The organism is Terribium retamae (assembly GCF_022347545.1).
GTDB lineage: Bacteria > Pseudomonadota > Alphaproteobacteria > Rhizobiales > Rhizobiaceae > Mesorhizobium > Mesorhizobium retamae.
This window is the reverse complement of sequence record NZ_JAKREW010000005.1, coordinates 1-57,443: the sequence shown is the minus strand read 5'-3', so window position 1 is coordinate 57,443 and position 57,443 is coordinate 1. Positions and strand designations below refer to the sequence as shown.

53 protein-coding genes (1 of these 53 running past the window's edge) are annotated in these 57,443 nt (G+C 61.0%); 35 read left to right on the top strand and 18 right to left on the bottom strand.

The genetic code is table 11. The features are described 5' to 3' along the window. The 5 genes in view from L4923_RS07815 to L4923_RS07795 are tightly spaced (each overlapping or abutting the next) and all read left to right on the top strand, a layout consistent with a single transcriptional unit that may run on beyond the window. Nucleotides 1–816, top strand: partial view of an ABC transporter permease gene (locus L4923_RS07815; protein ID WP_239363316.1) — the 3' portion only. The gene continues 171 nt to the left of window position 1, outside the view; the window shows 816 of its 987 coding nt (coding positions 172–987); its start codon lies beyond the left edge, outside the window; the stop codon is at nt 814–816. After that, nucleotides 813–1,634: an ABC transporter permease gene (locus L4923_RS07810; protein ID WP_239363314.1), complete on the top strand. Its 822-nt coding sequence runs from the start codon at nt 813–815 to the stop codon at nt 1,632–1,634. The genes L4923_RS07815 and L4923_RS07810 overlap by 4 nt, the downstream gene beginning before the upstream one ends. After that, nucleotides 1,631–2,431, top strand: a complete 801-nt coding sequence (locus tag L4923_RS07805) for an ABC transporter ATP-binding protein (RefSeq protein ID WP_239363310.1) — start codon at nt 1,631–1,633, stop codon at nt 2,429–2,431. The genes L4923_RS07810 and L4923_RS07805 overlap by 4 nt, the downstream gene beginning before the upstream one ends. Then, nucleotides 2,424–3,215 (top strand): ATP-binding cassette domain-containing protein, encoded by a 792-nt coding sequence (locus L4923_RS07800; RefSeq protein WP_239363307.1) that lies wholly within the window; start codon nt 2,424–2,426, stop codon nt 3,213–3,215. Before L4923_RS07805 ends, L4923_RS07800 begins: the two co-directional genes overlap by 8 nt. Further along, entirely contained in the window at nt 3,212–3,724 is a 513-nt protein-coding gene (locus L4923_RS07795; RefSeq protein ID WP_239363303.1) for an L-2-amino-thiazoline-4-carboxylic acid hydrolase, read from the top strand. The genes L4923_RS07800 and L4923_RS07795 overlap by 4 nt, the downstream gene beginning before the upstream one ends. A 270-nt stretch (nt 3,725–3,994) precedes the next feature. Here L4923_RS07795 and L4923_RS07790 read toward each other — a convergent pair whose 3' ends face one another. The 4 genes from L4923_RS07790 to L4923_RS07775 form a co-directional block, all read right to left on the bottom strand. Beyond that, nucleotides 3,995–5,632, bottom strand: coding sequence for an acetate--CoA ligase (locus L4923_RS07790; protein ID WP_239363300.1), 1,638 nt, complete (start codon nt 5,630–5,632; stop codon nt 3,995–3,997). A 94-nt stretch (nt 5,633–5,726) separates the two neighbouring features. Continuing rightward, nucleotides 5,727–6,341 (bottom strand): 2'-5' RNA ligase family protein, encoded by a 615-nt coding sequence (locus L4923_RS07785; protein ID WP_239363297.1) that lies wholly within the window; start codon nt 6,339–6,341, stop codon nt 5,727–5,729. 96 nt (nt 6,342–6,437) lie between these two features. Next, nucleotides 6,438–7,925, bottom strand: coding sequence for an aldehyde dehydrogenase (locus L4923_RS07780; RefSeq protein WP_239363295.1), 1,488 nt, complete (start codon nt 7,923–7,925; stop codon nt 6,438–6,440). Between the two features lie 97 nt (nt 7,926–8,022). Continuing rightward, nucleotides 8,023–9,471, bottom strand: coding sequence for an APC family permease (locus L4923_RS07775; RefSeq protein ID WP_239363289.1), 1,449 nt, complete (start codon nt 9,469–9,471; stop codon nt 8,023–8,025). A 206-nt stretch (nt 9,472–9,677) separates the two neighbouring features. Here L4923_RS07775 and L4923_RS07770 point away from each other — a divergent pair, with 206 nt between their 5' ends. The 4 genes from L4923_RS07770 to L4923_RS07755 are packed head-to-tail and all read left to right on the top strand — an operon-like array spanning nt 9,678 to nt 13,753. Next, nucleotides 9,678–10,448, top strand: coding sequence for an IclR family transcriptional regulator (locus L4923_RS07770; RefSeq protein ID WP_239363285.1), 771 nt, complete (start codon nt 9,678–9,680; stop codon nt 10,446–10,448). A 20-nt stretch (nt 10,449–10,468) separates the two neighbouring features. Further along, nucleotides 10,469–11,728, top strand: coding sequence for a Tm-1-like ATP-binding domain-containing protein (locus L4923_RS07765; protein WP_239363284.1), 1,260 nt, complete (start codon nt 10,469–10,471; stop codon nt 11,726–11,728). Beyond that, complete coding sequence (locus L4923_RS07760; protein ID WP_239363283.1) at nt 11,725–12,381, top strand: HAD family hydrolase; 657 nt, start codon at nt 11,725–11,727, stop codon at nt 12,379–12,381. Before L4923_RS07765 ends, L4923_RS07760 begins: the two co-directional genes overlap by 4 nt. A 16-nt stretch (nt 12,382–12,397) precedes the next feature. Next, complete coding sequence (locus L4923_RS07755; RefSeq protein WP_239363281.1) at nt 12,398–13,753, top strand: aminotransferase class III-fold pyridoxal phosphate-dependent enzyme; 1,356 nt, start codon at nt 12,398–12,400, stop codon at nt 13,751–13,753. Between the two features lie 7 nt (nt 13,754–13,760). Here L4923_RS07755 and L4923_RS07750 read toward each other — a convergent pair whose 3' ends face one another. Beyond that, on the bottom strand, nt 13,761–14,636 hold the full coding sequence (locus tag L4923_RS07750) for a helix-turn-helix domain-containing protein (protein WP_239363278.1): 876 nt from the start codon (nt 14,634–14,636) through the stop codon (nt 13,761–13,763). A 92-nt stretch (nt 14,637–14,728) separates the two neighbouring features. On the opposite strand from L4923_RS07750, the gene L4923_RS07745 reads away from it, so the two are divergent. Together L4923_RS07745 and L4923_RS07740 are read left to right on the top strand one after the other, a co-directional pair. Further along, nucleotides 14,729–16,273, top strand: a complete 1,545-nt coding sequence (locus L4923_RS07745; RefSeq protein WP_239363276.1) for a 4-hydroxyphenylacetate 3-hydroxylase family protein — start codon at nt 14,729–14,731, stop codon at nt 16,271–16,273. A gap of 9 nt (nt 16,274–16,282) precedes the next feature. Further along, on the top strand, nt 16,283–16,792 hold the full coding sequence (locus tag L4923_RS07740; protein WP_239363274.1) for a flavin reductase: 510 nt from the start codon (nt 16,283–16,285) through the stop codon (nt 16,790–16,792). A 73-nt stretch (nt 16,793–16,865) separates the two neighbouring features. Here L4923_RS07740 and hpaR read toward each other — a convergent pair whose 3' ends face one another. Continuing rightward, on the bottom strand, nt 16,866–17,270 hold the full coding sequence (gene hpaR, locus L4923_RS07735) for a homoprotocatechuate degradation operon regulator HpaR (RefSeq protein WP_239363730.1): 405 nt from the start codon (nt 17,268–17,270) through the stop codon (nt 16,866–16,868). 244 nt (nt 17,271–17,514) lie between these two features. On the opposite strand from hpaR, the gene L4923_RS07730 reads away from it, so the two are divergent. The 5 genes from L4923_RS07730 (at nt 17,515) to hpaH (ending at nt 22,191) form a co-directional block, all read left to right on the top strand. Beyond that, a complete protein-coding gene (locus L4923_RS07730; protein WP_239363271.1) occupies nt 17,515–17,901 on the top strand; it encodes a 5-carboxymethyl-2-hydroxymuconate Delta-isomerase in 387 nt (128 codons plus the stop codon). Between the two features lie 13 nt (nt 17,902–17,914). Further along, nucleotides 17,915–19,432 (top strand): 5-carboxymethyl-2-hydroxymuconate semialdehyde dehydrogenase, encoded by a 1,518-nt coding sequence (gene hpaE, locus L4923_RS07725; protein WP_239363270.1) that lies wholly within the window; start codon nt 17,915–17,917, stop codon nt 19,430–19,432. A 68-nt stretch (nt 19,433–19,500) separates the two neighbouring features. Beyond that, entirely contained in the window at nt 19,501–20,481 is a 981-nt protein-coding gene (gene hpaD, locus L4923_RS07720; RefSeq protein WP_239363269.1) for a 3,4-dihydroxyphenylacetate 2,3-dioxygenase, read from the top strand. A 34-nt stretch (nt 20,482–20,515) separates the two neighbouring features. Beyond that, a complete protein-coding gene (locus tag L4923_RS07715; protein ID WP_239363268.1) occupies nt 20,516–21,379 on the top strand; it encodes a fumarylacetoacetate hydrolase family protein in 864 nt (287 codons plus the stop codon). Nucleotides 21,380–21,390: 11 nt separating this feature from the next. Further along, a complete protein-coding gene (hpaH, locus tag L4923_RS07710; protein ID WP_239363721.1) occupies nt 21,391–22,191 on the top strand; it encodes a 2-oxo-hept-4-ene-1,7-dioate hydratase in 801 nt (266 codons plus the stop codon). 49 nt (nt 22,192–22,240) lie between these two features. Here the strand turns inward: hpaH and L4923_RS07705 are convergent, their stop codons facing one another. From L4923_RS07705 to L4923_RS07695, 3 genes are read right to left on the bottom strand one after another with little or no spacing between them, the layout of a single operon-like run. Beyond that, a complete protein-coding gene (locus L4923_RS07705; protein WP_239363267.1) occupies nt 22,241–23,476 on the bottom strand; it encodes a styrene monooxygenase/indole monooxygenase family protein in 1,236 nt (411 codons plus the stop codon). 42 nt (nt 23,477–23,518) lie between these two features. Continuing rightward, nucleotides 23,519–24,304, bottom strand: a complete 786-nt coding sequence (locus tag L4923_RS07700; RefSeq protein ID WP_239363266.1) for an SDR family oxidoreductase — start codon at nt 24,302–24,304, stop codon at nt 23,519–23,521. Nucleotides 24,305–24,337: 33 nt separating this feature from the next. Then, nucleotides 24,338–24,835, bottom strand: coding sequence for a flavin reductase family protein (locus tag L4923_RS07695; protein ID WP_239363265.1), 498 nt, complete (start codon nt 24,833–24,835; stop codon nt 24,338–24,340). Between the two features lie 172 nt (nt 24,836–25,007). On the opposite strand from L4923_RS07695, the gene L4923_RS07690 reads away from it, so the two are divergent. The 9 genes from L4923_RS07690 (at nt 25,008) to L4923_RS07650 (ending at nt 36,182) form a co-directional block, all read left to right on the top strand. Next, nucleotides 25,008–25,994, top strand: coding sequence for an AraC-like ligand-binding domain-containing protein (locus L4923_RS07690; RefSeq protein WP_239363264.1), 987 nt, complete (start codon nt 25,008–25,010; stop codon nt 25,992–25,994). A 237-nt stretch (nt 25,995–26,231) separates the two neighbouring features. Continuing rightward, nucleotides 26,232–27,335, top strand: a complete 1,104-nt coding sequence (locus L4923_RS07685) for a hypothetical protein (RefSeq protein WP_239363262.1) — start codon at nt 26,232–26,234, stop codon at nt 27,333–27,335. A gap of 10 nt (nt 27,336–27,345) precedes the next feature. Continuing rightward, nucleotides 27,346–29,262, top strand: coding sequence for an asparagine synthase (glutamine-hydrolyzing) (asnB, locus tag L4923_RS07680; RefSeq protein ID WP_239363260.1), 1,917 nt, complete (start codon nt 27,346–27,348; stop codon nt 29,260–29,262). 23 nt (nt 29,263–29,285) lie between these two features. Next, the gene (locus L4923_RS07675) at nt 29,286–29,540 is read left to right on the top strand and encodes an acyl carrier protein (protein ID WP_239363719.1); all 255 of its coding nucleotides are present in this window, start codon (nt 29,286–29,288) and stop codon (nt 29,538–29,540) included. 16 nt (nt 29,541–29,556) lie between these two features. After that, nucleotides 29,557–31,107, top strand: a complete 1,551-nt coding sequence (locus tag L4923_RS07670; protein WP_239363257.1) for a class I adenylate-forming enzyme family protein — start codon at nt 29,557–29,559, stop codon at nt 31,105–31,107. Further along, nucleotides 31,104–32,075, top strand: a complete 972-nt coding sequence (nadE, locus tag L4923_RS07665; RefSeq protein WP_239363255.1) for an NAD(+) synthase — start codon at nt 31,104–31,106, stop codon at nt 32,073–32,075. Before L4923_RS07670 ends, nadE begins: the two co-directional genes overlap by 4 nt. Before the next feature lie 224 nt (nt 32,076–32,299). Continuing rightward, a complete protein-coding gene (locus L4923_RS07660) occupies nt 32,300–32,917 on the top strand; it encodes a glutathione S-transferase family protein (RefSeq protein ID WP_239363252.1) in 618 nt (205 codons plus the stop codon). A gap of 424 nt (nt 32,918–33,341) precedes the next feature. After that, on the top strand, nt 33,342–35,018 hold the full coding sequence (locus L4923_RS07655; protein WP_239363250.1) for a hypothetical protein: 1,677 nt from the start codon (nt 33,342–33,344) through the stop codon (nt 35,016–35,018). Nucleotides 35,019–35,303: 285 nt separating this feature from the next. Next, entirely contained in the window at nt 35,304–36,182 is an 879-nt protein-coding gene (locus tag L4923_RS07650) for an OmpA family protein (protein WP_275448312.1), read from the top strand. Nucleotides 36,183–36,239: 57 nt separating this feature from the next. Here L4923_RS07650 and L4923_RS07645 read toward each other — a convergent pair whose 3' ends face one another. The 3 genes from L4923_RS07645 to L4923_RS07635 form a co-directional block, all read right to left on the bottom strand. Continuing rightward, nucleotides 36,240–36,548, bottom strand: coding sequence for a hypothetical protein (locus L4923_RS07645; RefSeq protein WP_239363245.1), 309 nt, complete (start codon nt 36,546–36,548; stop codon nt 36,240–36,242). Nucleotides 36,549–36,848: 300 nt separating this feature from the next. After that, a complete protein-coding gene (locus L4923_RS07640; protein WP_239363242.1) occupies nt 36,849–38,912 on the bottom strand; it encodes a TRAP transporter permease in 2,064 nt (687 codons plus the stop codon). Between the two features lie 85 nt (nt 38,913–38,997). Beyond that, nucleotides 38,998–39,987 (bottom strand): TAXI family TRAP transporter solute-binding subunit, encoded by a 990-nt coding sequence (locus L4923_RS07635; protein ID WP_239363241.1) that lies wholly within the window; start codon nt 39,985–39,987, stop codon nt 38,998–39,000. A gap of 594 nt (nt 39,988–40,581) precedes the next feature. Between L4923_RS07635 and L4923_RS07630 the strand changes: the two genes are divergently transcribed. Then, a complete protein-coding gene (locus L4923_RS07630; protein WP_239363240.1) occupies nt 40,582–41,454 on the top strand; it encodes an SDR family oxidoreductase in 873 nt (290 codons plus the stop codon). Between the two features lie 258 nt (nt 41,455–41,712). Here L4923_RS07630 and L4923_RS07625 read toward each other — a convergent pair whose 3' ends face one another. The 3 genes from L4923_RS07625 to L4923_RS07615 form a co-directional block, all read right to left on the bottom strand. After that, on the bottom strand, nt 41,713–42,018 hold the full coding sequence (locus L4923_RS07625; protein ID WP_239363239.1) for a hypothetical protein: 306 nt from the start codon (nt 42,016–42,018) through the stop codon (nt 41,713–41,715). Nucleotides 42,019–42,127: 109 nt separating this feature from the next. Beyond that, the gene (locus L4923_RS07620; RefSeq protein WP_239363715.1) at nt 42,128–42,442 is read right to left on the bottom strand and encodes a TrbI/VirB10 family protein; all 315 of its coding nucleotides are present in this window, start codon (nt 42,440–42,442) and stop codon (nt 42,128–42,130) included. A gap of 172 nt (nt 42,443–42,614) precedes the next feature. Then, complete coding sequence (locus L4923_RS07615; protein ID WP_239363238.1) at nt 42,615–47,954, bottom strand: autotransporter domain-containing protein; 5,340 nt, start codon at nt 47,952–47,954, stop codon at nt 42,615–42,617. 554 nt (nt 47,955–48,508) lie between these two features. Between L4923_RS07615 and L4923_RS07610 the strand changes: the two genes are divergently transcribed. The 9 genes from L4923_RS07610 to L4923_RS07570 all read left to right on the top strand — a co-directional run bounded on the left by L4923_RS07610 (nt 48,509) and on the right by L4923_RS07570 (nt 56,055). Beyond that, nucleotides 48,509–48,805 (top strand): DUF982 domain-containing protein, encoded by a 297-nt coding sequence (locus L4923_RS07610; protein ID WP_239363237.1) that lies wholly within the window; start codon nt 48,509–48,511, stop codon nt 48,803–48,805. A gap of 253 nt (nt 48,806–49,058) precedes the next feature. Continuing rightward, a complete protein-coding gene (htpG, locus tag L4923_RS07605; protein WP_239363236.1) occupies nt 49,059–50,951 on the top strand; it encodes a molecular chaperone HtpG in 1,893 nt (630 codons plus the stop codon). 414 nt (nt 50,952–51,365) lie between these two features. Beyond that, on the top strand, nt 51,366–51,842 hold the full coding sequence (locus tag L4923_RS07600) for an Hsp20 family protein (RefSeq protein ID WP_239363235.1): 477 nt from the start codon (nt 51,366–51,368) through the stop codon (nt 51,840–51,842). A gap of 89 nt (nt 51,843–51,931) precedes the next feature. Beyond that, a complete protein-coding gene (locus L4923_RS07595; RefSeq protein ID WP_239363234.1) occupies nt 51,932–52,441 on the top strand; it encodes an Hsp20/alpha crystallin family protein in 510 nt (169 codons plus the stop codon). Between the two features lie 18 nt (nt 52,442–52,459). Then, entirely contained in the window at nt 52,460–52,705 is a 246-nt protein-coding gene (locus L4923_RS07590; RefSeq protein WP_239363232.1) for a hypothetical protein, read from the top strand. Further along, nucleotides 52,680–53,045 carry an SPW repeat protein gene (locus L4923_RS07585; protein ID WP_239363229.1) on the top strand — a complete coding sequence of 122 codons (366 nt, stop codon included), beginning with the start codon at nt 52,680–52,682 and terminating at the stop codon, nt 53,043–53,045. Before L4923_RS07590 ends, L4923_RS07585 begins: the two co-directional genes overlap by 26 nt. A 65-nt stretch (nt 53,046–53,110) precedes the next feature. Continuing rightward, nucleotides 53,111–53,563, top strand: coding sequence for a hypothetical protein (locus L4923_RS31195; protein WP_425530915.1), 453 nt, complete (start codon nt 53,111–53,113; stop codon nt 53,561–53,563). Between the two features lie 888 nt (nt 53,564–54,451). Next, on the top strand, nt 54,452–54,730 hold the full coding sequence (locus tag L4923_RS07575) for a helix-turn-helix domain-containing protein (RefSeq protein WP_239363228.1): 279 nt from the start codon (nt 54,452–54,454) through the stop codon (nt 54,728–54,730). A gap of 11 nt (nt 54,731–54,741) precedes the next feature. After that, nucleotides 54,742–56,055, top strand: a complete 1,314-nt coding sequence (locus L4923_RS07570; RefSeq protein ID WP_239363227.1) for a type II toxin-antitoxin system HipA family toxin — start codon at nt 54,742–54,744, stop codon at nt 56,053–56,055. A gap of 341 nt (nt 56,056–56,396) precedes the next feature. On the opposite strand, the gene L4923_RS31190 is transcribed toward L4923_RS07570, so the two are convergent. The 3 genes from L4923_RS31190 to L4923_RS07560 all read right to left on the bottom strand — a co-directional run. After that, nucleotides 56,397–56,774 carry a DUF3363 domain-containing protein gene (locus L4923_RS31190; protein WP_275448311.1) on the bottom strand — a complete coding sequence of 126 codons (378 nt, stop codon included), beginning with the start codon at nt 56,772–56,774 and terminating at the stop codon, nt 56,397–56,399. Then, the gene (locus L4923_RS31185) at nt 56,753–57,016 is read right to left on the bottom strand and encodes a DUF3363 domain-containing protein (RefSeq protein WP_275448310.1); all 264 of its coding nucleotides are present in this window, start codon (nt 57,014–57,016) and stop codon (nt 56,753–56,755) included. The genes L4923_RS31190 and L4923_RS31185 overlap by 22 nt, the downstream gene beginning before the upstream one ends. Nucleotides 57,017–57,251: 235 nt before the next feature. Beyond that, on the bottom strand, nt 57,252–57,443 hold a 192-nt coding region (locus L4923_RS07560), incomplete at its 5' end, for a hypothetical protein (RefSeq protein ID WP_239363226.1).

Sequence of the window (57,443 nt, the reverse complement as noted above, 5' to 3'; positions counted from 1 at the left end):
AGCTGGGGGCTCGACCAGTCCGCCGCGACGCGGCTGGCCAACTATCTGTGGGCGCTCCTGCATCTCGATCTCGGCCAGTCGGTCGCCTTCTCGCGACCGATCCGCGACGTCATCCTGGAACGCCTGCCGGTTACGCTGATCCTGATGGGCGCCTCGACCGCACTGTCCTTCGGCGTTGGCTCCGCACTCGGTATCTATGCCGGTGCGCGCCCCGGCAGTGTGCGCGACCGTGTCCTGTCGACCGCCTCATTGGCGCTCTACGCGGTGCCCGGCTTCTGGCTGGCGCTGGTTCTCGTCATCGTTTTCGCCGTCGACCTGCGCTGGTTCCCGATCTCCGGTTTCGAGACGATCGCGTCCGGCAAGACCGGCTTTGCGCGCGCGGCTGATATTGCCCGCCATCTCGTTCTGCCGGTGACCTCTCTCGGCGTGATCTATCTGGCGCTGTATCTTAGGATGATGCGCGCCGGCATGGCCGAGGTCTGGCGGTTGGATTTCATCCGCGCTGCCCGCGCCAGGGGACTGAGCCGACGGCGCATCGTACTGGCCCATGTCGCGCGCAATGCGCTGCTGCCTCTTGTCACCATGCTGGGCCTGCAGTCCGCCCAGATGCTGGGCGGCAGCGTCGTGATCGAAAGCATCTTTTCGGTGCCCGGCCTCGGCAGGCTGGCACAGGAGGCGGTGGCGATGCGGGACACACCGCTCCTGCTCGGCATCATCCTGGTCAGCGCCATCCTCGTGGTCCTCATCAACCTCCTGGTCGATATCGCCTATGCCTTCCTGGACCCACGAGTCGGCGCCAGCGAGGCCAGCGCATGAGGCGACTGGTACAGATACCCGAAGCGCTGGTCGGGCTCGGGATCCTGGCGGTGCTCGTGGTCATGGCCCTGGCGGCACCCATGCTGTTCCCGGGCGATCCCCTTGCCATCAAAGGTGCGCCGTTGCTGCCGCCATTCCAGGAATGGTCGTTGCCGCTCGGCACAGACCGCCTCGGCCGTGATGTGCTGGCCGAGCTCTTCCATGGCGCGCGTACCTCTTTGGCCGTCGGGCTTGCAGCTGCAGCCGCGGCAATCGCCGTTGGCGCAGTGATCGGCACATTGGCCGGTTTTGCCGGCGGCATTCTCGATGAGACGCTGATGCGTATCACCGATGCCTTCCAGACCGTGCCGTCCTTCCTGCTGGCCCTGGCTTTCGTTAGCGTCGTCGGCCCTTCGCTCACCGTCGTGGTCATCGCCATCGCCCTTTCGGCATGGACGGGACCGGCCCGCGTCGCACGCGCCGAAGTGCTTTCCATCCGCGAGCGCGATTTCGTCGCTGGCGCGAGGGTCATCGGCATGCATCCGCTTGAGATCGCCTTGCGCGAAGTCCTGCCCAACGCCTTGCCACCGGTACTCGCGCTCTCTTCCGTCATCGTCGCTTCCGCGATCCTGATCGAGGCCGCACTTTCCTTCCTCGGGCTGGGCGATCCCAACCGCGTTACCTGGGGCGGCATGATCGCGGAGGGCCGAACCGTCCTGCGTTCGGCACCGTTCCTCTCCATCGTGCCCGGCATCGCGCTGGTGCTGACCGTGCTCGGTGTCTATCTCGCCGGCGAAGGCGTGGTCGAAGGCACTGCCGTCAGGAAGGGCCTGTCATGACCGGGCCGCTCGTCTCCATCCGCGACCTGTCCGTCACCTACCGGCGTGATGCGACTTCGTTCTCGCTCCGCAACATCGATCTCGACATCGCCCCCGGCGAACGGCTGGCGATCATCGGCGAAAGCGGTTCCGGCAAGAGCACGCTGGCCCTCGCCGTTGCCGGCCTGTTGCCGCCGACTGCGGCAGTGAACGGCGCCATCCTTTGGTCAGGACAGTTGCAATTGCCGCGCGGCGGCCGCGACATCGGTTTCGTATTCCAGGACGCATCAGCGAGCCTCGACCCGGTGATGGCAGTCGGCCGGGAGATCGCAGAGGTTGCGCACACCCATCTTGACCAGGACTGGGCCCAAGCGGAGCGTCGTGCGCTTGAGCTGTTGCGACGAGTCAAGCTGCCGGATCCGGGGACAGTCCTGCATGCTTATCCGCATCAGCTGTCCGGCGGACAAAGGCAGCGGGTGGCGATCGCCGCCGCCATCGCCGCCGGACCTAGATTGCTGATCGCAGACGAAGCAACCAGCGCCCTCGACACCATCGTGCAGGCCGAAATCGTCGCGCTAATCAGGCAGCTCGTGGCTGAGGATGGCATGGCGCTGCTGTTCGTCAGCCATGACATTGCGCTTGCCGCCGAACTGGCCGACCGCATCGCGGTGTTCCGCCGTGGGGAGATGGTCGAGCTGGGCAAAGCCAATGCGGTGATCCAGGCACCGGAGCATGCCTACACCAAGAAACTGCTGGATGCCCATATCGGGCTGGACGCCGAACCCATGATCGCACCAGTGGGCCATGGCCATGTCTGAGCCGCTGCTTGCCGTCTCGGGGCTGACCAAACGTTTCCATCGCAGCGGAACGATCGTCACGGCCGCCGAGGATATTTCCTTGTCGATTTCGCCCGCCGAAACGCTGGCGCTTGCCGGCCCCTCGGGCTCTGGCAAATCCACCATAGCCCGGCTGATCCTGCGGCTGATCGAACCCGATGCCGGCCGAGTGGATTTTGGAGGCGAGAATTTCCTCGCTCTGCGCGGTTCGGCTCTGCGCGCCCGACGCGCGCGGCTGCAAATGGTGTTCCAGGACCCGCTTGCAGCGCTCAATCCGCGCGCGACAGTTGCGCGCGTGTTGGACGACCCGCTGCGCATCCATGCACTTGTGAGCCGCAGCGAGCGCCCGAGCCGCATCGCAGCTCTGCTTCAGCGTGTCGGCCTGTCGTCCGATCTCGCCGACCGGTACCTCCATGAGATTTCCGGCGGTCAACGTCAGCGGGTAGCAATCGCTCGTGCCATCGCCACGAAGCCATCGCTGATCGTGCTCGACGAAGCTGTTTCGGCGCTCGACGTCTCGGTACGCAGCCAGATCCTCGAACTGCTGCTCGACCTGCAGCGCACGGAACGCATCGCCTACCTCTTCGTTTCCCACGACCTTGGTGTGGTGCGTGCGTTCGCGCACCGCGTCGTCCTCCTCGAAGGTGGTCGCATCACCGAGCAAGGCGATGCCCGCGCCGTCATCGACAATCCGCAATCCGCCATCGGCAAGGCGCTGGTTGCCGCCGTGCCCAGGCTGACAACGACGATACAGGAACGATCATGACTGACCCTCAGGCCCGCGCGGAAAAGCTTGCTCGCGAACTTGACTCGGCCTTCCGCAACCGCGCCGATCTCTACCGGCTGATGCTGGACGAACTGACGGCGGAACTGGGTCCCGAACAAGCCGAGGCGGTCATGGTGCGCGCCATCGAAAAACGCGGCCAAGAGGTAGCGGCCGCAGCCTTTGGCAAGTTCGGACCAAACGACGCGCGCGCGATCGGTGAAGCCTTCCTGGCCGTCAGCCCGGATGACGGGCGCATGTATCCGACAGATGTCGAGCGGGCGCCGGACCGCATCGCCTTCAAGGTGAAGCGTTGCCCGCTGAAGGACGCTTGGGTCGAGGCCGGTGTCGGCGAAGAACAACTCACCACGCTTTGCCGGATCGCAGGCGCCTTCGACCGCGGCCTGTTCGAGGCCACGGGCGTGCGCTTCGACAACGTCACCTGGTCGCCCGGCCACGGCAGCGGCTGCTGCCACATCGCGCTCACCGACCGCGACGCGCAGTCGGCCTGACGGCTCCGAGGGCGTGTCCTTCGAGGCTCGCCCCTATAAACCTGCACCCCATCTCCAGCCTGTTGCAGGCTCGCACCTCAGGATGAAGGAGGTTTGTGCCGTCGCCCACCGTGCAGGGCAGCACCAACGATCCTCATCCTGAGCTGCGAGCCCGCACAAGCTTGAAAATATTATTGAAACTCCACGCGGGCGAGCCTCGAAGGACGCACCGAAAAGTCAGCCGAATTCGTGCCACCTAGTTTTTGAATGCAAGCGAGATGTTATGCCTACCTATTCCTTGCTGGCCTGCCTGAGTTCCACCCGGCGGATCTTGCCGGAGATGGTCTTGGGCAGTGCATCGACGAACTCGATCTCGCGTGGATATTTGTAAGGCGCGGTCAGGTTGCGGCAGAACTCCTGGATATCGCGCGCCAACTCGTCCGACGCCGTGAACCCTTTTGCCAGGATGACATAGGCTTTGACGATCTGCCCTCGCGTCGGGTCGGGCTTGCCGATGACAGCGCTTTCGGCAACCGCCTTGTGCTCGATCAGCGCGCTCTCCACTTCGAACGGGCTGATGCGATAGCCGGCAGAGGAGATCAGATCGTCGGAGCGCCCGACGAACCAGAGATAGCCATCCTTGTCGCGTCGCGCGGTATCCCCGGTATAATACCAGCCGTTGCGGAAGGAGCCGGTATCCAGCGCCTTGCCGGTATAATAGCCGTGGAACAGGCCGCCCGGATGCGGATCGGTGACCTTGACCGCGATATGGCCGACTTCCTCGTCAGGCAGACGCTTGCCATCGTCATCGACGACATCGACGTCGTAGCCCGGCACCGGCTTGCCCATCGAGCCGAACCGCACTTCCTCGCTTGGAAAATTGGCGACGATGTTGATGGTTTCAGTTTGGCCGTAGCCGTCGGCAATCGTCGTACCTGTTGCTTCCTTCCAGATGCGCATCACCTCCGGATTGAGGGGTTCGCCGGCACCCAGCGAACGACGCAAGCTGGAGAGGTCGTAGCGTTTCAGATCCTGCTGCGCGAATAGCCGATAGACCGTGGGGGGCGCGCAGAAGGTCGAGACCTTGAGCTTGCCGATCAGCTTCAGGTGCATGTCGGCATCGAAGGCACCATCGCCATTGTAGAGCACTGCCGGCGTGCCGAGCAGCAATTGCGGAAACAGGATGCCCCAGGCCGCCTTGGCCCAGCCGGTATCGGTGAGCGACCAGTGCACGTCGCCGGGTCTGAGATCCATCCAGAACAGGCCGGTCGCCACGTGGGCAAGTGCATAGCCATGATCGCGTGGAACCATCTTCGGCAGCGAGGTGGTGCCGGAGGTGAAATAGGCCATCATCATGTCGGTGGCGCGGTTCGGCGGAAAATCTTTCCGGTCCAATGCCGGCGAAGCATTGACCAGCAGCTTTTCGAACGACAGCCACCCATCGCGTTCGCCATCGACAACGATGAAGGTCTTCAGCGTCGGACATTCGGCACGGATGGCGTCGACCTTGGCGCAATGCTCGGAGGTGACGATGACCGCCGTGGCCTTCGAGTGGTTGACGCGATAGGCGATGTCATGCGCGGTGAGCAGGTTGGTGCCTGGCATTGAGACAACGCCCGCCTTCATGCAGCCGAACAGCACCGTGTACCAAGCCGGAACGCGGCCGATGACGAGGCAGGCAAAATCGCCCGCTTTGACACCCAGCTTGTGCAAGGCATTGGCGAAGCGGTTCGAGCTTTCCGAGAGCTGCGAATAGGCAATGCGCTGGATCGTCTCGCCGTCGCGCGAGACGGCGATCACCGCGGTACGGTCGTCCCGCTTCGCCCAGTCGTCGATGACGTCGAACGCGAAGTTGAAATGCTCGGGTATTTCCAGGCGAAAGTCTGCACGTGCCTTGGCATAGGTGCGGTCGACCGTCGAAAAATCCATCCTCTCCTCCGCGATGGCGATGCAACGTTCAGGTCGCATCACATAGCGCGGACGAACTTAGGAAGCCATCGAACCAAAGGCTATAGAAAACACGCTATCCCTTGAGGGGCCAACTGCCGAGCACGTGATATCGAGTTCGCCCCAGCTCGCTCCAGATCAGCGAGAATTCTCGAACTGAAAACGGAATTCTTTCAATGGATTGAGTTGGAACGGCCTTCGGGCCGTAGAACAACGTTACGTGCGGATTGAAACCCATGCCTATTCGTATTCCGCCACGAACCAAGGCCTTTCCGATTGATCTTCTTAGGTCCAACAATGCCGCGTTGCTACCCAACAAAACGGTAGGTCGACGGTCCACCCTTCCCGAAAAGGTCATCGCTTGATCGAAGCACATCTGAAACCGAGTGGCCGCCACCATCTCGACCGCATGGCAGACCTCGCGAGCGGCTTCCTTGTGGAAACGGAGAAATTCCCCCACAGAATGAAGCGACAAATGGAGCCGGTCCGTCCTCAGTCGAGAACCGGGAATATCATTCTCGGCACATAGTCTTTCACTTACACGATCAACGTCTGATGCGGTGTCCTTGTCGAGTAACAGGCCTAAGAACAGTCGATTTCTGGGCGTCTCTGGTTCGACAAACGGTAATTCGAGCTGATCATTCCCACGCTGAACGTTTTCACCCTGACCATTTTCACGTCGAGTGTTCATGATGCGCACTCCCTGAAAATTGAAAGCGCGCAATATAGAACAAAGCAAGAACATGCACAAGCGCGATCCGAAGACCGCGCTTGTGCCGCCAGCCCTCTACGACAGCGAAATCCAGGCCGTCTTCAGGTCTGAATATTTGTCGAAAGCGTGCAGCGACTTGTCCCGGCCGAAGCCGGACTGGCCGAAACCGCCGAGCGGCACGGTCATATCCGCACCGCCGTAGGTGTTGACGTGCACAACACCAGCGCGGATCGCCCGCACCATGCGGTGCGCTCGGGAAAGGTTCGATGTCCACACCGCAGAAGCCAGCCCGTAGACAGTGCCGTTGGCGAGCCGCACGGCTTCCGCTTCATCCTCGAAGCGCTGCACGGCCAGCACGGGACCGAAAACCTCCTCGCGCGCCACGGTCATGCCGGGAGCGACGTCGCCGAAGATGGTCGGCTCCATATAGTAACCACCAGTTTCTTCGCGGATGCGGCGGCCGCCGGAAACCAGTTGTGCGCCCTCGTCCAGCGCCGTCGCCACATGGCCGAGATCTTTCTTGAGCTGCTCCATGCTGCTTACCGCGCCGATGTCCGACTTGATATCGAGCGGATCACCTACCTTCATTCTGGTCGTTGCCGCCACCAGCTTTTCCACGAAGGCGTCATGGATCGAAGACTGCACAAGCAGCCGCGAACCGGCCACGCAGACCTGGCCGGCGTTGCGGAAGATGCCATAGGCGGAGACCTTTGCGGCCAAATCGAGATCTGGCGCGTCGGCAAAGACGACGTTGGGTGACTTGCCGCCAAGCTCCAGATGCACCCGCTTGAGGTTGGAGCGCGCCGAATAATCGAGCAGCCGACGCCCGACCCCACCGGAACCGGTAAAGGCGATGGCGTCGACATCCATATGCAGGCCGAGCGCCTCGCCGGTCACGTTGCCTCGCCCGGTGAGGACATTGAGGACCCCTTCCGGCAGGCCTGCTTCCGCCGCTAGTTCGCCGAGACGCAGCAAGGTAAGGGATGCCACTTCCGCGGGTTTGAGGACCACGCTGTTCCCGGCGGCCAGTGCCGGCGCCACTTTCCAGGCGCCGATCATCATCGGGAAGTTCCACGGCACGATGGCCGCGACGACACCCAGCGGTTCGCGATGGATCAGGCCGAGCACCTCAATCGCCGTCGGCGCTATCTCGCCATAGACCTTGTCGATGGCCTCGGCATAATAGCGGAACGTCCCTGCCGCCGACAAAGGTTCGGCCTTGTACGCCATGCCGATCTCGGTACCGTTGTCGCGCACACCGAGCACGGCCAGTTCGAGCGCGTGTTTCTCGATCAGATCGGCGAGTTTCAGCAGCACTTTCTTGCGCGCCGCAGGTGCGGCACGCGACCAGCTTCCCTTCTCGAAGGCGGCGCGGGCGGCAGCCACGGCACGATCGACATCGGCTGCGCCGGCGTCGGCGATCGAGGTCAACGTCGTGCCGTCGATCGGCGAGATGACGGGGAGCGTCTCCCCGTCCTGGCTGTCGGCGAAGGCTCCGCCGATGAAAAGCTTTTGCGCTGCGACAGGCTTCTGCCGCAGCGCGTCGATCGTGGCCTGGTCCATCAGGTCTTGTCTCCGAATGCTATGCTCTGTTCGAATATGGGAGGATGGAAGGGTTGGCCACTCCAGAAGAATGCCCTGGACAACCCTTCCGACATTTCTATTCCTTCACCTCATTGCCGAGCTGGGCAAAGGCTGCCGGATCCTTGCTCTTGAGGGCAAGGGCCAGGACCAGGCCAAGCACCGCCGCGATCAGCACCAGCGACGGCAAGAACCACGACAGCGTTCCCGAGGCGCCCGAGAGGCTGCCGAAGTTCAGCACGATCTGGATGAGGATATAGGCCAGCACCAGGCCAGCGATCGCCGGCGCGACCTTGGCCTTCAGCACATTGCCTTCGAGCGACGGGTTGCGGCTGAAGAAGGCGAGCACCGAAAAGGATGTCAACGCCATCAGCGTGATGATGCCGAGTGTGCCGACATTGGTGAGCCAGGAGAACAATGCCAGCACCGGGTCCTGGCCAGTGACCGCGAACAGCGCGATGACCAGGAAGGCGATTGCCGTCTGGATCACCGAGCCGACATGCGGGCTCTTGAACACCGGGTGCGTGACGCCGAGCGATGCAGGCAGGAGTTTTTCGCGGCCGGCAACATAGAAGTAGCGGGCGACGCCGTTGTGGAAGGCAACCACGCCAGCGAACAGGCTGGACACGAACAGGATGCTCATCAGCTGCGTCACCGCAGTGCCGACGTAACGATCCGACAGCGTGAACAGGAAGGTCGTCGGATCCTGTAGCGCCTGCAGCGATGGCACCAGCTTGTCGACACCTGCACCATTGGCCATCAGCCAGGACGTGAACATATAGAACACGCCGATGATCAGGATGGAGATATAGGTGGCGCGTGGCACGGTGCGGTGCGGCTCGCGCGCTTCCTCGGAATAGATCGTGGTGGCTTCGACGCCGATAAAGGCTGCGAAGCAGAAAAGCAGGCCGATGGCAGGCGCACCGCTCAAGATCTGGGTCGGCGTGAACGGTGCCATGCTGAGACCGGAATCGCCGCCCTTGAACAGGATGGCGAGATCGACCACCAGGACAATCAGATATTCGAGCAGCACCAGAACGGTGAGGATTTTGGCTGACAGGTCGACGCGGCGGTAGCCGAGGACGCCGACCAGGGTGACACCGATGAAGCACCACAGCCACCAGGGCAGGTTGATGCCCCAACCGGCAAAGAGGCTGGAGGTGGCCGCACCGAACAGGCCGAAGACGCCGATCTGCATGGCGTTGTAGGACAGGATTGCGATGAGTGCGGCAGCGCCGCCCAGCGCGCCGCCCAGGCCCTTCGCCGTATAGGCATAGAAGGCACCGGCATTGGCGACATGGCGCGCCATGGCGACATAGCCGACAGCAAAGATCAAAAGCACGGCGGTCACGATCAGGAAGGTGCCAGGAATGCCGGAACCATTGCCCATGAGCATGGAAAGCGGCACGCCGCCGGCGACCGCTGTCAGCGGTGCTGCTGCCGAAACCACGAGAAATGTCACGGCGCCTACGCCAAGGCTATTCTTCCTCAGCCGATTGGCCTCACCGGATTCCACTACGATTGTCATGAAGTCCTCCTCCTTTCCCCGCCAAGCGGGGCCCAAAAGCCCGTCCCCACGAAGCGGGGCCAAAAAGCCCAGTGAAATGCCGGATGGCCGAAAGACCTGTTTTCATTTCATTATTTAAAACGACATTTCGAATATAGACTTGCAAAGATGCTCAGCAGCTGTCAAGTTAATTCGCGCGTTAAGTATCTGGAGGAGAGACAAACGCAATGAGCACGGTGGCCAAGGCTGTGTCCCTGCTGGAGGCGCTGGGACAGGGCGAGCCGGAAAGAACGCTGGCAGACCTCGCCCGTTCGGTCGACTTCGATAAGGCAACGACGCGACGCCTGCTTCTGGCACTTATGGATCAAGGATTGGTGGAACAGGACGAGGGCAGCCGCCTGTACCGGCTGGGCATCGGGGTGGCGCGGCTGGCCTTGATGCGCGAGGCGCAATTTCCCTTTCTAAGAACCGCTATCCCGGTTGCCGACGCGCTCGCCGCCAGGACCGGCGAGACCGTGCATTTCTCCGAACATTCGAATCGCGGGCTGATTTCTGTCCATGTGGTGGAATCGAGCAAGGCCAACCGTGTCGCCGTACCGGTCGGAGAAACCTTGCCGCTGCATGCCACCGCCTCCGGCATCGCCTTCATGGCATTCGCCGACCGCCGCGTCATGGATGCGGCTCTGGGCGGCAAGCTGGAGTCCTATACGCCGCACACGGTAACCAACCCGGCGGCGATCAGAGAGCTGGTTTCGGCAGCCCGGGCCCGAGGCTATTCCATCGGCGCACAGGGTTATGAAGACGGCGTCTTCTCCGTCGCCGCTCCCATTCTCGGCGCTCGCGGCACCGCTGTCGGAGCAATCGCCATCGCCGCGCCGCGCGCCCGCGTCGAGCCCGCCGACATGGAGACGATGGGATCGGCCGTCGTCGAGTCCGCCTTCCAGATCAGCGAACGCCTGACCGGCCGCCGCACCAAGATAGCCAACGATAAATCCTAAAGACCACCAGAGCGGAACGAATGACCAAAATCCCGAAGATTCTTCTGTGCGGCACAGGCGATACCAAGGCCGATGAGCTGCTTTACATGGCTGAGCGTATCCGCAGCGCAGGTGGCGACCCCATCATGCTCGACGTCAGCGTGCTCGGCGATCCGCCCTACCAGCCCGAATATGACAAGCACGCTGTGGCTTCCGCAATCGACACCACCATCGAAGCGATCGCACGGTCGGGCGATGAAAACAGCGCCATGGAACTGATGGCGCGCGGCGCCTCCGTTCTCGTGCGAGACCTTGAAGCCGCCGGCAAGATCGATGCCTTCATTGCCATAGGCGGCACGATGGGAACCGACCTTGCTCTCGACATTGCGCTTGCATTGCCGATCGGTGTGCCGAAATTCATCGTCTCTACCATCGCTTATTCGCACCTCATCCCACCGGAGCGGATAGCACCAGATCTGATGATGATCCTCTGGGCGGGGGGACTCTACGGCCTCAACGACACCTGCAAGGCTGTGCTTTCCCAAGCTTCTGGCGCCGTCGTCGGCGCCGCACTCACTGCGGCGAAGCCGCGCCCGAACCTGCCGACAGTGGCTATCTCCTCGCTTGGCACAAGCTGTCTCTCCTACATGAAGACGCTGCGGCCCGAACTGGAGAAGCGCGGCTATGAAGTCGTCATCTTCCACACCACTGGCATGGGCGGTCGCGCACTTGAATCGCTCGCCGCCGACAATCGCTTCGTCGCCGTTCTGGATTTCAGCCTGCAGGAAGTTGCCAACCATTTGAACGGCAGTGTCGTCTCCTCCGGAGTCGACCGGCTGGAAAACGCCGGTCGTGCCGGCATCCCGCAGATCGTGGCGCCGGGAGCTGTCGACATGGTCGACTTCCCGACCTGGAAGCCGGTTCCGCAAAGTCTTTCCGATCGGCCCTATCACGCACATAATCGCTTGCTCGCCTCGGTGACCACCGGAAGGGATGGCCGCCGCCACGTCGCACGCGCGATTTCCGAGAAGCTCGCTTTGGCCACCGGTCCCGTCGCTTTCATCCTGCCTACCGGTGGGATCGAACAATGGGACCAGGAAGGCGAGCCGCTCTACGAACCAGACGCGCTAGCGGCCTTTTCCGATGAGATGCGCAGTGCCATCAAGGCTCCGGTCGAACTGCACGAGATCAAGGGGCACATCAACAGCGCCGAGTTCACCAACACCGCGCTGGCAATCTTCGATCGCTGGGTGGCAAGCGGCGTGATCGCCCCGAGCATTCGTCAGGAACGAACATCGTGAGCGCGCCCAGGGCGCTGGTGCTCGATTTCGGCGGTGTCGTCACCCGGACGCTGTTCGAGACGCACGAACTCACCGAAAAGGCGCTCGGCCTGAAGCCGGGCACGCTGACATGGCAAGGTCCGTTCGACCTCGCTTCCGATCCGCTGTGGCGTTCCATGCAGGCCGATGAAATCAGTGAACGCGACTACTGGAAGACCCGCACACGAGAAGTCGGCCAGCTCGTCGGCGAGGACTGGGATGCAATGGAGACCTTCGTGCGCCGTGCCCGCGGAGCCGATCCCGAAGCCGTTGTCAGACCGGAAGCCGACCGCGCCATCCGCACTGCGCATGCCGCCGGCGTGAAACTCGCGGTGCTGTCCAACGAACTCGACCTCTTCTACGGCGCCGACTTCCGTAGCCGGCTGCCGCTGCTTTCCCTCTTTGAGACGATCGTCGACGCCAGCTATTCGAAGATCCTGAAACCGGATCTTCGCGCCTACCAGTCCGTTGCCGATGCGCTTGGGTTGCCGACCAGCGCCTGTGTGTTCGTCGACGACCAGAAACGCAATATCGACGGTGCGGTCGCCGCCGGCATGCTGCCCGTTCATTTCGATGTGGCGAGCCCGGCCCGATCTTACGCCGAAGCGCTCGGCCATTTCGGCCTCACCCTCTAGGAATTGGAGACTTCAGATGCGCGACACAAATTTTTTCGCAGAAAACAATGCCAAGCCGATCTGGCACCCGATGGCACATCCTGCCGAGATGCGTGCATCACCACCGCGCGTGATCATGAAAGGTGAAGGCGCCCACGTCACTGACATCGAAGGCCGTACCGTGCTGGATGCTGTCGGCGGGTTGTGGAACGTCAATCTCGGCTACAGCTGCGATCCGATCAAGCAGGCGATCGCAGCCCAGCTCGACACGCTTCCCTACTATTCAGGTTTCCGCGGCACTTCGACCGGCCCATCGATCGAACTCGCCTATGAGCTCTCGCAATGGTTCGCGCCCGAAGGCATGGTGCGTACCTTCTTCACCTCGGGCGGCTCGGATTCCGTAGAGACAGCGCTGCGCCTTGCCCGCCAGTACTGGAAGATCCGTGGCCAGGCCGACCGCACCAAATTCCTTGCGCTGAAGAAGGGTTATCATGGCACGCATTTCGGCGGCGCCTCGGTCAACGGCAACGCCAACTTCCGTCGCAACTACGAACCGTTGCTGCCGGGCTGCTTCCACACGCCGGCGCCATGGACCTATCGCAACCCATTCGACGAAACCGACCCGGCAAAGCTCGCCGGGCTCTGCGCGCGCGCCATTGAGGAAGAAATCGCCTTCCAGGGCGCCGACACCATCGCCGCCTTCATCATGGAGCCGGTTCTGGGTGCCGGCGGCGTCATCGTGCCGCCGGAAACCTTCATGCCGCTGGTGCGCGAGATCTGCGACCGGCATGACATCCTGCTCATCGCCGACGAAGTGGTGACGGCTTTCGGCCGCACCGGAGCCTGGTCCGGTTCGCGGCTGTGGAACGTGAAGCCGGATTTCATGACCATCGCCAAGGCCATCACCTGCGGCTACTTCCCGCTCGGCGCCACGTTGATCGGAGAGAAGGTGGCGGATGTCTTCGAAGCCGACAAGACCAGCTTCGGCGCCATCGGTCACGGCTACACCTATTCCGGACATCCGGTTGGTTGCGCCGCCGGCCTCGCTGCTCTTGCCGAAACCAAACGTCTCGGCGTCAACGAGAATGCCGCTGCGCGTGGCATTGAGCTCGGCCAGGCACTGGAGGCTTTGAAAACCAAGCACGCGCTGGTCGGCGATGTCCGCAACAGGGGCCTGATGGCAGCACTCGAACTGGTGTCGGACCGCGGCTCAAAGAAGGCTGCCGACAAGAAGACCATGGCCAAGGTAGCCGATGCCGCCTACGATGCCGGCGTCATGCTGCGCGTATCGGGCAACATGATCATCCTGTCGCCGCCACTCATCATCACGGCTGCCGATGTTGCCAAGATCGCCGAGGGTCTCGACGCCGGTTTGACAGCAGCGGCGGCCTGAGTGTCTCTCAATCGGTGGAAGCACCCAGCCGCTCCCTCCGCCAGGCTGCCGGCGACAAGCCTGTCGCCTTGCGGAAGAAACGCGAGAAATAGGCCGGATCGTTGAAGCCCGTCTCGAAAGCGATGTCTTCCACCGACCGGATAGTGAAGGCGAGCAGCCGCTTGGCCTCCACCAGGCGTCTTTCGTTGACGGCTTGACGCACCCCCCTGCCCAGCATTTGCTGGGCAGCCTTGTCGAGCAGATGCCGCGTTGTGCCCAGTGTTTCGACATAACGCTCCACGGGCCAGTCCTCGCGAAAATTCCGATCGATGAGGTGACGCAGCCTTGCCGCCAGCGCTCCTGCCGCGGGCAATTCAATCGATTGCTGCCCGCTGCCCAGTCGTGCAATGCCGGAGAGCGCGACAGCGATCAGCGGCGGCAGGATTTTGTCCATGCCCGGCAGCGCATCAACATATTCTGCCTGAATTGCCAGGATGCTCGTCTCCAGTTTTTGCCACAGCGTGTCGCCGCCACGTCCGGTGATGAAAACGGGGCGGTCGAGTCGCAAGAGCGAGTTCGACGCGATCGCGGCCAGCGCATCATCGGCCACCGAGACGACGATCGCGTCGGTGCCGGGCTCGATGACGAAGCCATGCACCACGCCGCTAGGCACGAAACTCACTGCAGGTGCTGCAAAATCTTCGGAAAACTGTTCGATCCGGTAATTGCCGCGGCCGCTCGTCCAGAAAGTGATCTGGCCCATCTGCGGATGCTTGTGCGGCTGCACGCGGCCACGATGGATGCCCTCGCGCGCAAGGACGGTTTCAACGTGGAAGAACCCCACGTCAAGCGCACGCGCAGGTTCACCGTAGACGAAGAATTCCGGAATGGAGAACTGGCTCATGGCGCCCGAAAAAGTCCAAGCGGTTTTCAGCTTTTGTCCATAAACCATCGCCGTGCCAGGCGCTACTCTCAACGCATCAAGGGAGGATTACGATGCGAGCGGAAGATTTCCGGGCCGACAAGACGCGCCCCCTCACGGGCGCCGAATATCTCGAAAGCCTGCGCGACGGCCGCGAGGTCTACATCAACGGCGAACGGATTGCCGACGTCACCAGCCATCCGGCGATGCGCAACTCGGTACGCTCGCTCGCCCGCCTCTATGACGCGCTGCACGATCCCAAGCAGCGGGACGTCCTCACCTCACCGACCGACACCGGCTCGGGCGGCTATACGCACAAATACTTCCGTGTCGCCCATTCACCGGCCGACCTCGTCGCGCAGCAGGGCGCCATCGCCCATTGGGCACGCATGACCTATGGCTGGATGGGGCGTACAGCCGACTACAAGGCTGCGTTGATGAACACGCTGGGCGCCAACGCCGATTGGTATGGCCCCTTCAAGGACAACGCGCGTGCCTGGCACAAACGAGCGCAAGAATCCGTGCTGTTCATGAACCACGCCATCGTCAATCCGCCGATCGACCGCCACAAGCCGGCCGAGCAGGTGAAGGACGTGTTCGTCCATATCACCAAGGAGAACGATGCAGGCATCTGGGTGTCCGGCGCAAAGGTGGTGGCCACCTCGTCGGCGCTGACCCACTACAATTTCCTGGCCCAGAGCTCGGCAACCGTCACCGAGGATCCTTCACTTTCGGTGATGTTCATCGTGCCGATGAATGCGCCGGGCGTGAAGATGTTCTGCCGCGTCTCCTACGAGCAGACGGCCAACACGGTCGGCCAGCCCTTCGACTACCCGCTGTCGTCGCGCTTCGATGAAAACGACGCCATCCTGGTGCTCGACAATGTCTTCGTACCCTGGGAGGACGTGTTGGTGCTGCGCGATGCACAGAAGATCCTGTCCTTCCACCCCGCTTCCGGCTTCATGCATGGCTATTGTTTCCAGGGTTGCACGCGTTTTGCCGTGAAGCTCGATTTCCTCGCCGGCCTGCTCGCCAAGGCATTGCGCGCCACCGGCGGTGATGCCTTCCGCGGCAACCAGGCAGCGCTCGGCGAAGTGATCGCGCTGCGCCACATGTTCTGGAGCTTCTCCAACGCGATGGCCTACAACCCGATCCCTTGGGCAGGCGGCGCAGTGCTGCCCAATCTGGAAAGCGCGCTGGCCTACCGGACTTTCATGTCCGAAGCCTACCCCCGCGTGATCGAGACCGTGCGCAAGGTCGTCGCGTCCGGCCTGATCTACCTGCCTTCCTCGGCCAAGGATTTCGGCAATCCCGAGATCGACCGCTATCTGGCGCAATATGTACGCGGCTCCAACGACATGGGTCACATAGAGCGCATCAAGATCATGAAGCTGCTCTGGGATGCCACCGGTACCGAGTTCGGCGGCCGCCACGCGCTCTACGAACTCAACTATGCTGGTGCCCAGGAAGAGGTACGCCTGCAGGTGCTGAAGGGCGCCGAGCGCGGCGGTCGGTTGAAGCAGATGGAGGAACTCGTCGACACCTGCATGGCCGACTATGACGAGAACGGCTGGACCGGTGCCACCTGGCTGCCGCCTCTAGGTGCCGAAAAGGGATGAGGACCAGCCATGCAACCGCAGGTCTCGAGGTTGGAGTTTCGTGACGCCATGGCGCGCGTCTGCGCGCCGGTCAACATCGTCACTACGGACGGACCGGCCGGCCGCGGCGGTTTTACCGCGACCGCCATGTGCAGTGTTTCCGATGACCCGCCGACCCTGCTCATCTGCATGAATGAGCGCTCGGCGCAGACCGGGATGTTCCTCGAAAACCGGCGGTTTTGCGTCAACGTGCTGACGCAGGCTCATATGCATCTCGCCTCGAAATTCGCCGGGGCCATCCGCGACATGGCCGAGCGCTATCAGGCGGCTAGCTGGCAGACCATGCCGTCCGGCATGCCGGCCCTGCTCGACGCAATCGTCTCGTTCGACTGCGAGATCGGCGACGTCAACAAGGTTGGCACGCACAACGTCATGTTCGGCCGCGTCATCGATATCCGCCACGGCAGTGGCGAGGCCGCGTTGCTTTATGTCGACCGCAACTATTCGCAGCCGATGTCGCTCGGCAGCTTCGGTGGGTGAGAAGCAGACCGCGAGAGCGGACCGTCGAACGACGCGTGCGGCTCACCCATATTTCCCAGAAGAAGGGAAAAAATCAGCTTTCGCTGCTCTCCGTCTGGATCAAGCTTTCCAGCATATCGAGCAGCTGTTCGTACTGCTCGGCGCCATATCGCGCCTCGATGGCTTCGTAGATCGCGATGCGTTCGGGCGCCAGATCCTCGATCAGCGCCAAACCGCTTGGCGTGATGGCAAGCAGTGCGCGCCGGCCGTCGTCCTTGACCCTGTTACGGGTCATGAGCCTGCGCTCCTCGAGCGCCTTGATGATACGCGTCAGGCTCGGCGGCAGGATGGAAGCCCGGCCAGCAAGTTCGGTCGCTTCGAGCGGACCGGTCTCCGCCAGCACGCGCAGAACGCGCCATTGCTGTTCGGTGATGTCATGCCTGGCCAGCATCGGCCGGAAATGCGCCATGATCACTTCGCGCGCACGCAGCAGCGTCATCGGCAGGGAGCGTCGTGTGGAGGGCGGCAGCAAGGTGATGTCTCCGCTCTGGTTCCGTCTGTTTCACGAACCGGCGCACGCAGAACGCGTAGTCGGCTTTTAAGCGCTATATCCGCGATTTTGGCAGCACCGGCAATCCCGCCGCGAGCGGATGGCACAACCATTCAACGGCGCTTGACTTTCCCCAATCAAGATGTAATTCACATGTTAATTACAAACAGTCGACTATTGGTGGAGGAACGCCGTGCCTCACATGGCGATCGAATATTCCGCGAACCTCGATGAATCCGTCGACATCCAGGGTTTGTGCACGCTGGTCGCGGAAACGATTCTGGAAACCGGCCTGTTCGAGATCGGCGCCGTTCGTGTGCGGGCATACCGCGCTGAAGCCTACGCGATCGCCGACCGGCTGCCACAGAACGGCTTCATCGACATGAATTTCCGCATCGGCAAGGGTCGAAGCGCGGAAGAAAAGAGACGGGCCGGCGAAGCCATCTTCGCCGCCGTCTCGCAACGGCTGGCACAGTCGTTTGCCACTCCGCATTTTGCGCTGTCGCTCGAGATCCGCGAGATCGACGCCGAATTGAGCTGGAAGAAGAATGCGATCCACCCGCGGCTACGCGGCAAGTAACGAGGACGAAAGCATGAGCGCACTGGACGACAATCTGCGCAAGGCAAGCGCCTATCTTGAACGCTTCAAGCGCGACGGCGTGCTCAATCATGTCGCCGGCGAAGCGGTGCCAGCCGCCGACGGTACGACCTTCGAGACGATCTCGCCGGTCGATCTGAAACCGCTGGCCAGGGTGGCCCACGGCAAGGCCGCCGACATCGACCGCGCCGCCAAGGCAGCCAAGGCGGCGTTCCGTGACTGGGCAGCCATGCCGGGCGACGCGCGCAAGAAATTGCTGCACAGAATAGCCGATGCCATCGTGGCGCGCGCCGAGGAAATCGCTTTCGTCGAATGCATGGACACTGGCCAGTCGCTGAAATTCATGGCCAAGGCTGCGCTTCGCGGCGCCGAAAACTTCCGCTTCTACGCCGATCGCGCGCCCCAGGCACGCGACGGTCGCACCTTGCAGGATAGCGGCCAGATCAACATGACGACCCGTGTGCCGATCGGCCCGGTCGGTGTCATCACGCCCTGGAACACCCCCTTCATGCTGTCGACCTGGAAGATCGCCCCGGCGCTCGCTGCCGGCTGCACGATTGTCCACAAGCCGGCCGAGTTCTCGCCATTGACCGCCCGTCTTTTGGTCGAGATCGCAGAGGAAGCCGGTCTCCCGAAGGGTGTTTGGAATCTCGTCAACGGCCTCGGCGAAGATGCCGGCAAGTCGCTGACCGAACATCCCGATATCAAGGCTATCGGTTTTGTCGGCGAAAGCCGCACCGGTTCGTTGATCATGAAGCAGGGGGCCGACACGCTGAAGCGCGTGCATTTCGAACTCGGCGGCAAGAATCCGGTGATCGTCTTCGCCGATGCGGATCTGGAACGTGCTGCGGATGCCGCGGTCTTCATGATCTATTCGCTGAATGGCGAACGCTGCACCTCCTCATCGCGTTTGCTGGTCGAGGCTTCCATCCACGACAAGTTCACGACGTTGGTTGCCGAAAAGGCCAAGCGCATCAAGATCGGCCACCCGCTCGATCCAGAGACCGTGGTCGGCCCATTGATCCATCCCGAGCACGAGAAGAAGGTGCTCTCCTACATCGAGATCGCAAGGTCGGAAGGCGTCACTATCGCTGCCGGCGGCACCAAATTCGATGGCCCAGGCGGCGGCTGCTATGTCACTCCGACCCTTTTTACCGGCGCCAACAACACCATGCGCATCGCCCGCGAGGAGATCTTCGGCCCCGTGCTCACTGCCATCCCATTCAAGGATGAGGCCGAAGCATTGGCGATCGCCAACGACACCGACTACGGCCTTACTGGCTATCTGTGGACGTCCGACGTGACACGCGCCTTCCGCTTCACCGAAGCGCTGGAGGCCGGCATGATCTGGGTGAATTCCGAAAACGTACGCCATCTGCCAACACCCTTCGGCGGCGTGAAGAATTCCGGCATCGGCCGCGACGGCGGCGACTGGTCGTTCGACTTCTACATGGAAACCAAGAACATCGCCTTCGCGACCAAGCCGCACGCCATCCAGAAGCTTGGCGGCTGAAGCCGTCCAGCATTGCTTCGCCGTGCCGTGCGCCAGGCCGCGCGGCGACACATATGAGGAGGAACCTGATGCCTTTGCCGCGACCCAATCTTCATCCCGCTTTCAACATCGTGCGGCTGAGCCATGTAGAACTCGCGGTCACGGACCTGGCGAAATCCCGGGCATTCTATGTCGACACGCTCGGCCTGCAGGTTACCGACGAGAGCAAGGACGCCATCTACCTGCGTGCGCTGGAAGAGCGCGGCCATCACTGCATCGTTTTGCGGAAAGGCGACAAGGCGGAAGCCCGGGATCTCGGCTTCAAGCTGTACAGCGAGGAAGACCTCGACAAGGCCGAACATTTCTTCAGGAACAAGGGCCTGCCTGTCGAATGGGTCGAGCGGCCTTACCAGTCCCGCACCTTCCGCACACGCGATCCGCACGGCATTCCGCTCGAATTCTATTCGAAGATGGATCGCCTGCCGCCCATCCATCAGAAATACGCCCTCTACAAGGGCGTGAAGCCGCTGCGCATCGACCACTTCAACTGTTACTCGCCGAATGTCGATGAATCGGTGGCCTTCTACAATGAGCTCGGCTTCCGCGTGACCGAATACACGGAAGATTCGGAGACCGGGAAGCTCTGGGCAGCCTGGACGCATCGCAAGGGCGGCGTGCACGACATCGCCTTCACCAACGGTCGCGGTCCTCGCCTGCATCATGTCGCTTTCTGGGTGCCGACGCCGCTCAACATCATCGACCTGCTCGATCTGATGGCCACCACCGGCTACATCGGCAACATCGAACGCGGCCCCGGCCGGCACGGCATCTCGAACGCCTTCTTCCTCTATGTCCGCGATCCCGACAACCATCGCATCGAGATCTATTGCTCGGACTATCAGACGGTCGATCCCGATCTCGAGCCGATCAAATGGGACCTGAAGGATCCGCAGCGGCAGACGCTGTGGGGCGCGCCGGCGCCACGCTCATGGTTCGAGGAAGGCAGCGTCTTCGCCGGTGTCGAGCCGCGCGATCCCGACCTTGCCGCTTCGCCCATCATCGCGCCCTGACCCGCGCAGAGACGACCTTCGCATGGAGCCGGGCATGAACGCACGCATCGCTACATTCACCGCAGGCGGCAAGACGCGCTACGGCGCGATCACCGACAAGGGCGCCGTCGATCTTTCCAGCCGCTATGGCAGTCAATGGCCAACGCTGCGGGAAGTCATCGAAGCCGGCGCCTTGCGCCGCCTGGCGGAGGAAGCAGCAGGCCTGCCGGCCGACTTCGCCCTGTCCGACATCGCCTATCAGATCCCGGTGCCGATGCCGGAGAAGCTCATCTGCGTGGGTGTCAACTTCCCAGACCGCAACGAGGAGTACAAGGACGGCCAGGCAGCACCGCCGAACCCCTCCCTTTTCATCCGCTTTCCACGTTCCTTCGTCGGCCATGGCGAAAATCTCGTGCGACCGCCGGAATCGCCGCAGCTCGACTACGAAGGCGAGATCGTCATCGTTATCGGCAAGGGCGGCCGCCGCATCCCGGAAGCGACCGCGCTCGACCATATCGCGGCACTTTCGCTCTGCAACGAAGGCACGATCCGCGATTGGGTCCGGCACGCCAAGTTCAACGTCACCCAGGGCAAGAACTTCGACCGCACCGGTTCGATCGGACCCTGGCTGGTGCCGTTCACCGATGACGCCCAGATCGCGGATATCAAGTTGGAAACCCGCGTCAATGGCGAGGTCCGCCAAAGCGATCGCACCAGCCGCATGATCTTCTCCTTCCGCAAGATCATCGCCTATATTTCGACCTTCACGACGCTGGTGCCCGGCGACGTCATCGTCACCGGCACGCCGACCGGCGCCGGCGCCCGTTTCGACCCGCCGATCTGGCTCAAGCCGGGCGACGTTATCGAGGTCGAGGCCGACGGCATCGGCATCCTGCGCAACGGAGTTGTTGACGAGTGAGCGCGACGACAATGACGCCCGCCGAAATTGATGACGCCGCGACGCGCCTGTTCGAGGCCGAACGCGCGCGGCGCCAGATCCGCCTGCTCAGCCTGGATTTCCCGAATGCCACCATGGACGATGCCTACAAGGTGCAGGCGGCGCTGGTGAAGAAAAAGACCGAGGCTGGCGCGACCATCAAGGGCTGGAAGATCGGGCTGACGTCCAAGGCGATGCAGTCGGCGCTCAACATCGACATCCCGGATTCCGGCATCCTGTTCGACGACATGTTCTTCGCCGACGGTGGGACCGTCCCAGCCGATCGCTTCATCCAGCCGCGCATCGAGGCCGAGATCGCTTTCATCATGAAGGCGCCATTGCGCGGCCCGAACGTCACCATCTTCGATGTGCTGAACGCCACTGATTACATCACGCCGGCGCTCGAAATCCTCGACACGCGCATCGAACGCACGAATAAGGAAGCCGGCAAGGCCCGTACCTTTTTCGACACCATCTCCGACAACGCCGCCAATGCCGGCATCGTGCTCGGCGGACGGCCGATCCGTCCGGTCGATGCCGACATGCGCTGGATCGGCGCCATTGTCTCGCGCAATGCCGAGGTGGAAGAAACCGGCCTCGGTGCCGGCGTCCTGAATCACCCCGCCATGGGCATCGTCTGGCTGGTCAACCGGCTGCACACCTACGGCATGGGCATCGCAGCGGGCGAAGTCGTGCTGTCGGGTTCCTTCGTGCGTCCAGTCGAGGCACGCCACGGCGACACCATTGCCGCCGATTTCGGCCCCTATGGAACGATCAGCGTTTACTTCGAGTAAGCGTGTGGAATGGCTGGCATGACCCCTTGATCGGTCACGCCAGCTGAGGTCATGCCGCCAGTTGCTGGAGGTAACGATCGGCTTCTTCCGGCACGGCGAACCAGGGGAAGAGATCCGGCGGATTGTTGAAGCCGTTGGCTATCCTCTTGGCAAGCGCCGGATAGGCTTGGGCCGATCCCATAATGTTGAGCACATGCGGCGGCGGTGGCGTCAACAGCGCATTCGTCCAGCCGACAACGAACTGCGCATACTGCCAGTAGCGGTCGAAAGTCGCCTGCATGAACGCGGCATCGAACGCGCGGTCGCCATGCGCCAGGATGGCACCCATGTAGACTTTCGCCGCTTTGGAAGCGTTGTTCGAGCCCTGCCCGGTGATCGGATCGTTGAGGCAGACGGCATCCGCAAGACCCAGCACCAGCCGTCCTGAGGGCAAGCGCCCGACCGGCTTGCGAACCGTGGGCGGGAATGCGCCCGACAGGATGCCGTTGGCATCGGTCAGCTCGACGTTGCGGCAGCGATCCGCCTCCCAGGGCAGGAACGTATCGAGGATCCATTTCGAGCGCGCCAGATGTTCCTGCGGCGAGCTTACATCCTTCCAGCAATCCATCGGTCCACCCGGGATGCCTTCGAGCACCATGATCTCGCAGGCGCCGGAGTTGGTCAGCGCCGGGAAGACAAAATACTCGCCGACGCCGGGGATCAGGTTGAAACAGACAGCCGAATGCTCCGGCCGTGGCGTCATTCCATGGACATAGGTCAGTGCCAGTGCGCGCTGCGGCTTGTCGAACGGGGACTTTTCCGCATCGCGTTCGAACAGCTTGGCGATATCGCCCTTGCCGGCCGCGACGATGGTCAGGTCCGATGACGCGGCGTAAGTCTCAAGATCGGCGATACCGGCTTCCTTGATCTCCAGTGTGCCGCCGCGCCGCTCGAACTCGTCCATCCAGACCGGGATCTTCACCCGCTGGTCGACGCTTTGCGCCGGCTTGTCGAGCTTGCCGTTCCAGTCGATTGCCTTGGCGCCCGGTTGATCCGGCGACGGCACGACAAAGTTGATGGAATCGACGGTCGGGCACTCCTTCTCCCAGAAATTGAGGCCGATCTCGCGCTCGTTCTGCAGAGCAGCGTCGAACATGCACTGGCTGGACAGCACCTTGCCGGTGCGCATGTCTTCAGCTGTCCGGTTTTGAACGACCTTCACTTCGTAGCCGCCATGTTGGAGCAGTCCGCAGGCAAGCTGCAGGCCCGCTTGCCCTCCCCCTAAGATGGTGATGCGCTTGCTCATCGTCGTTCCCTTCCCTTGTTGTCTTTGCAGCGCTTGCCGGGCTTATTCCATCAGGAGCGGGATGGCCGGATCGATCCGTTCCGGGCCCATCGCCGTATAGCCGCCATCGACGCGGATATCGGTACCGGTGACGAAGCTCGCAGCATCGGAAAGCAGGAATGCCACCGCCTCTGCCACTTCCGCCGGATCGCCGGTGCGTCTCAGCAGATGGAAGGGGGCCGCGACGCCATCGGTCTTCGGCCGGTTGTCGTTGGACAGCTGGCGCATGATATTGCTCCAGGTCCAGCCCGGTGACACCGCGTTGACGCGGATGCCATCGGCGGCGAGGTCGAGCGCCTGGTTTCGCGTCAGTTGCAGGATCGCTGCCTTTGAGACCGGATAGGCCCAGCGCCCGACCTGGGCGACACGCGCTGAGATCGAACCGAAATTGACGATCGCACCCTTGGCTTTGGCGAGATGCGGACGCGCCTCCTGCATCAGCACCACCGATCCGATGACATTGACGTCGAACGCTTTCAGCCATTCGGCCCGCGTGGTTTCAGCCCCATTGTCGAGATAGGTGGCAGCGACATTGACCAGGAAATCCAGCCGGCCATGACGTTTCACCGTCGCCTCGACCAATGCCTTGATGTCTTCATCGCTGGTGATGTCGGTGCGGATGAAACTGGCCTTGGCGCCGATCCGGCTGGCGACCGCCTCACCATCCGCTTCGTTGATATCGGCAATGATGACATTGACGCCGTAGCCGGCAAGAACCGCCGCGCAGCCTTCACCGATCAGCGTGGCGCCGCCTGATATGATTGCCGTTTTTCCTTTCAAACCCTTCATGGTTTCCTCCTAATTTCGCTCCGGTCCGCTGGATCAGGCGGCCGTGCGGACATGTTCCACGGCCGAGAAACCGCCCGCGACATAAACCAGCGATTGCCCATCCCCGAGCACCGTCTCCACCACGTGACCGATCAGGATCACATGGGTCGTATGCTCGACCACCCGCTCCAGTCGGCATTCGAACGAAGCGAGCGCGCCGCGCACGACCGGCACGCCGGTCACCCCCGAATGCCAATCGCCGACGCTGAAACGATCGCCTGCCGCAAGCTCCGTCTGGCCCGCAAAGGTCCGCGCCACGTCCTCCTGCAGATGCGACAGCACGTTGACCGCGAACACGCCTGAATCCGGCACGAACTGCGCCACCCAGGTCTTGCGATTGACACAGGCGACCAGCGATGGCGGTTCGGTCGACAGCGAACATACAGCTGTAGCGGTAAGGCCGCGCTGCTCTCCATCGCTGCCAGTCGTGGTGATCACCGAGACGGCGCCTGCGACTTTACGCATGCCGGCAATGAAGGGCGCGGACGACATAGTCTCCTCCATATTTCCGTCCGACGCGTTATCCTGTTTTTTGTAGGACTCGCGTTTCTTTTAGACTTCAACTAGATTGAGACTGAGGTGGAAGCGCCGTGGTCGCAATCCAATACGCGCAAAGACTATCCAGAATGCGCGGCCATACGGTGCGAATGGGAAGGCTGCCAGCATGGACGCAGTCAGTCTGAGAGCGCCATTGGCTCGGCACGCCCTGGTGGACACATTTTCACCGGAGGAAGCACGCCAAGAGATCGGTCGTATTTTCTGCCCGCATTTCCTGTCGCCGCGCCAGGCCAATGCCGCCGGCTTTCATGCCGTTCATCGGGCTTCCAGACAGCGTGGTTATTCGCTGAATTTCGTGGCGTACGGGTCGGAAGTCGAGATCGACCCGGGTGAACTCTCTTCATTCTTCCTGCTGCAGATTCCGCTCGCCGGATCGGCCGAAGTGCGTTGCGGCACCACCACCGCCCTGGCAAATCCCGGCCACACGGCCTCGCTGCTGTCGCCGACCCTGCCGACCCGCATGCGCTGGTCCGACGGTTGCGCCAAACTGATCGTTCTGATCGAGCGCGAAGTCATGCAGCGGCAATGCGCCGAACTGCTGGATCGCGCGATCGACAAGGTCGAATTCGAGACCGCCGTCGACCTGTCGAGCCTTGCGGGTCGGCTGGCGCTCGATCACGTCAACCTGATGCTCGAGAGTGTTGAGAGCGGCAATGCCGCGTTCGGCAACTATCTGGCAAGGCTTGGTGAAAGCCTGTCATCCCTGCTGCTCTCTTCGCTTGCTCATTCGCAGCGTGCGGCGCTCGCTATGCCTGCCCGCGCCGCAACATCGTCCACCGTCGGTCGGGCACAGGACTGGATCCGCGCCAACATAGAACGGGACTTCACTGTTGGTGACATCGCCAAGGCGGTGGACGTCAGCCTGCGCACGCTGCAGGAAACCGTACGCCGACACAACGGAACGACGCTCGTGCAGATGATCGAGGCCTTGCGCCTCGATCATTTCCATTCGCTGCTCAGCGGCCCTCAAAACGGGCAATCGGTGACTGAGCTGGCGGGGCTCGCCGGCCTTGGGCACCTCGGTCGCGCCGCGGCAGCGTACCGCCGCCGATATGGCGTGTCTCCGTCGCAGACACTCCAGCGCAGTCGATGACGCGAAAATAGTGCCTGCATTCCTATTGTTGTGCGCAGGCAAGAACAGGCACGGCCAGATGGCTTCTGAAAGACCTCTTCTTGCTACATCTTAAGCATCTGTTCGCCAAGCTTGGCATCTGCTTCAAAACAACGGCAACGCCAAGGATTTGGTTAGATGTGGCTGATATGACCCAGCCCGTATTCGCGTTCGAGATTGGAAGCATGGTCATGTTCAAGTTTGGCCGGGGCAAAGATCATGCCTGAGATCAGGCCGGTCACGGCTCAGGATTTGCCAGCTATTGCTTTGCTGTTCCAGCGACTGCTGCGCAGCGAAGGCGTGGAGTTGAATGCGCTCGCCGACTATATGAAGACGCTCTTCCTCGAAGGGCCCAATTACGATCCGGACCTGCCTTCCAAAGTGCATGTACGCGATGACGGCACCGTCAGCGGTTTCTTTGGTATCTTTCCGCTGGTGATGGAATATGCAGGCAAGACGATGCGCGCCGCGGTCTGCGGCACGTTCATGGTAGAAGCGCGCGAGGATGACCCTTTCGCCGGCGCACGGCTGCTTAGAGACGTGCTTGCCGGCCCGCAGGATCTCTCCTTCACCGAGACATCGAACGATTTGGCAACAGCACTCTGGCGCCGGGTGAACGGACACGTCCTGCCGGATTACAGTCTCGAATGGCTGCGCATCCTGCGCCCGGCCTCCTTCGTTGCCGACCGTGCAGCCGAGAGGGTGCCGGCAGCCAGGCTCATCACCCCTTTGCTTCGGCCATTCGATGCCTTGGCGCAGCGCAGAAAATCGAATTGGATGGGTTATGTGCCGGAAGCCAGCCGCGCGGACGCCTTCAGCGATGCCGATGTCAGCGAGGACGAAGCCGCTGAACTCATTCCGACTTTCCTGCGCCAATTCGCATTGCGGCCGCAATGGGATGCCGAGCGGTTGCGCTACATGCTGGCTGAAGCGCGCCAGAAAGCCCTTCACGGAGAACGGGTCCTGCGGGTTGTCCGTGCCCGCTCCAACGGGGCACCGGTCGGCTTGTATCTTTACTACGGCGACGCAGGTCGCCTTGGTCGCGTCGTCCAGATCTTGTCATTGCCTGGCCGCGAGGGAACTGTGATCGACCGGATGCTGAACCATGCCGATTCCAGGAATATGCCCGCTTTGCGAGGGCGCACGCAGCCAGCGCTGCTTTCGGCGATGATGGGGCGCAAGATCGCCTTCGTTCATGCTTCCTCCACCATCGTCCATTCTCGACATCCGGAATTGATGGAGGCATTCACCAGCGGGCGAGCTTTTATCAATGGCCTGGCCGGTGAAGGCTGGACGCGCCTGATCGGCGACCGTTTCGCATGACGGTGGCCTGATGTGCGGAGTGGCGGGTTTTTTCGGAAACGGTGTCGCACCGGCTGAGGCTGGGGGACTTCTGAACCGCATGGCGACGTCCCTCTCGCACAGAGGGCCCGACGACAGCGGTGTCCATATCGACGGCATGGCCGGTCTGGCGCATCGACGATTGTCGCTTGTCGGTCTCTCCGACGGTCAACAACCAATGTCTGATCCGTCCGCCAATCTGGTGATTTCCTACAATGGCGAGATCTTTAACTATGTCGAGCTGCGCAACGAATTGATCGCCAAGGGCCGACGGTTCCGCACGCAGTCCGACACCGAGGTGATCCTGCATCTCTACGACGAAAAGGGGTTGGATTGCCTGAATAAGCTCAATGGCGACTTTGCCTTCGCCTTGTGGGACGCCCGGCAAAGGCGAATGGTGCTTGCTCGCGACCGCATGGGCGTGCGTCCGCTTTTCCATACACGGCGAGGCGAAACGCTGTTCTTTGCGTCCGAGATCAAGGCGCTCCTGACCGTACCGGGGATCGAGGCCAGACTCGATCCGTTCGCGCTCGATCAGATCTTCACCTTGTGGACACCGCTTGCACCCCGCACGGCATTCGAGGGCATCTCGGAATTGCCTCCCGGTCACCTGATGATCGTGGAGGATGGGCGCTTCGAACAACGGGCCTGGTGGCGGCAGACCTATCCCGACGCCGGTGACGTGCGACCGCGACCCGATGCCGTCGAAGAACTCAGGGCATTGCTCAACGATGCCACCCGCATTCGCTTGCGCGCCGACGTGCCTGTCGGCTCCTACCTGTCCGGTGGGCTGGATTCTTCTTTCGTATCGGCGCTCGCAGCCCGGATGCGGCCTGAACAGCTCAGGACCTTTTCGCTCGGCTTCGATAGCGACGAACACGATGAGAGCCGTTGGCAATCTATGATGGCCTCCGAACTCGGTGTGCACCACACCGCTGTTCGCTGCACGGCCGGTGATATAGCCGCGCTGTTTCCCTCAGTCGTCGCCCATGTGGAACGACCGATCCTGCGCACCGCGCCCGCGCCACTCGCCAAGCTTTCCGCACTGGTCCACGACAGTGGGATAAAAGCCGTTCTGACGGGTGAAGGCGCAGACGAGCTGTTTGCCGGCTACGACATATTCCGCGAAGCGAAGTTGCGCCGCTTCTGCGGAAGACAACCACAGTCGAAATTTAGGACGCTGCTTTTCCAGCGCCTCTATCCTTATTTGCCCGGGTTGCAGAGGCAAACGCCGGAATACCTGGCCCGCTTCTTCGGCGCTGGTGACGAACAGATCGACGATCCGCTCTATTCACATCGGCCACGCTTTCGCTCGACAAGCTCAGCAAAACTGTTCTTTTCGCCCGATCTCAAACAGCAGCTCGGCAACTACGACGCCACGGCTGAACTGGTTTCCATGCTGCCGGCCGATTTTTACCGCTGGCATCCACTGCATCAGGCTCAATATCTGGAAACGGTCTTCCTGTTGCCCGGCTACATCTTGTCCGCCCAGGGTGACAGGGTCATGATGGCCAACAGTGTCGAAGGCCGCTTCCCTTTCCTCGATCCACGTGTCATCGACTTCGCCGCCAGCTTGTCTCCCAACATGAAGTTGAACGGCTTGCGGGAAAAACACATTCTCAAACAGGCGGCGAAAGGCCTGGTTCCCGATGCTATCGTCGGGCGCCCGAAGCAGCCTTACCGTGCGCCGGACAGCCAGACCTTTGCCGCGACGCAACCCCGTTATCTGGGGGGGGTCCTTTCTGACGGCGCCATCGGCAAAGGCGGCTTATTCAATGCGGCGGCAGTCGAAAAACTGAAAAACAAGGTTCTCAAACAGGAGACGGCCAGCTTTCGCGACGATACCGCTTTTATCGGCATCGTTTCGACTCAACTGTGGCTGGACACGTTCTCGACGAGAGCCGAATGATGGGACACACCGGGACAGAGACCATGATAGACGATATCAGAACACCTATTCGTGCCTTCATCGTCGAGAACTTCCTTTTCGGCGACGAAAGCCAGCCGCTGCCCGACGACATGTCGTTGATCGATAACGACCTCGTCGATTCGACAGGCATTCTGGAGTTGGTTGGTTTCATCGAAAAGGAATTCGGGCTGAAGGTCGAGGATCGGGAAATTGTGCCCGCCAATCTCGATTCACTGGCCCGCATCGTAGCCTATATCGACGGCAAACGGGCCCACTGAGAACGTGAGCTTGGGCATGCGCCTGGAAGAGCATCTTCGCGCACGGGCAACTGATGCGAGCCAGCGAACGGCCTTGGTATGCGCTGACCGGCGGTTGGGCTACGCAGAGCTTTGGCGATCTGCCCGGTGTCTGGCAGCGGCGCTTGCCAAAGCTGGCGTGCGCAGGGACGATCGCGTGCTGGTGATCATGGACAACGGCGTCGAGGCCGTACTTTCCATTTTTGCCATCTGGACAGCTGGCGCGGTGCTGGTGCCGGTCAACCCGTCGGCCAAAGCTGGACGCATTGCCTTTCTCGCCAATCATTCTCGCCCGACGGCCATCCTCGCCGAACGACGGCTGGCCCCCATCATTGCCGAGGCCGCGCCGCAAATTTCGGCTGAGACCCATATCGTGCTCACTGCGGCACATGCAGCCTTGCCCGACGCTGCCAATTTGGGAGATCTCCTGCTGTCCGACCCCGTGCCAACGGTCGACGACGGACGACAAGCGGATGATCTCGCGGCAATTCTCTATACGTCAGGTTCTACCGGCGAGCCGAAGGGCGTGATGATGGCGCATGCCAATCTCGACGCCGCGACCAGTTCAATCGCTTCTTATCTTGAGAACACCGAAGACGACATCATCCTCAGCGTCCTGCCGCTGTCTTTCGGTTATGGGCTGACACAACTGCTGACGGCAGTCCGGACGGGAGCCACCCTCGTCCTCGAAAAGTCGTTTGCCTTCCCCTACGCCGTCTTCGAACGTCTGCGCGACGAGCGGGCCACCGGATTTCCGCTGGTTCCCTCGATCGTTGCCATGATGTTGCAGATGAAGGACCTCGACCCGGCGCTGTTTGCCAGCCTACGCTATATCACCAGTGCCGCAGCGCCATTGCCAGTCGATCACATCCGCCGGCTGAGAGATTACCTGCCCAACGTGCATCTCTATTCGATGTATGGCCAGACCGAGTGTATCAGGGCCACCTACCTCTCGCCTGGGATGCTGGAGAGGCGTCCAGGTTCAGCGGGCTTAGCGATACCCGGCGCGCAAGCCTATGTGGTGGATGAAGCTGGCCAAAGGGCAAAACCCGGCGACATCGGAGAGCTCGTGGTGAGCGGGCCTAACGTCATGAAAGGTTACTGGGAAGCGCCAGACGCCACCGCGGCGGCGCTTCGCCCGGACCCAGAAACCGGCGGCCTGCGGCTGCACACCGGTGATCTGTTCACCGCCGACGTCGATGGTTTTCTGACCTTTGTCGCCCGCCAGGACGACATCATCAAATCGCGCGGCGAAAAAGTCTCGCCGAAGGAAGTCGAAGCCGTCCTACATACGCTGCCTGGTGTTGCTGAAGCGTTGGTTGCAGGCATTCCCGATCCCGTGCTTGGGCAATCCATCAAGGCATTCATAGTGGCCAGTGATCGGAAATTGACCGAGCGCGAAGTGCTGCGTCACTGTGCGCGCCACCTGGAAGATTACATGGTTCCCAAGACAATCGAATTCGTCGCCACACTGCCGAAGACCGACAGCGGCAAACTGAGCCGCAGGCTCGCGGTGGCAATGACAACAAGCAAGGGGCTGCAAGCATGACCATCCGTTTTTCCGCAGCAGCTCTCGATTTCGACGCGGCGGCGGAAACCGACCGCATCGCCGGAGTGATTCGTGAAAGCCTGCGCAAGGATCTGCGTCGGCGCGGGCTCGTCCTCGGCCTCTCCGGCGGCATTGATTCCAGCGTCTGCGCAGGGCTGGCGGTACGGGCGCTGGGCTCCGGAAATGTCTTCGCGCTGCTGATGCCCGAAGCCGATTCCGATCCCGAAAGCCGGCGACTTGGAACATTGGTGGCCGATACATTCGGCATCGAGCGCACGGTCGAAGACATGGCGCCGATGCTGGCCGCGATGGGATGCTATGAGCGCCGCGATGCCTTCATTCGCCAGGTCGAGCCGGACTATGGCCCGGGCTGGGCATCCAAGATCGTCTTCGACAACGGCCTCACCACGGGAGGCTATAATCTCTCGTCGTTGGTCGTACGTTCACCCGATGGCGTCGAGAAGAAGCTGCGCCTCCCTGTGGAGGCCTATCTCGGCATCGTCGCAGCCACCAACATGAAGCAGCGCACGCGCAAGCAACTCGAATACTATCACGCCGACCGATTGAATTACGCCGTCCTTGGCACGCCGAACCTGCTGGAATACGACCAGGGCTTCTTCGTCAAGAACGGTGATGGTGCAGCCGACATCAAGCCAATCGCGCATCTTTACAAGACGCAGGTCTACAAGCTGGCTGAATATCTCGGCGTACCCGCCGAGATCCGTGCCCGGCCGCCGACGACCGACACCTATTCGCTGCCGCAGACACAAGAGGAATTCTACTTCGTCCTGCCATACGACAAGATGGATCTTTGTCTCTACGCGCTGAACCATGCAGTGCCGGCCTCGGAGGTTGCCGAAGCCGTTGGCTTGACCGTCGATCAGGTCGAGTTTGTCTGGAAGGATATCATCGCCAAGCGCAAGGCGGCACGCTACCTGCACATGGCCCCACAACTGATCGTCGAATAGCCATCGCGGCCTTGCGGCAATGGCGAGCGAACAAACATGCCGCTAGGTGCATTGGCGCAATTTTCGCTCGCCAATAGGGAGAAAATGCAGCGTCATTATTCCTTTTGACGCAATACAGTTCCATCGGCACGGGAAACATGACCAGACAAGCCAACGTCCTCGTTGGCAAGCGCTGACACGTGGGTTGTGCCATGTGCCTCGCTCAACCGTTCAATGGAATCGACATGGACCTTCTTTACCAGACCCACTCCCCCTATGCGCGAAAGGTGCTGGTCTTCGCGCATGAAGCCGGGCTCGCCGAACAATTGCGTGTCATCCACCACGAAACCAGCCCAACCAACCGCAACGACGAGGTCTTCACGGTCAATCCTCTGGGTAAGGTGCCGGTTCTCATTCTTGCCGACGGCGAGCCCATTTTCGATTCCGTCGTGATCTGCGACTATCTCGAAACACGCAACGAGCAGGTTTCATTGATCCCGGCCGTGGGCCCTCGGCGCTGGGCGGCCCTGCGCATGCAAGCGGTCGCCCAAGGCATGTGCGAAGCCGGTATCGGTTTGCGCTGGGACACCTCACGCCGGCCGGAGCATCTGCGCTATCCCGCGCTCGCCGAAGGGATGAAGACGAAGCTCATCGAATCCTACGACTATCTCGAACAATCGACGGAACTCGATCAGCCGGTGCATGTAGGACACATTGCCGTCGCCGCCGCGCTCGACTGGCTGGCCTTCCGCAACCTCCCCGATTTCGAAACGGGCAGGCCGCGGCTGTCGAAATGGTTCAGGGAATTTCTGCAGCGCCCTTCCATGCTTGCCACACCCTACGACGGCGAGACGCGCGACTGAATGACGGATCTGCCCGACGGGATCGGAGACTAGACACCCTGCTATCCCAAAAACGCAAACGGTTCGAGCCGTTTGCGTTTTGATTTGGTGGGGGCAGCAACCGCAGAAACTTGCGGTGAGTCGAGGAGGGCTTGGCAGCAACGGAGCCGTTGGTGGAATCCTTAAACCAATGGCCCTGGTGAATGGTCCTAGCCGCTCCACTGCCTTTCTGCTCGTCGAGTGACATGCTATTCTGCCGCTAGGTCAACCACGCCGGCACGAGTATCGAGCCGCGCGTCCTAGCGACCCGTTCCGAGGCGCTCCGCGCCATAGGCCTTCGCCCGGCACCGACGAACTCAGGTGGCCGGCCCGCAATTTCACCCACTGACCTCGAACCGGGGCTGCCGGGCAGAGGTCTCTTCGCCAAGGGCGAGAAGGAGGCACGATGGGCACTCAGACCACCATCCCCGACGAAACCTTGCAGACCTTTCAGGCCGAACGTATCTCGGTGAGCAGCGACGGCACTGAAGCAAACAACAACAGCGGCAGCCCCTCCATCTCGGCGGATGGGCGCTATGTGGCCTATGGCAGCGATGCCACGAACTTGGTCCCAGGCGACACCAACAGCGTCGTCGATATCTTCGTGTTTGACCGGGATACCAATACGACCGAGCGCGTGTCCGTGGCCAGCGACGGCACCGAGGCGAACGACCACAGTGCCCAGCCGTCAATCTCGGCAGATGGACGCTTCGTAACCTACGCGAGCGGCGCCTCCAGCCTGGTTCCCGGCGATACCGGCGGTTACGACATCTTCGTGTTCGACCGAGAGACCGAGACCACTACACGCATCTCGGTGCCCGGCGACGCCACAGAAGTGTTCTACCAATGCTTCAATCCCTCAATTTCCGCAGATGGCCGCTTCATAACTTACGACAGCAACGCCTCCAGCCTGGTTTCCGGCGATACCAACGGCACCACCGACGTCTTCGTGTTTGACCGGCTGACCAACACCACCACACGCGTCTCGGTGGCCAGTGACGGCTCTGAAGCGAACGACTCCAGCGATGATCCCTCGATCTCGGCGGATGGCCGCTTTGTAACCTACCGCAGCCATGCCTCTAACCTTGTTTCCGGCGATACCAACGGCACCGGCGATGTCTTCGTGCTCGACCGACAAACCGGCACCACCACGCGCGTCTCCGTGCCCACCGACGCTGGCGATGAAGGCGGCTTCCAACCCGAGATCTCTGCGAATGGCCAATTCGTAAGCTATTCGAAAAGCCTCCAGGGCGTTTTTGTGTTCGACCGGCTGACCAACACCACCACGGCTGCTTCGGAGGGCACTGGCTTCCATAGCTCAATCTCGGCTGATGGCCGCTTCGTTACTTACGACAACGTATTCACCGACCGACCTAACGACACCACCGACGTCTTTCTGTTCGACCGGCTAACCAATACCATCGCAACCGTCTCCGAGACGAACAACCTCAGCGGCGGCCCATCAATCTCCGCGGACGGCCGCTTCCTGGCATACAGCAGCAACGCCACGAACCTGGTGCCCGGCGATACCAACGGCGCCCACGACATCTTCGTGGTCCAGATCGAAGGCGCCCCACCAGTGGATGGGGTGGTTAAGGACGGAAATGACGGCAACGACATCCTCAAGGGCACTCACCGCAACGACGTCTTACGCGGGCACGACGGCAAGGACTTGCTGTTCGGCCTGAAGGGCGATGACAGGCTCGACGGCGGTGAGGGCAACGACAAGATATTTGCCGGAACGGGCGACGATATCGTGCTAGGCGGTGCAGGCAATGACCGGATCTGGACCGGTAAGGGGTCCGATCTGGTCATCTTCAATGAAGGAGATGGTCGCGACCGGGTCTTCGATTTCGACCAGAGGCGCCATGCAAATGATCTGAGCTTCGACCGGGTGCAACTCGATGTCAGCATCGGCAGCAATCACATCGACGATTTTGCCGAACTGGAGGCATTGGTCGCCAGCGGCGACATCGGCCTGAACACCCGGAGCGGTAGTCTGACGCTTACCTTCGACACCGGAGACGTGCTGACCCTGGGAGGTGTTCGGACCCTCTCGGCTGAGGACTGGCTGTTCGTCTGAGAACAGCATTTCGCCTACGTTTTGCGGAACCCGCTATCGGGTGGCTGGTTTCCGAATGGCATTTTCCGGGGCGAGCAACTTGGCTTCAGGTTGCGCCGCTGCGGCGGCAAAAGCCGCGTTCGAACCGGCTTGACTGTTCTCCACACTTCGAGCCAGTCATCCGATCTATCCGCCACGATGTACTAGTTTTGATTTTCTCAAGCGCGTTGTGAGCGGAAATGTTAGCAATCTGGTTGAGACCTTGGCGAAACGGCCTGTCGCATATTCGATATTCGAGGGGGAGCCTTGGCGACGCCATCCGTTACATTCTCCAACCCCACTGCTGGTGTCCTGCAAATCAGGTTATCGGGGTTCGGTGTCGGATCAGCCGCTCTAACGCCAGAACATCAAAAAGTTCTACGGGACAGGGTCGTGCCTGTCATTGCCGCTGGCGGATCGATCACTGTGGTGGGGCATGCCAGCCGCAGCGGAAGCGACACCAGGAATTCTGCTCTATCTCTGCAGCGAGCCGACGCTGTGGCACAGCATATAAGAAAGGAAGTTCGCTCTCAGGTCAGGGCGACGGCATTCGACGTCAAATCCGTGATTGGCGAGGGCGAGCGGGCAGCTGCGATGGTCGGCGTCCGCGACGGCAATGAAGACCCCTATTACCGAGCGGTGACGCTCGCGGTGTGGGCAAAACCGGTTCCGCCAAAATTTCCAACCGTTGTGCGGACTGCCCCAAAGCTGGTGTCCAGAACCGTCAAGCTCACCAAATCCAAGATCGACACCACGGGGTCATCTGGCGCTGGCGCGGACAAGTTCAGCGGCGAGGACGGTGCTGCCTGGGCCTCTCTGATCGCCCAGGTTTTCTTCGACGATTTCAACACGATCAAAAACGTGGAAACCAAGAGCTTCCCCAGCGACTATGTGATAACCGAAATCCACCAGGATTATTCTTACGAGCATGATCGACGGGAGTTGGCGAGTTTCAGCTCCGAGAGGGTGGTCGTCTCTTTCAGATGGGGGCCTTCCACCCCGAACGTGACCTACATCAGACGCGGCAGGATGCTGAGCACGAGCGGCAGGAGAATCCTGAAGGACACCGGTTGGGAGACTGACACGCGTGTGACGATTCCCAGAGGGGAGCTCCTCTCGAAACTCAAAGCCATGGGATCACGCTAGTGCCTTTTTGTAGCCAAGTGGAATCACTTGGCATTACAAGAATGCTGGGAAAAAACCTTAGAGCGTTTCCGCGTTTCTGTAAAAACGGAAACGCTCTAGGTCGGGCCGCTCAAGCCAGGACGGGCTGCTCTTTCCGCTTGTCAAAACAGCGGTCGAAGCGACCATGGAATGGAACTTGTCGATGATGTACGCGCGAACAGCAGTGATCGTGTTGACCGTATTAGCAATCTCGCCTGCACAAGCCAGCGAGACTCGCTTCGGCGGCGCAATCGTTTTCAGGCACAGATGCACGCAAATCAACAGCCCGTTTAACACCTGTGGATTCGGCTCGCGCTGGTGGTCCTCAAAACGGACTGTCTCCAACATGCGGGTCTCAAACAGAGGCGTTGATGCACCCGAGGCCTCGGAACCTGCCTTTGATCCGAGCAATGCGCCGCGACGACAAATGCCGTGCGAAGTGATCGCCAGCTTGCCCGGCTGCAATCCCTGAACGCTCAGAACAAGCAAGTTTGCCGAGGGCTAACATTGCATTTGCGAAAGTCACTCGGCGTTTATCTGGCCGAAGCGTACGCACGAAGGCAGCGTTGAGAGAGAGCATACGGAGCCAGAAGATGGCTCCGTACACGATCGACCCAAATCTATAGGGCACAAAGGTGGGACAAGCGATCATGCAAGTTGATTTTGCACGCTCCTGTACGCATTCCAGTGCCTCAGCGCCACCGGAGCGACCAGCAGCAATCCGAGCAGCGACGAATAGAGTTCAGGCGCCACCAAAAGAAGCGCCGCGACGACCAGCAGCAAGTTCTCCCACGGCTTGGTCCGCACCAGCAGGAAGCGCGACAGAGCGGCTCCCAGGAAGGTGATGCCGAGCAGGCAGCCGCAAAACGCCAGCAAGAAGTTCGGCCAGGTGAAATCCTTGGTCACCAGAAGAAGTGATGGTGAGAAAACGAACACGAACGGCACCAACGCCTTGCCGAGCCCCAGCCGAAAAGCGGTGTTGCCGGTCTTGAACGGATCCGCGCCGGCCATACCCGCGGCAGCATAGGCTGCCAATGCCACGGGCGGTGTTATGTCAGCGAGCAGTCCGTAATAGAATACGAAGAAATGGGCGACGATCGGTTCGACACCGAGCATGACCAATGCGGGGGCGGCAATCGTCACCATGATGATATAGTTGGCCGTGGTCGGTATGCCGCAGCCCATCAGGATACACACAACACCGGTCATGATCAGGGTGAACAACAGGGTCAAGCCCTGTGCCGAGAAGATCGCCTGCGGGATGAAGGTACCAAACAGCATCGACAGGTGCCCTGCGGCGGCCGTGACGATGTAGGACAGCTTGAAGCCCACGCCCGTCAGAGTGACGATGCCGACAACGATGCCGACGGTGGCTGCCGCAGCGCCGACGGCAAGCGCATATTTGGCGCCGTCGCGCAGACACACCACGATATCGGCGATGGACATGCGCCGACGCGGATTGAGCAAACCAACCGCAATGCACAGGGTGATGCCCCAGAAGGCGGCAAGATAGGGCGTATAACCTGAAAGCAGAACGCCGATAAGGACGATCAGCGGAATGATCGTCGGCCAATCGCGCTTCAGCGCTTCGACAACGTCGGGCATCTCGTCCGGTCGCAGCCCTCGCAGGCCTGTGCGCTTGGCTTCGAAATGCACCTGCATGAACACGCCGAAGAAATGCATGAAGGCTGGTACGATCGCCGCCAGGATGATCGTCGTGTACGGAAGTTCGAGGAATTCTATCATGAGGAACGCAGCGGCGCCCATGATCGGCGGCGTCACCTGCCCGCCGGTGGAGGAAGCCGCTTCCACGGCCGCAGCGAAATGCTTTTTGTAGCCAAGACGGATCATGGCAGGGATGGTCAGCGAGCCGACGGTGACCGTATTGGCGACCGAAGAACCGGAGATCATCCCGAACAAGGCGGAGCCGAAGATCGACACCTTGGCAGGACCGCCAGCATAGCGGCCCGCAACCCATGCGGCACAATCGAGGAAGAGTTGACCGAGGCCAATGCGGGTGGCGAAGACACCGAACAGCACGAAATGGAAAACGTAGGTGGCGACGACGCCCAACGCGATTCCGTAGATGCCCTGGGTCGTCAGATAAAGGTGATCGACCAACTGGGAGACGGACGCACCGGGGTGCACCAGGATGCTCGGCATATACGGTCCGAACAGCGCGTAAGCCATGAACGCGACCGCGATGACCGGCAGCGGAATGCCGACGGAACGGCGCGTCGCCTCGAGCAGAAGCAGGATGAGGGCCAGACCGAGCACCACGTCGGTCGTCGTGGGATTGCCGACACGGAAGGCGAGATCGTCGAGCGGGATCATCGGCACATGCATGACCGCGACCACGGCGACGATCGCCAGCAGCCAGTCGAAAAGCGGTATGCCGAGCGGCTTCAGCAGGCTGGATTGCGCGGGTTGGTCATACCCATTCTTCACCAATGGGAAGACCAGGAAGACCAGCGCCAAGACCATCGACAGGTGGATGCCCCTATGCAGCATCTCCTGCAACAGGCCGAAACCTGCGGTGTAGTAATGGAACAGCGACAGCGCGACCAGAAGAAAGCCGACAAGCCAGCCGGCAGCAAGGGTCAGGGGCCGGAAGCGGATTTCGGAGTCAAATTTCTCCTCGAGTTCGCGAGCCTTCTCCTCATCGAACTCAATACCGGAAAGTTTGATCTTATCGCTGCTGTCGTCGCTCATACCGGTTCCGAATCCTGCGTGTCTGGAAATAACGAGGCGGGAGGCTTGCCTCCCGCCTCATGCTGTCCGTCGGTCCGACGGCTTGCTATTTCAGGGCCCCGACTTCCTTGTAGAATTTCTCCGCGCCTGGATGGAACGGAATGCCGGCACTGGTGACCGCGTTCTGCAGCGTGATGAGCTTGCCCTTGGCATGACCGGCCTGCAGCGTTTTCTGGGTTTCGTCACTGTAGAGCGACTTGACGATCTTGTAGACGAGGTCGTCTGGCTGCTTGGCACTGGTCACCCATTGGGCGGCAACCGATATGGTTTTTGTTTCACCGACGTTTTTATAGGTGTTTGCGGGCACGGTATCAGTGGAGAAGAACTTCTGTTCCGACAGGAGCTTGTCGGCTTCCGGCCCGAAAATCGGCACCAATGTGATGTTGTTGGTGCTGGCCAGTTCGACAATGGCGCCGGTCGGATAACCGCCCACGAAGAAGTAAGCATCGAGCGCGCCGTCCTGCAGGCGCTCACCGGACGGGCCAGGCTTGAGGTATTCCGGCTCCACGTCCTTTTCGGTCAAACCGTATGCAGCGAGCACGAGACGCGAATCGACGATCGTGCCGGAACCCGGTTCGTCAAGTGAGACGCGCTTGCCCTTGAGGTCGGCCACCGTCTTGATGCCGGCATCCGCCCGGGCCACCAGATGGATGGTTTCGGGGTAGAGTGTAGCGATGAGCCGCAGGTCCTCGACTTTTGGCTTGCCCTCGTAAAGTCCTGTGCCCGATTGGGCCCAATAAGCGACATCGGACTGCGTGAAGCCCGACTCGGACGCTCCCGACTGGATGGCGCTGATATTGGCGACCGAACCGTTGGAGGACACGGCAGTCGCGACAAGACCTTCGACCCCGGCCGCTCCGGTTGCCGAGATCGAATTGGCGATCAGCCCCCCGACGGGATAGTAAGTGCCGGAAGTACCGCCGGTACCAATGCGGAAAAATGCCTGCTGAGCGCGCGAAGGCGAAAACCCTGCCATGGCAAATCCGGCCGCGGCTGCGCCTATGGCAAAAGCACGGCGACTGATCGAAACGGTCATGTTGAGCTCCTCTCAAAAACAGTCACCATGTTGCGACCGTTCGAGCGTTGTCAACCTGCGCGGAAATTTTCGACTGAATCCGAGACTGTGCGCAAGCCGCCCCTAGCGGAAGCCAGAATGCACATGATCGACTTCCTGCCGTCAGCGAGCGGGAAATGCCTTCAATTCTTGAGTACGCGCGCGGATGAAGCTTCCGGTAACGAGCGTACGCGAGGCCGCCGAGCTACTTCTGTATAGATGACCTATCGGAGAGGTCGCAAAGCGCATCGATTGATGCGAGTGCTCGACGGCATCGGCGGCCCGCGCTTGCGTATGAGGCGTTTCGGGGAGCGGCGACCGGAGCCGAGATCCCTGCGAGCGGTTTCCTGCGCTCGGTCGATGCCACTCGCGGATTGCTCCGCGTCACTGCCGCCAAGCTGCGTTACAGAAATCCATCGGTCTGGTGAGTTGCCTGCGAGAACGGCGCAATGCTTGGAACGCTGCCGCAACGTGGGAGTTAGCCTCTTAAGAATGGGCGGCGGTTCGAATCGCACGGGGTCGATCCGAGAATCCGATCGTCGCAACCTCAACTCAAGCTAGAGAAGTCGAACGAACATGCAGAACCATCCCCAACACAAACATCCCCAGCCGCCCTTGCCCGAACAGCAGCAGGAAATGCCCGGCTACACCGACAAGATGGACCCGCGCCCCGACCATGGCGAAGAGAGCTATCGCGGCAGCGGCAAGTTGACCGACCGCGTCGCGCTGATCACCGGCTCGGATTCGGGGATCGGCAGGGCGGTCGCGATCGCCTTCGCGCGAGAGGGCGCGGACGTCGTCATTTCTTATCTGGAAGAGGATGAAGACGCGCAGGAAACCGCCCGCTGGATCGAGAAAGCCGGCCGCAAGGCTGTGCTTGCCCGGGGCGACATTGCCGATGAGAACTTTGCGCGCTCTCTCGTCCAGCGGACGATGGACGAATGCGGCCGGATCGACATCCTCGTCAACAATGCCGCACATCAGGCCACTTTCGAGAAACTGGAGGACATTACCGCCAGGGAATGGGACCTCACCTTCCGCACAAACATCTATGCGATGTTCTATCTCTGCCAGGAGGCAGTCCGGCACATGAAGCCCGGTTCCACGATCATCAACACTTCGTCGATCAACGCAACCAGCCCCTCGCCGACCCTGCTGGCCTACGCCACGACGAAGGGCGCGATTGCGAACTTCACCTCCGGACTGGCGGGGCTCGTCGCGGAACGTGGAATCAGGGTCAATGCCGTGGCGCCGGGACCGATCTGGACACCGCTCATCCCTTCGACGATGCCTGCCGAGAAGGTGAAGCAATTCGGTAAGAACACACCGCTCAAGCGGCCGGGCCAGCCTGCCGAACTTGCGGCGACCTATGTCCTGCTGGCCTCCGACGAGTCCAGTTACACGACCGGAGCACTCTACGAAATCACCGGCGGACGGCCGATGCTGTGACATACCCTTGATATACGGATCAGGGCGTTCCGCCGCTTCAGAAAGCCGCTTTTCCACGAGAGCAGCGACGGCAAGGGACAATGGGGCGATCCGCCGGCGACGAGATCGGAAACGGCAGAACCGGCTCCTCGATGTCCTGATGCACAAGCACGGAAGAAGATCGCCCCAATTTTTCTCATTGCACCGGCATGCGGCTCGCAGCCTTCAGTTGGAAACCTTACCCACGGCGGGAATTGTCCCCGCAAACCGTATGCGCTTCTAGCGGATATGCGGAAGCCTATCGCGCCAACGGTAGGTATCGTCATTCAGTTGACCGAGCATCAATCCGATCACCACGCCCACGGCTGCGCCAAGAAATACCGCGCTCGAGACGGTGCCAGGGTTGTTTCTGACGACCCCTGCAACGGTCAGGGCTTCCGCGCTGGAATCCTGCTCAGTTCGGTCAGCAATCGTTCTCCCGAGCTTACTGATCTCGCGGCGGAGCGAGGCGATCTGCTGCTCGATGGCCGCAGTGTCAGGTGCGGAACGTGTTTCGTTGGCATTGTCTTGTGGGGTCTCGGCCATAGCTGGTTCCTCTCGTTGCAATGAGAGAACGGGCGGGAATCGAGGTGGTTCCGAATGCTTGTCGTCGGGGCAGGCATTGTCCGTTGAGGTTGTGAAGGACGCGGCATGCTCACCAAGGCTTAATTCGGTCCCGACATGGGGTAAGGTCGCGAGCGCAACGCCCTTGATGAATTGCTAGGTGTGGAAATCGACCCTCGTCTTCAAGACCAGCGTAACCGGCAGTATCCGGCGCCAGCAGACTGTCGCTTTCGATCGATGAGTCATCCGGCATCAGGATGCGGATGCGCTGCCAGATTAACAGCGCGCTTCTGCCCGATGGCGACGACACCGTCATAGCGCCGATCAACCTCGAGCCTTGTGAAATGAGAACGACGTCGCCGGTGACGACGTCATGAACATTTTCGGTAACCTGCGCGACGACCAGACCCAGCAGGCCGGTCGATGCCGGTGATCAGGCTTGCAGCAGCAATCACGCTGCCGGCCGTTATCTAAGCTGAGATACGCTGTGCTTAGAGAGCAGAAGATTTTGACCCGCCGCGTACCGGCCTATCCGTAAATGTCGATCCGATCTTCTTTCGAATCGGACCTATTTTTTTCTAGAACTTCACATTCAGATCCGCCCGCACCCCGTGGTCGCCCGTCCTGGTGCCGACTTGGCCTTGGTAGGAAACACCCAGCTTGGCGGAAGGCGAAATTGCAAAATCAAGCCCGGCTTCGAGCACCGCCGCGTCCCTGGCGATGGGCGCGCCGGCAATCGTGAAAGCGCTGCTGCCGGTGAAGGCCTGGCTCACCGTCGGCGTGATGTCGCCAAAACCATGGCGCCAGCCGATCGTGCCGCGCGCGGTGGCCTTCGCGCCGCCGAGTTCGAATTCGGTCGAGGCGCGGATGCCGAGCGTGGTGAATGTGAGGTCGTTGGAGCCGCCATAAACGGTGAGAGCGGCCACCCTGCCCTGCTCGGCAAAACCATCGGTGTGGACATTGACATAGGCCAGGTTGGCGAAGGGCTCGAGAGCGACATTGCCCGCTTTCAGGCCATAACCCAACTCGCCGAACACCTGTGTGGTGCCGGCACGGTAGCTTGAAGTGAGGCTGTCGGCAAAACCTGGGAAAACGGCCTGACGCGCGCTGTCGATCTCGCTCCAGGTGTAGGCAAGACCAGAGCGCAGCGAAAGCGCACCCCATTCCGTGCCGCCGTAGATGCCGAGATGATAATTGTCGGTGGAAGCTGACGATTTGCGGTCATCGACTTTCAGGCTCGAATGGCTGTAGCCGGTGAGAAAACCGAGCCGCCAGTTGTCGGTTACAAGTCCATCGACGCCGGTGACGAAGCCGCCAGTCGAGCGGTTCAATCTCGCCGCGTTGCCGTCGCCGCCGTGGCCCCAGGAGCCGAACACCGAACCCCAGGCGCCATAGAGCTCGGAAGCGATAGCCTCCGCCGGCATCCCCTTCCCGTCCTCGCCATAACCCAGCAGCGGCAGCGGCTCGGCGCCGACCGTCTCGAAAGCCCCGCGCAGCCGGTCGTTCGCCGCCTCGCGCACGAAGCGGCTGTCTTCCAGTAAGCCCGTAACCGTCGAGGCATTGATTTCACCCGACAGTCCGTCGAAGGCGGCACGCGCTTCGTCGACCGAAAGCGGCAGCAGCTTGTTGTAGAGCGCCAGCGGCGCACCGCTTTGCTCGAGCGTGTCCAACGCGCCCGCCGTCTGCTTGCGGTTGTAGGTGTCGGCCACCTTCACGAACACCGGCTCGGGCTCGCCTGGCTTGCCCGGTTCCTCCGGCTTCGAGCCTTTCAGCGCGATCTTCAGGTCGATCGTGTTGGCACCCTGAGCAAGCGTGGCATCGAGGAAGGCCGAGCGCGACAGCACGGCCGGGTCGAAGCCGCCGATAATGCCGCCGGCCGCCGTCAGGATGGTGTAGCTCTGGCCGTCCTTGTAGCTTGCCTGCGCATCCAGCGCCGTCACTTCCACCTTTCCGCCGCCGAGCGTCGCGGTGCCGGTCGCGGCGATGCGGTCGCTGGCGCCATTGCCGGCGATCTCGACCGCATAGGTCGAACCGGCGGCAAACGAAATGTCGCCCGCGACATTCAGCGTACCCATCGAATTGCCGGGCGCCACGGTGGCGCTGCTCTGCGCGGCGAGGCCGCCGATGGTGCCGATGCCTTGCAGGCGCGCGCCGCTCAGCACCCCGACCGTGCCGCCGAGCTTGCCGTCGACCGACAGGATGCCGCTCTCCACCGAGGTCGAACCGGCAAAGCCCGAACTGTCGCCGGCGAGCTTCAGCATGCCGGAGCCGGCCTGGCGGATCGTGCCGCCGCCGGAAATCGCATTGGTGGAAATGGCCGCGTCGCCGCGGTTGAAGACCAGCGTGCCATTGTTGACGATGGCGCCGGCGACCGAGCCGGTCGTGCCTCCGTTGCCGAGCTGCAGCGTGCCGGCATTGACCGTGGTGGTGCCGCTATAGCTGTTGGTGCCCGTCAGGATCAGCGTGCCTGAGCCGGCCTTGGTCAGCGACTTGCCGTCCCAGCCGCCATTGGCGACCTGGTCGGCGAGATCCATCCCCGCTGTGAAACTGTTCGAGGCATCGCCCAGCGTGAAGGTACCATGCGCCAGGTTGTTTCCCGCCGTCCAGCTCAGATCGTAGCTCGCCAGATACTGTCTGCCGTCGGCCGACTTCCTGGTGTTGACGGTCAGATAGTCGACCGTGCCGACAAAACCGCCGACGCTGACCGTGCCGAAATCGCCTGAAATGCCGTTGGCGCTCTCGATCAGCACTTGATCGGCCTGGCTGGCATTGCTGATGCCGGAGAGATTGAAGCCGACGCCATTGCCGAGAGTGAGGCTCCTGACATTCAACGAAGGCTGGCCAACGCCAACCGCCTTGAGGGAAAGCGATGCCGTGTCGCGCAGATCGCCATCGCCTGCGAGTGTGAAGGTTGCCGGCGTGTCGAAGGCAAGGCCGGCGCCGCCCAGGACCGTGACGTTCCCGGCCAGACCGGAACCGGCATTGACGCCATCGCCGAACTGCAATTTGCCGGCCTGGACAGAGGTTGTGCCGGAGTAGCTGTTGGCGCCTGACAGGATCAGCGTGCCCGCGCCGGTCTTGGTCAGGCCGCCGCTCCCCGTGATCACGCCGGAAAACTTCGTATTGCCGCCATTGCCGCCCGTTGTCAGCGTCTTGTCGCCGACTTCCACGGTGCCGGCGCCGGACAGCGAACCGATCGTTTCGCTGTCGCTCTCGAGGCCGGGAATGGAGACCGGCTCGACCAGGGACAGTTTCGCGCTGGCGCCAACCGTGACGGCTGAGCTGTCGCTAATGGAATTCTTGCCAGCGCCCACGGCAAAGAGGGTGCCGCCCATGATCCTTGTGTCGCCGATGTAATCGCTATTGCCGGCAAGCGCCTGCTTGAAGGTGCCGTCCTTGACAAGGTCGCCGGTGCCGGTGATGCCGCCCCAATAAAGCGACGTGGCGCCGGTCATGCTGCCCAGCGTGAGGGTCGTGCCGTTGAGCTCCACCTTGCCATGGCTGTCGCCGGCGCCGCCGGACAACATTGCGACGGTCTCGTCGTTCTGCACGCGAAACGTGCCGGCATCGCGAATGACCACCGCCGAGTTGTCGCCGATCGCGCGGCCGCCCTGAGCGATCAGCGTGCCGCCTTCGATGACCGTGCCGCCGGTGTAGCTGTTGTTGCCCGAAAGCGTCAGCGTGCCGCCCTCGATTTTCCTCAGCAAGCCATCGCCCGAAATCGCGCCGGCGAGTGTCGACTGGCCGGTGCGGTGATTGACGACCAAAAAGCTGTTGTTGAGGATATCGCCGCCGACCGAACCGGTCACCCCGCCATCGCCGAGCATCAGCGTGCCGCCGGAGATCGTGGTGCCGCCGGCAAGAGCACTGTCGCCGGTCAGCGTCCAGGTTCCGCTGCCTTCCTTGACCAGCGCGTTGGTGTTGATGGTGTTGGCCACGCCGTTGGCGCTTCCGCCCAGCGTCAGGGCATAGGCACCGCTGATCGGATTCCCCAGCGTCAGCTCCCCGCTGCCGTTGGAGACGATGCTGGCATCGTCCGTCAGCGTGATCTGGCCGCCATAGTGGCTGTAGGAATTTGTGCTGTTCAGGGCGCCCGCGCCGCCGACGCCGGTGCCGGCGATGTTCAGCTGCTCACCGCCGACCTCGGCACCGCTCCGAAGCTGCAGCGTCGCGCCGTCTAAAACCACGGTTCCGCCCAGGATGGAGCCGAGCGCGTCGGGATGGTAGATGCTGAGGATGCCCGCCTCGACCGTGGTGATGCCTTTATAAGTGTTGAAGCCTGCCAGCATCAGCGTACCCGCGCCCAATTTGACGAGGCCGCCGTTGCCGTCGACCGGGTTGGCGAGGCGGACAGTGTGGCCGTTGGTGTCCACGAAGGCGCCGCCAGCGCCGAGGCTGACGTCACCGGCACTGAAGCCGTTAAAGAGATCGGGGGTGTCGGCGGTTGCCCGGATGCCGCCGCCGTCGAAATCGACCGTGGCGGTACCGCCCTGCTTGACGACCTCGCTGGTGACAAGCCAGCCCCGGCCGCTCGCGGCGGAGCCGGTGAGCGAAACCGCGGCGGAACCTCCGTCATTGCCCATCTCGATCCGCGGTGCTTCGATCATGCCGCCGTCCGAGACGATGAGTTTGCCGTCGGCGCCCGCTCCGAAACCGACGATCACGCTGGTGTCGCTGGTCCATTTGGATCCGGCGCCGCTGATGGTGGCCGTACCCGCAGTGCCGACGCCGATGAAGCCCTTGACGCTCGAAACCTCGCCGCCCGCCAAGACGTTGAGAGTGCCCTGACTTAATCTGCCGACGGAAATATAGTGTCCCGTCCACAACGAGTTGTCGCCGGTGACCATCGCCGTGCCCAGGGCGCCATAACCGATATCGCCGTCATTGGATGTCAGTTGCGCCCCGCCGGTGACGGTGAGCGCGCCGGAGCCAGCGTTGCCAACCTGGATATCGGCGGTCGCGCTGCCCAGCCTCGCCGCCGGTCCGGACAGTTGCAGCGTACCGCCATTGAGGATGGTGTTACCGGTGTAGGTATTGGCGCCGGTCAGCGTGAAGGTGTCGGTGCCCCGCTTGATCAGGGCGCCGGCGCCGGAGATGACGCCGGCGAAAATGTTGTTGGCGGTGTTGTCGCCGGTGGTCAGCGTCTTGCCCGCCGCGATCGCGACCGCACCGCCGAGGGCGCCGCCACCCGACAGCGAGCCGATCGTCTCGCTGTCGGTGACGAGCAATGTCGCGCCGGCGATATTGGCGATCGAAACCAGGTTGCCGTCGTCGATCGCGTTGCCGCCGCGCACTTCGAGCGTTCCGGCGTCGACCGCCGTCCCGCCCGTATAGCCGTTGGCGCCGGTCAGGATCAGCGTGCCCAAACCGACCTTCGTCAGCCTGCCATTGCCGTTGATAGGTCCCGCGATCGTGAAATTATTGTGCGTGTTGCTGTCCAAATTGACGATGCCGCTCAGAACGATGGCGTTCGATAGCGTGACGGCTATACCATCGTCCCGCAGCGTCGTGCCGACGTCCATCGTGATCGTGCCGAGCCCGAGCGCGTTGCTATTGCTCGTGCCGATCGCCGCATTGCCGCTGGCGTTGAAGCCGCCGGTGAAGTTGTTGCTGTTGTTGATATAGGTAATGTTGCCGCCGATCTGGTTGATCGTGATGGCGCCGGCCGTCTGGTTAATCCAGCCGGCGTAATTCGCGGTGCCGCCATTGCTGGTTAGGCTCGCGGCACCGACGTTGTTGTTTACGACGCCGCCAGTTCCATTCAGATAGGTATGGTCGCTGAAAAAGCCTGCCTGGGGGAGTGTGACGGTGCCGCCATTCAGATCCAGGTCGGCCGCAAGGGCCGGCGCGAGCACCATCGACGTGCCGGCCAAGGTTGTGCCGCACAACAGCGCCAGCATCAGCCCGCGCATACGCATGCCAGTATCCCGATTTGCCACCATCTTCCCCTCACCGGCCGGACTTCGAACGGACCCGCCGTCTGCGCAGCGGAATTCGAAACCAGCGCCTTGCAACACGGCGATCCGCCCAAAGAAGCTAACTCGTCGTCGGCCAACAGCGTCGCGATTCCCGCGTTTTATCCACCCTCGTATTCGGCAGGCTAAGTATTCAAAAAAGCTAATATAAATCAACCAGCACGGATCACTGTGGGGCGCAGAGCAGCATTCTGCCGCCCCCGGGTGGCTGCAAAGCCACTGTTTTCTGTTACAGGACGGCCATTCGGCCTGTGGCTCCGCCTGATGCCCGCGGGGCTCCCTGCGGGATAGCCTCGCTCGCTGCACAAATCGTCGTAGATGTGTTTGAGAATTCCATGTCACCGGGATCAGCCATGCCGCTACCGGAGGATTGCAGAACGGCCATACCTCACAATCCTCCCTTGAACTCGTGAATACTCGAACTCAAATCACTCTTAGCCCTGGGCTCCCACGGCTTAGTGGCTGGAATTGCTCGCAAACAAGAGGAGACTGTGATCGTGAAGACCTTCGACAGACCCGTCTATCTGAAGGAGGAGAAGAATGTCGTCCGGGAGATCACCGGACCGGAAGACGCAATTGATTTCCTGGAAGAGTGGCCGGAGAAGGACCGTGACCTCCTGCACGATGTCGCGCTGAAAACGTGCATCATGGCGCATGGTGAGCTCAAGCCGCTGAAGGTCGCGAGAGACGCAATCCGAGCCTTCGGAAAGAAGAAGGGTATCCTGGTAAAGGCCCCGGCGGTTCAGCCTTGGATGATCACATCCGCCTCTGGCAGCGGTCGCGTTCCTGCCTGAGGATAGGCAGCTGACATGAGGTGAGCCTCAGGCCGCTCTGCGCTGAAGAGCGGCCTGTTCCCGTTCTCCGTCACATTGCGAAGCGCGCCGCGCAATCGTTATGGAACGTCTCCGCCGTCTGGCCGTATGGTTCAAGGCTGGCAGACAAAACGGCTACAGCCCGCCAATCTAAGGCGCCGAAGCACTTGAAAGCGCACGCGCATTTAGCCATTTCATCCGCCGGGAATCCACTCGCCAAAGCAGGTAATCTTCAATGACGACTGATGTGAAAGAAGCCGAGACCCGGTCCTTCGAAGCTGATGTTTCACGCCTTCTGCATATGATGGTGCATTCGGTCTATTCGGACCGGGATGTGTTCCTGCGGGAGCTGATTTCCAACGCTGCCGATGCCTGCGAGAAACTGCGTTACGAGGCAATCGCCAGACCGGAGTTGCTGGGCGACGATCCGAAGCCCGTCATCACCATTTCCGCTGATCCGGACCAAAAGCGCCTGACCGTCGAGGACAACGGCATTGGCATGAGCCGCGAGGAACTGGTCGAGGCGCTTGGCACCATCGCCCGTTCCGGTACCCGGGCCTTCATGGAACGCATCGAGGCTGCGAAGTCTGGCGAAGGCGCGGAACTGATCGGCCAGTTCGGCGTCGGCTTCTATTCGGCCTTCATGGTTGCCGATAGGGTTGATGTCATCACCCGCAAGGCAGGAGCTGACGAGGCCTGGCGCTGGTCCTCTGACGGCAAGGGGTCATACGAGATCGCGCCGGTCCCGGTTGCAGACACCCCGAAGCGTGGCACCCGTGTCGTTCTTCACCTGATGGAGGATGCCACCAGCTATACGCAGTCCTATCAGCTTGAGAGATTGATCAAGGAACAGTCCGGCCATGTGCCGGTACCGGTCGCGTTGGTTGAAAAACCGGGAGCTGACCGACGCGAGATCGCAGACGGCACGGCACTGTGGGTGAAGCCGAAGAGCGACATCAAGCCCGAAGACTATACCGACTTCTATCGCGGCGTATCCGGCCTCTATGACGAGCCGGCCGCGACCATTCACTTCAAGGCCGAGGGGCGTCACGAATACAACACGCTGGCCTTCGTCCCGGGCTCGCGCCCGTTCGATCTGTTCGACCAGGATCGCAAGGGCCGCATGAAGCTCTATGTGCGGCGGGTGTTCATCACCGACGATGCGGATCTGGTGCCACGCTATCTGCGCTTCGTGCGCGGTCTCGTCGATTCCGCCGACCTGCCGCTCAACCTTTCGCGCGAGATGATCCAGGACAGCCCGCTTCTGGCGGCAGTCCGCAAAGGCGTGACCAACCGCATCCTCGGCGAACTGACGAAGCTCGCGGAAAGCGACGGCGAAGGCTTCACGAAGATATGGGAGAATTTCGGCGTCGTCCTCAAGGAAGGTCTCTATGAGGACTGGGAGCGCCGTGAGCAGTTGCTGAAGCTGGCTCGCTTCCGCTCGACCACATCGGGAGAATCCTGGCGCAGCCTTGCCGATTACGTGGCGGCAATGAAGGACGGCCAGAAAGCGATCTACTTCATGACCGGCGACGACAAGGCGCGGCTCGAAGCCTCGCCTCAACTTGAAGGATTCAAGGCACGCAGTGTCGAGGTCCTCCTGCTGACGGACCCGGTCGACAGCTTCTGGGTGGCGATGGCGCCCGAATTCGACGGCAAGCCGTTCAAGTCGGTAACGCAGGGCGGCGCCGATCTTTCCGACATTGCGCTACCCGATGCCACTGCAAAGACCGATGCTGAAACCTCCCCCGAGATTGCAACCTTCATTGCGTTCATGAAATCCACCCTCGGCGAGGAAGTTTCAGACGTGAAAGCCTCCGACCGCCTCACCGAAAGCGCTGTCTGTCTCGTGGCTCCCGAGGGCGGACCGGACCGCCAGATCGAGCGGCTGCTCAGCGCTGCCGGCCGGCTCGACAAGGCCGCAAAGCCCGTTCTTGAAATCAACCCGGGTCATGAACGCGTTCTTGCCCTTGCGAAGTTGGGCGATGAGGACCTGTCATTCCGGCAAGATGCGGTTCATCTGCTTTATGATGAAGCGCGCATCCTCGACGGCGACAAGCCGGACGACGCCAGGGCCTTCTCGCAGCGGCTGACCAGGCTGATCGAACGAAGCATGCGCGCGAACTGACTTTATCTCGCAGTTGTATTCCTCGCGGGTTCCTTGCGAGGATGCAATGGCGCGGCGCCTGTGCGCTTTTCAACCAGGCGCGATGCAATACCCCCGCAACCGCGAAGCTGGGATTGAGATGCTGACTCCGATGCCACGATTGCGATGACAATGCAGTCGTCGCTCGAACCTTCCGCCACGCCTCGGAAGGCAAGGCTCATTTGTAGGCGCCAAGCAACAGCCCTGGGTCCTAAGTTGGTCTCCAACATACTGATTTCGCTGGGTTTCCGCTGCATAAATTCGGACGGAGAAAATCTCTTTTGTCCCCTTGAAACCTCATTTTTCGTTTCCCAAATCATTTTCACCGGTCGCCCACAGTGGGGCCGGCAAACTGAAAGACCCTTGTACCCATGTTGCTCAATGGAGGATGTGGCTATGAGAACCACTCTCGACTTTTCTCCCCTGTTGCGGTCGAGCATCGGCTTCGATCGTTTCGTCAATGTGCTTGAGGCAGCAAACCGCGTCGAGCAATTCGAGAACTGGCCGCCTTACGATATCGCCAAGACAGGCCAGGACGACTACCGCATAACCATGGCGGTGGCGGGCTTCAGTCAGGACGAACTGACGATTACCCAAGAGCAGAACGTACTCCTGGTCGCAGGCGAAAAGACCGACGACGGTAAGGTGCATTATCTCCACCGGGGCATCGCCGGACGCACGTTCCAGCGCCGCTTTCAGCTCGCCGACTATGTCCGGGTTGAAGCAGCAAGCCTTGTTAATGGCCTGCTTGCCATCGATCTGAAACGTGAGGTTCCCGAGGAACTGAAGCCACGTCGCATTGAGATTGGACCAGATATCGCTGCTCTTCGGATCGAGGCCAAGAGCGAAGCAACAAAAAGCATAGCTGCCTGACCGTTCAGCACCAGCGTGGTCACGACGCCGGTCTCACGTCCGGCGTCGGCGGCGAAGCTATGCCCACGGAAACAGGAAAGGAGATAACGATGAATGTACGCGATCTCGTCCCTTGGGGGCGTGGCAACGGCAAGCACGTCGCGAGCGTCTTTCGCGATGGCGACCGAGACCCGTTTCTGTCTCTGCATCGTGAGGTGAACCGCTTGTTCGACGACGTATTCCGGAGTTTCGGCTCTGCCCTGCCCTCATTCGCAGATACAGCCGCAATCACGAGCGGTTGGCCGAGTGTTGGGATTTCCGAAAACGAAAAGGAAATCAAGGTGACGGCGGAGGTGCCGGGCCTGGAGCAAAAGGACATCGAGGTTCTGCTCGATGACGGCGTGCTGACCTTGAAAGGCGAGAAGCGCCGCGAAGCCGAGGATAAAGAGAGGCATTTCTCCGAGCACTTTTACGGGCGGTTCGAACGCCGTATCCCGCTCGGCTACGAGATCGAGGAAGACAAGGTCGACGCGCGTTTCAAAAATGGCGTTCTGACGGTCGTCTTGCCCAAAAGCGAAAAGGCTCAGTCACAGGTCAAGCGGATCGCCATAGGCAATTGATCCGCGAAGGCGCCGACGATGAACGCCACCGCCGGCGCCATCCTTCGCCCAACACGAGGGATGAACAATGAAGCAGGAAGGCCACGTCAACGGACAGCCACAACAAACGATGCCGCTGCTTCTTCGCTGCGGCTTCCGGCCTTGGCGACGGCGATTGCGCCGAGCTTCGCCATCGCGCCCTCCTCCGATGCGAGCGATTTCATGAACAATGAAACCACCGCGAAAGGAGGAATGAAGAATGCTGAAATCCCTGTCCTCTATTAACCGCGAGGCCTTCGATATTGCCACGGTCGCTGCGGCTATCGGGCTACTGGCCTCTCCCTGGTATCTCGGCTACACGGCCGAGCCTTATGCGACGTGGCACGCTTGGGCTGTGGGCGTCGCAGTAACAGCACTCGCAATCGCCACACTCTTCAAGTTCCATCTGGCCGAGGAATGGGCGAATTTGGCCCTAGGACTTTGGGCCGTTGCCGCCCCCTGGGCCTTGGGCTTTTCGACGGTTGCATCAGCGATGTGGGCGCATGTGATTTTCGGACTCGCCATCGCCATCTTAGCAGCCGTCGCTGCCTGGAATGAGAATGACGGTTCGTTCCTGCCCGTATGAAAAGCAGGTGGCCCGGCTTCATGCCGGGCCACCTGTCAGAAAAGGGGTTTTATAGGAGGACATCGATGGAACGCGCTCTTCCGATTATCATCCATTCAACTACCTCCGAGACATTGGATATTTCGCTTGATCGACTGCTTTCGCCATCGCGCTTCTTTGCCCACCCTGATGACGTCGTGGCGGATCCGACGCTGGACATTCAAGAAAAGCGCGCGATCCTCGCTTCGTGGGCTTCGGATGCGAGCGCGATCGAATCCGTGCCTGCTTTGAGAGCACTGCCAGGCAGCGAAATTGCCGTTTCGTTCGACGAAGTTATGGAAGCATTGCAACGGCTGGACGCGGTATCCATCCGCGAACCAGCCAGATGCAATGAGCACGGCGGAACATTGCCGCATCAATGCACTCCGCAGCCGCATGCTCGATCCACGGCTCTTCGCCGAATTCTGGAGCGCTTACACTCAAGAGACAAATCGGCTGCGCATGGCGAGCCGAGCCAGTATTGCAGCCGGCGAGAGTGAGCCAGGACGGATTGCGCGAGGTCGAAAAATTGATGAACCTCTATCTAAGATGCCTTGTCCATAGATGATGTGGAGGGTCGTGGGGATCGGCTTCGAGCGCGTAAGGCTGAGCTAACACTCCTGTTAAAAGACGGCCCGAGCCCCTCCGCTATTCTACCCTGCAATGGCTGAGCAGTACGGGTCAAATCCCACGAAGCGCTGCAGCATAATTCCGAGGGGAAACGCATGGAAGCCGCGGAGATCATCCGCTCATTGGTCGACACGGCAAGGTCGCGATTGAGGTCTGGGCGATCTTGCTGGAATTCTTACGCTTTCGGTCAAAACGAAAAACCCCGCCGGAAGGGCGGGGTTTCGCGGGAAACGATGGTTGCGGGAGGACGCAACCGCAACAACTTGCAGCGTAAGAAAGATCGCTTCGCGCAGATGTCAGATGTTGCCGTAATCGCTAAGCTGGCAAGCGCTATGTCTGCAAAATTCGGATATCTGCGGTCGCTTCACAACGCCGAAGCGTAGGTGGGTAACGCAACAGATGACCCCCACGAGCAGTCCACAAAATATGGTTTGGCGGCAAGCCCACTGATACGCGGGGAGAACCGACATCGTAAGGGCCCCATTTGCTTGAAGGATCAGGGACCGACCGGACTGCCTGCGGCCGCAATGCCATTTCGTCGTAGAAAAATCGGATACCGGCGGACGTCATCATCAACAAATATCGCCTCGGGGCACGCAGAAGATGGCCCGCGCGAGCCTGACGATAGACGGTAAAAACGACCCTTTTGCTACTTCCTTGATTAGTTGCAGTTGCATATATAGCCGTTCGGCTATATTGACAAATATCGCCGAACAGCTATAATTCCAACATATCCTCGTTCGACTATATGAGCACGAATGTTTATCAAGACTCCTCGCGATTGTGGCGCACTCATTCGCAGTGTACGCCGAGATAAGGGCATGTCTCAAACTGAGCTTGCCCGCGCGCTACGAACATCTCAGGGCTGGATCTCCGAAGTCGAAGCAGGGAAACCGACAGCCGAAATCGGAATGGTCCTGAAGGCCTTAGCCATTCTTGGCGTGTCGATTGATGCCCAGCCGACTTATCGGCCACAAGACAGCGAGATAAAGAAACCGTCTCCGGAAGATGATGATACGCCACCGTATACAATTTGATGGAGCCCAGGATGGCGAATGAAAAGAGCCTGAATGTTCTGATCTCGGGGTTCCACGTCGGAGCTGTCACCCAAATGGAGGGCGACCAATTGAAATTCGAGTACGCAGAGGAGTGGCGTGAAGGAAGAATTCAGATCCCACTTTCCCTATCGATGCCACTAGCCGAGCGGATGCACCGCCATCACCGAATTGCTGCTTTCATCTGGGGATTGCTACCTGACAACGAGCAGACGCTTCAGCGTTGGGCTACACGATTTCAAGTTTCTCCAAGAAGCCCGTTTGCGCTTATCAGCGCTGTCGGACAAGATTGCGCCGGCGCCGTCCAATTTCTTCTGCCCGAGGCCCAGGAGAACAGTTCAGCCGATCGGGTAACGACGATAACCGAACAGGAAATCGGCGCTCGTCTCACGGAACTGCGCGCAGACGCGGCCGCTACTCGACGTATGGGTGATCATGGCCAATTCAGCCTGGCTGGAGCTCAAGCGAAAACAGCCTTTTATCGCGATCCTGAAACAGGAGCATGGGGCATTCCAGAGGGGCGGATACCCACCACTCATATTTTCAAGCCGCCAATGCCCCATCTAAGCGGACAGGCGGAAAACGAGCATTACTGTTTGAAGCTGGCCAACCTGCTGGGAATAGAGGCGGCAAATAGCCAGGTGATGGAATTTGACGGCCAGCAAGTCATCGTTGTGGAACGGTATGATCGCGCTGTTAGGGACGGAAAAACTATCAGGATCCATCAAGAAGATATGTGCCAGGCCTTGGGGTTGATGCCTCAAAAAAAATACGAGAACGAGGGCGGACCTGGCATTAAGGAGATCATCGGCGACGTACTGAGTGCTTCCAACGATCCGGCGGGAGATACTCGACGTTTCATGGAGGCCAACATCTTCAACTTCCTGATCGCAGGTACGGACGCTCACGCGAAGAACTACTCGATGATTCTCGGCCCTCGAAGCACGACGACCTTCGCTCCTCTCTATGACGTCTCAAGTATCCTGCCGCATCTGGGCGAAGGAGAGACCCCTGCGGACATGCATGACCTGAGATTGGCAATGAAGGTTGGAGGATACTACGAAATTGAGAAGATCATGCCTCGGCATTGGGAACGATGCGCACGTGCAGGCAGGTTTCCAGGCGAAGAAACGATCGCCATCATTCGCCATTTCATCGAAGTCTTGCCCGACATGGCCTTCAAATGTGCTGTGGAGTGCCTACAAGAAGGGCTGACCCACCCTATTCTGCGGAGATTGCCTGATTTGCTTGCGAAGCGGGCAGCAACCTTACGCCGCTTATACCGTGGTGAATCCGAGGGACTGTAGTCAAACCTGCCCTGTTAGGTTCACCCTTCGAGAAGTCGTAACATGAACTCAAAGGGACGACGTCCATATTCCCAGACGTCGAACTATCCTTCCAGGTCCCCTGGGGCATGAACAAAACCGGATCGGCAGCTTCGGGGCCGGCTGCGCCCTTCCACGACGGTGCTGAACATAGCTGCCGATTGGCTTCCGATCTCAAGCGACGGGGCCGGCCAGTCTGACGGGCGGGGGCACGACAACAAAGCAGCAATCGTCTGGAGGGCGCAACCGCAGTACCTTGTGGAGCAAGAGGGATCGCTTCGCGCAGATGTCTGACGTTGCTGCAATCGTTAGACAGGCAACCGCTATGTCGGCGAAATTTGAGCACCTTCGGTCGCTTCACAACGCCGAGGCATAGGCAAGAAAAGCGACAGGTGGCATCCGTGAGCTGATCTTGCCTGATTCGATTGGATTAACGTCGCATTAGGGCCGTTGAACGAACCCGCTGCGTGCCGAACCGTTTCGAGCCGTCGCACATGCGTTTCAGCGAAGCGCTCCGTGGCGGAAGGATCATGTTTCAAATGCAGTCGGCGCTGTGGTGCCCGTGTCGGCTCCGTGTTCCGAAGCGTCACACGGACAATGCAACCATCGGGCGTCGCTTCGCTAGCCTCGCCTTTGCCGATATCGATGTAGTGACTTCTGCCGTCCACACCGCCGACAATCAGAAAATGCCGGTCTTGCATCTCATCGGCCAGCCCACGCGCGGCGACCCGGCCGACAACAGGCTCAGCTTCGATTCCTCGTCATGAATGACATAATCAGCAGCGCTGCGAGTGAGTTCCTTCCCGGTTAGCGCACGGTGCATCGTCTTGATGATATCGCCACACTCCCCGATACGGCGCAACTTTATCCCTAGCCCGTCGTCGAGTTGCCAGCGACCCGGTTCTGCCTCTTCGGCCAGGCCCATCCGCTCGAGTTTGCGCAAGCGCCCCCGATGCAGTGTCTGCCGAAAGGCATCACGACGCCCTAACGACCTCAGTAGGAACGCTACGTTCCGCCAATGCTTGACGTAACCTCTTCTATTGCGCCTTACCAACGTTCATTGGGTTCAAATCCAGCATGTCACTGCTGTTGCACTCTGCCCTATGCAATTTTTCGAAGAGCGAATGGTGAAATCACCTGTCGGCAGCCATGGATTCAGAAGCGGCCAAACAACGCGTTTACATACGCTCGAATTCGAGGGCAAACGCTGGCTCTTCCGGTCGGGGGTATTCATGTTGGGTGGCGATCGAACCGCGAGCGTTGTCGCTGAGCCCTCCGTGCGTGCGCCCTAGATGTTTGATCCCAGGCTTTGATGGTTCATCATTGTCGTCCGAATCAAAGGATGCGCTATGGGCCAGGTTCTGCATGGG

Excerpts from the sequence above, each read along its gene's own strand:
- L4923_RS07810 (WP_239363314.1), top strand. The coding sequence starts at position 813 with ATGAGGCGACTGGTACAGATACCCGAAGCGCTGGTCGGGCTCGGGATC.
- L4923_RS07805 (WP_239363310.1), top strand. The coding sequence starts at position 1,631 with ATGACCGGGCCGCTCGTCTCCATCCGCGACCTGTCCGTCACCTACCGG.
- L4923_RS07800 (WP_239363307.1), top strand. The coding sequence starts at position 2,424 with ATGTCTGAGCCGCTGCTTGCCGTCTCGGGGCTGACCAAACGTTTCCAT.
- L4923_RS07795 (WP_239363303.1), top strand. The coding sequence starts at position 3,212 with ATGACTGACCCTCAGGCCCGCGCGGAAAAGCTTGCTCGCGAACTTGAC.
- L4923_RS07790 (WP_239363300.1), bottom strand. The coding sequence starts at position 5,632 with ATGGATTTTTCGACGGTCGACCGCACCTATGCCAAGGCACGTGCAGAC.
- L4923_RS07785 (WP_239363297.1), bottom strand. The coding sequence starts at position 6,341 with ATGAACACTCGACGTGAAAATGGTCAGGGTGAAAACGTTCAGCGTGGG.
- L4923_RS07780 (WP_239363295.1), bottom strand. The coding sequence starts at position 7,925 with ATGGACCAGGCCACGATCGACGCGCTGCGGCAGAAGCCTGTCGCAGCG.
- L4923_RS07775 (WP_239363289.1), bottom strand. The coding sequence starts at position 9,471 with ATGACAATCGTAGTGGAATCCGGTGAGGCCAATCGGCTGAGGAAGAAT.
- L4923_RS07770 (WP_239363285.1), top strand. The coding sequence starts at position 9,678 with ATGAGCACGGTGGCCAAGGCTGTGTCCCTGCTGGAGGCGCTGGGACAG.
- L4923_RS07765 (WP_239363284.1), top strand. The coding sequence starts at position 10,469 with ATGACCAAAATCCCGAAGATTCTTCTGTGCGGCACAGGCGATACCAAG.
- L4923_RS07755 (WP_239363281.1), top strand. The coding sequence starts at position 12,398 with ATGCGCGACACAAATTTTTTCGCAGAAAACAATGCCAAGCCGATCTGG.
- L4923_RS07750 (WP_239363278.1), bottom strand. The coding sequence starts at position 14,636 with ATGAGCCAGTTCTCCATTCCGGAATTCTTCGTCTACGGTGAACCTGCG.
- L4923_RS07745 (WP_239363276.1), top strand. The coding sequence starts at position 14,729 with ATGCGAGCGGAAGATTTCCGGGCCGACAAGACGCGCCCCCTCACGGGC.
- L4923_RS07740 (WP_239363274.1), top strand. The coding sequence starts at position 16,283 with ATGCAACCGCAGGTCTCGAGGTTGGAGTTTCGTGACGCCATGGCGCGC.
- hpaR (WP_239363730.1), bottom strand. The coding sequence starts at position 17,270 with ATGACGCTGCTGCGTGCGCGCGAAGTGATCATGGCGCATTTCCGGCCG.
- hpaE (WP_239363270.1), top strand. The coding sequence starts at position 17,915 with ATGAGCGCACTGGACGACAATCTGCGCAAGGCAAGCGCCTATCTTGAA.
- hpaD (WP_239363269.1), top strand. The coding sequence starts at position 19,501 with ATGCCTTTGCCGCGACCCAATCTTCATCCCGCTTTCAACATCGTGCGG.
- L4923_RS07715 (WP_239363268.1), top strand. The coding sequence starts at position 20,516 with ATGAACGCACGCATCGCTACATTCACCGCAGGCGGCAAGACGCGCTAC.
- hpaH (WP_239363721.1), top strand. The coding sequence starts at position 21,391 with ATGACGCCCGCCGAAATTGATGACGCCGCGACGCGCCTGTTCGAGGCC.
- L4923_RS07705 (WP_239363267.1), bottom strand. The coding sequence starts at position 23,476 with ATGAGCAAGCGCATCACCATCTTAGGGGGAGGGCAAGCGGGCCTGCAG.
- L4923_RS07700 (WP_239363266.1), bottom strand. The coding sequence starts at position 24,304 with ATGAAGGGTTTGAAAGGAAAAACGGCAATCATATCAGGCGGCGCCACG.
- L4923_RS07695 (WP_239363265.1), bottom strand. The coding sequence starts at position 24,835 with ATGTCGTCCGCGCCCTTCATTGCCGGCATGCGTAAAGTCGCAGGCGCC.
- L4923_RS07690 (WP_239363264.1), top strand. The coding sequence starts at position 25,008 with ATGGACGCAGTCAGTCTGAGAGCGCCATTGGCTCGGCACGCCCTGGTG.
- L4923_RS07685 (WP_239363262.1), top strand. The coding sequence starts at position 26,232 with ATGCCTGAGATCAGGCCGGTCACGGCTCAGGATTTGCCAGCTATTGCT.
- asnB (WP_239363260.1), top strand. The coding sequence starts at position 27,346 with ATGTGCGGAGTGGCGGGTTTTTTCGGAAACGGTGTCGCACCGGCTGAG.
- L4923_RS07675 (WP_239363719.1), top strand. The coding sequence starts at position 29,286 with ATGATAGACGATATCAGAACACCTATTCGTGCCTTCATCGTCGAGAAC.
- L4923_RS07670 (WP_239363257.1), top strand. The coding sequence starts at position 29,557 with ATGCGCCTGGAAGAGCATCTTCGCGCACGGGCAACTGATGCGAGCCAG.
- nadE (WP_239363255.1), top strand. The coding sequence starts at position 31,104 with ATGACCATCCGTTTTTCCGCAGCAGCTCTCGATTTCGACGCGGCGGCG.
- L4923_RS07660 (WP_239363252.1), top strand. The coding sequence starts at position 32,300 with ATGGACCTTCTTTACCAGACCCACTCCCCCTATGCGCGAAAGGTGCTG.
- L4923_RS07655 (WP_239363250.1), top strand. The coding sequence starts at position 33,342 with ATGGGCACTCAGACCACCATCCCCGACGAAACCTTGCAGACCTTTCAG.
- L4923_RS07645 (WP_239363245.1), bottom strand. The coding sequence starts at position 36,548 with ATGTTGGAGACAGTCCGTTTTGAGGACCACCAGCGCGAGCCGAATCCA.
- L4923_RS07640 (WP_239363242.1), bottom strand. The coding sequence starts at position 38,912 with ATGAGCGACGACAGCAGCGATAAGATCAAACTTTCCGGTATTGAGTTC.
- L4923_RS07635 (WP_239363241.1), bottom strand. The coding sequence starts at position 39,987 with ATGACCGTTTCGATCAGTCGCCGTGCTTTTGCCATAGGCGCAGCCGCG.
- L4923_RS07630 (WP_239363240.1), top strand. The coding sequence starts at position 40,582 with ATGCAGAACCATCCCCAACACAAACATCCCCAGCCGCCCTTGCCCGAA.
- L4923_RS07625 (WP_239363239.1), bottom strand. The coding sequence starts at position 42,018 with ATGGCCGAGACCCCACAAGACAATGCCAACGAAACACGTTCCGCACCT.
- L4923_RS07615 (WP_239363238.1), bottom strand. The coding sequence starts at position 47,954 with ATGCGTATGCGCGGGCTGATGCTGGCGCTGTTGTGCGGCACAACCTTG.
- htpG (WP_239363236.1), top strand. The coding sequence starts at position 49,059 with ATGACGACTGATGTGAAAGAAGCCGAGACCCGGTCCTTCGAAGCTGAT.
- L4923_RS07600 (WP_239363235.1), top strand. The coding sequence starts at position 51,366 with ATGAGAACCACTCTCGACTTTTCTCCCCTGTTGCGGTCGAGCATCGGC.
- L4923_RS07595 (WP_239363234.1), top strand. The coding sequence starts at position 51,932 with ATGAATGTACGCGATCTCGTCCCTTGGGGGCGTGGCAACGGCAAGCAC.
- L4923_RS07590 (WP_239363232.1), top strand. The coding sequence starts at position 52,460 with ATGAACGCCACCGCCGGCGCCATCCTTCGCCCAACACGAGGGATGAAC.
- L4923_RS07585 (WP_239363229.1), top strand. The coding sequence starts at position 52,680 with ATGCTGAAATCCCTGTCCTCTATTAACCGCGAGGCCTTCGATATTGCC.
- L4923_RS31195 (WP_425530915.1), top strand. The coding sequence starts at position 53,111 with ATGGAACGCGCTCTTCCGATTATCATCCATTCAACTACCTCCGAGACA.
- L4923_RS07575 (WP_239363228.1), top strand. The coding sequence starts at position 54,452 with ATGTTTATCAAGACTCCTCGCGATTGTGGCGCACTCATTCGCAGTGTA.
- L4923_RS07570 (WP_239363227.1), top strand. The coding sequence starts at position 54,742 with ATGGCGAATGAAAAGAGCCTGAATGTTCTGATCTCGGGGTTCCACGTC.
- L4923_RS31190 (WP_275448311.1), bottom strand. The coding sequence starts at position 56,774 with ATGCAAGACCGGCATTTTCTGATTGTCGGCGGTGTGGACGGCAGAAGT.